Origin of the sequence: Paramagnetospirillum magnetotacticum MS-1 (assembly GCF_000829825.1) — a bacterium.
GTDB classification, from domain to species: Bacteria; Pseudomonadota; Alphaproteobacteria; order Rhodospirillales; family Magnetospirillaceae; genus Phaeospirillum; species Phaeospirillum magnetotacticum.
Genome location: NZ_JXSL01000016.1, coordinates 1 through 40682, shown reverse-complemented (window position 1 = coordinate 40682; position 40682 = coordinate 1). Strand labels below are relative to the sequence as shown.

Genomic DNA, 40682 nt, shown 5'->3' with positions numbered 1-40682 from the left:
GGCGCCGGTCGGGCACATCCCGTCCTGCGCCGCCGCCATGCTGGCGCCGGTGATGGATGCCGGGCATGCCCTGTGGGCGCGGATCGTCCAGGAGGCGACGGCGGACCATCCCAGCACGGTGCTGGTGGAGTATTACGGCCCGGCCATCAGCGTCAGACCGGCGGTAGGGCCGACATGGTAGGGTCACGCTTGCAAAGGGAGGCGGCTAGGCGCTCACGCGAAGCAGCGTGACCGACCTAATTCGTGGCATTGTCTTGAGGCACAAAGGTGGGGCACAATGGCCTCGGAATGCCAGAAGTGCCGGAGGGTAAAACGGCGAAAACCCTTGGTTTTCAAGGCGGTGGCGGAGGGAAGGGGGCTGGCGGAGAACCTTCTCCCCTTGAAAATCAATCATCTACATAGACTATTGGTGCTTAACCGATGAATCTGAAGCCTAATCGGCTATTGCCTTGGCTCCGTCATGAATGTATCATTTTACCATTCAGCAAATTGACGGTAGCGTTCCCCCATGCTTGAGACATTCGAAACTGTCGCCAAAGCCGTCGCCGACCCCAGCCGGGTTCGTATCCTGAAGCTGCTGGAAAACGGCGAGCTCTGCGTCTGCCAGATCACCACGGTGCTGGACCTTGCGCCCGCCACCGTTTCCAAGCATCTGGCCGCGCTGAAGACCGCCGGACTGCTCCAGCAGCGCCGGGACGGCAAGTGGGTCTACTACCGGCTGGCCGAACGCGACTTCAACGCCTATGCCCGATCCTTCCTCGATCTGGTGGGAGCGTCCATGAAGGATGACCCCACCACGGCGGAGGATCGCCGCGTTCTGGCGCTGGTCAACGCGGTTCCGGTCCAGGTCCTGTGCGACCAAGGCCGGGCGGCACTGTTTTCGAATGCTCAGGCCCAATCTACCTGCTGTGGGGGACCGCCATGAGCGAGAAGACCTATAACGTCCTGTTTCTGTGCACCGGCAATTCGGCGCGTTCCATCATGGCCGAAGCCATTCTCAACCGTGAGGGCGGCACCAAGTTCAAGGCGTTCAGCGCCGGCAGCCAGCCCAAGGGCCATATCGACCCGACGGTTCTCAATTTGCTGAAGAAGCTGAACTTCCCCACCGATGCCTTCCGATCGAAATCGTGGGAGGAGTTCGCCCGGCCGGGTGCGCCGGAGCTGGATTTCGTCTTCACCGTTTGCGACAACGCCGCCGGAGAGGTCTGCCCCGTGTGGCCGGGGCAGCCCATGACCGCCCATTGGGGCGTGCCCGATCCCGCCGGATTCGAGGGCAGCGCCGTCGAGAAGGCGGCGTTGACCGCCGACGTGATGCGCATGCTGAACAACCGCATCAGCATCTTCTCCGCCTTGCCGATTCAGTCCCTCGACCGTCTGTCGCTGCAAAAGCATCTGGACGATATCGGCAAGCCCCGTACCTGACCGACGCGACAAGGCAATATCCATGAGCGATTCCATCATCAAAGTTCTGGTTCTCTGTACCGGTAATTCGGCCCGTTCCGTATTGGGCGAAGCCCTGATCAACGATCTCGGCGGCGGCAAGTGGAAGGCCTATAGCGCCGGGTCCAAGCCGGTGGGCCGGGTCAACCCCTTCTCACTGGAAATCCTGGCGGAGAAGGGGCATTCCACCGAGGGCTACCGTTCCAAATCCTGGGACGAATTCGCCCTGCCCGATGCGCCTAAGATGGATCTGGTCATCACCGTCTGCGACAACGCGGCCGGTGAGATCTGCCCCATCTGGCCGGGCCATCCGTCCAAGGTCCATCTGGGCTTTCCCGACCCGGCCGACGCCAAGGGCAGCCACGAGGAGCAACTGGCCGAGTTCCGCAAGGTCTATTCCATGATCGAAGCCAAGGTTCGGCGTCTGATCGAACTGGGCCCGGATCGGGCGGGAGAGGTCTGATGTCCGTTCAATGCGAAGTGGGCGCCAAGCCCGCCATGAACCTGTTCGAGCGTTTCCTCACCCTCTGGGTGGGGCTCTGCATCGTGGCTGGCGTGGCGCTGGGGCACTGGCTGCCGGGACCGTTCCACGCCATCGGCCGCATGGAACTGGCCCAGGTCAATCTGCCGGTGGCGGTGCTGATCTGGCTGATGATCATCCCCATGCTGCTGAAGATCGATTTCGGGGCGCTGCATCAGGTCAAGGAGCATTGGAAGGGCATCGGCGTCACCCTGTTCATCAACTGGGGCGTCAAGCCGTTCTCCATGGCGCTGCTGGGCTGGATCTTCGTCAGCCATCTGTTCAAGCCCTATCTGCCCGCCGACCAGATCGATTCCTATATCGCCGGGTTGATCCTGCTGGCCGCCGCGCCCTGCACCGCCATGGTGTTCGTGTGGTCCAACCTGACCAAGGGCGAGCCCCATTTCACTCTGTCCCAGGTGGCGCTCAACGACCTGATCATGGTCTTTGCCTTTGCTCCCATCGTCGGGCTGCTGCTGGGCCTGTCCTCCATCACCGTGCCGTGGGACACCTTGTTGCTGTCGGTGGTTCTGTACATCGTGGTGCCGGTGATCGTGGCGCAACTCTGGCGCAAGGCCCTGCTGGCCCGAGGGCAGCAAGCCCTGGCCGCGACCCTGGCCAAGCTGGGGCCGCTGTCGCTGCTGGCCCTGCTGACCACCCTGGTCCTGCTGTTCGGCTTCCAGGGTGAGCAGATCATCGCCCAGCCGCTGGTCATTCTCATGCTGGCGGTGCCGATCACCATCCAGGTCTATTTCAATTCCGGTTTCGCTTACCTGCTGAGCAAGAGGCTGGGCGTCGCCCATTGCGTCGCCGGGCCGGCCGCCTTGATCGGTGCCAGCAACTTCTTCGAACTGGCGGTCGCCGCCGCCATTTCCCTATTCGGATTCCAGTCCGGTGCGGCGCTGGCCACGGTGGTCGGTGTGCTGATCGAGGTGCCGGTGATGTTGTCGGTGGTCAAGATCGTCAATGCCAGCAAGGACTGGTACGAAGCCAAGGTGTGAACACGATGAGCAACCAATCCACCATCACCATCTATCACAACCCCGCCTGCGGCACGTCGCGCAACACGCTGGGGCTGATCCGCAATTCCGGCGCGGAGCCCCGGGTGATCGAGTACCTGCTGACTCCGCCCACGCGAGACGAACTGGTGGGGCTGATCGCGGGCATGGGCATCGCCGTCCGCGACCTTCTGCGCAAGAAGGGCACGCCCTATGCCGATCTGGGATTGGACAATCTTGCGTTGACCGACGATCAGCTGCTTGACGCCATGATGGACCACCCCATCTTGGTTAATCGCCCCATCGTGGTCACGCCCCTGGGCGTCAAGCTCTGCCGCCCGTCCGAGGTGGTTCTCGACATTCTGCCCCAGCCCCAGAACGGTGCCTTCACCAAGGAGGACGGAGAAAAGGTGGTGGATGAGCAGGGAAAGCGCCTTTTTTAGGAGAGACCATCATGACAAAGCTCGAAGTCTATGACCCCGCCATGTGCTGCTCGACAGGCGTGTGCGGTCCCGAGGTCGATCCGGCCCTGGTGGCCTTCGCCGCCGATCTGAAATGGGTGGCCGAGCAGGGCATCACCGTCCAGCGCTATAACCTGGGCACCGAGCCCCAGGCCTTCGCCGCCAATCCATTGGTGCTCAAGGAGATGGAAGCCGGTATGGACCGCCTGCCGATCATCGCCGTGGACGGCCATATTGTCTCGACCGGTGTTCATCTGTCGCGCGACCAACTGGCGGCCAAGCTCGGCCTGACCGCCAAGTCGCGCATCACCGTCAAGGCCGATGGTTCCTCGTGCTGCTCGCCCAAATCCGGGTGCTGCTAAGGACAATGTCATGAGCCTGCCCCAGGTCGATACCCGCATCCTGTTCTTCACCGGCAAGGGCGGCGTCGGCAAGACCTCGCTGTCCTGCGCCACCGGCCTGGCTTTGGCCGAGGCCGGCAAGCGGGTGTTGATCGTCAGCACCGATCCTGCGTCCAACCTGGACGAGGTGCTGGGGGCGGCGCTGAGCCAGACTCCCACTGCCATTCCCGGCGCGTCCGGCCTGTTCGCCTTGAATATCGACCCCGAGGCAGCCGCGCATGATTACAAGGAGCGGATGGTCGGACCCTATCGCGGCATCTTACCCGCCGCTGCCATCGCCAGCATGGAGGAGCAGTTCTCCGGCGCCTGCACGGTGGAGATCGCCGCCTTCGACGAGTTCGCCAAGCTGCTGGGCGATCCAGCGGCCACGGCTGCGTTCGACCACGTCATCTTCGACACGGCACCCACCGGCCATACCCTGCGGCTGCTGACCCTGCCGTCGGCCTGGACCGAGTTCATCGCGTCCTCCACCGGCGGCGCCTCCTGCCTGGGGCCGCTGGCGGGCCTTGAGAAGCAAAAGGCGCTGTATGCCGCCACCGTCGCCCAACTGGCCGATCCCAAGGCCACCACCCTGGTGCTGGTCAGTCGCCCAGAACACTCGGCGCTGCGCGAGGCCGAGCGCACCAGGGGCGAACTGGCCGAACTGGGCGTCAGCAATCTGCGCCTCGCCCTCAACGGCGTTTTCACCGCCGCTAAACCGGGTGACGCCATCGCCGATGCCATGACGGCGCGAGGCCGCCATGCCCTGGCCGGAATGCCTGCAGAACTGGCTCGGCTGCCCCGCACCGACACGCTGTTCCTCCCCAGGGGGACGGTGGGGCTCGACTCGCTTCGGGCCATGGCCGCCAGCCGACTGACCAGCCCGCCTGCCTTCGAGCCCATGCCCCAGATCGCCCTGCCCGGTGGATTGGACGTCCTGGTGGCCGAGATCGCCGCCAGCGGTCATGGCGTCGTGATGACCATGGGCAAGGGCGGTGTCGGCAAGACCAGCGTCGCTGCCGCCATCGCCATTGCCCTGGCACGCCAAGGCCATCAGGTGACCTTGTCGACCACCGACCCCGCCGCCCACGTTCAGGACGCGGTTGAGGGCAAGGTTCCTGGCCTGACCGTTACCCGCATCGACCCGGAACGCGAAGTCGCCGATTACCGCGATGAGGTTCTGGCCAAGGCGGGTGGCGACCTTGATGTGGCTGGTCGCGCCATGCTGGAAGAGGATTTGCGCTCGCCCTGCACCGAGGAAATCGCGGTGTTTCGCGCCTTCTCCCGCACCGTAGACGAGGGCAAGGACCGCTTCGTCATTCTGGACACCGCGCCCACCGGCCATACCATCCTGCTGCTGGATGCCGCCGAAGCCTATCACCGCGAAGTCCTGCGCACCCAGGCCGAGATGCCGGACGCGGTGCGCTCGCTGCTGCCCCGGCTGCGCGACCCGGCCTTCACCAAGACCATCATCGTCACCCTGGCCGAGGCCACCCCGGTGCACGAGGCCGAGCGCCTTCAGGCCGATCTGGCCCGCGCGGGCATCACGCCCTTCGCCTGGGTGATCAATCAAAGCCTGCTGGCCAGCGGGACCACCGATCCGCTGTTGGCGCAGCGGGGAAAATACGAGGTTCCGTTCATCGAGCGGGTGGTGGCCACGTTGTCGGTGCGGACGGCCCTGATCCCCTGGATGGGGGACGCGGTGGCGGTTGCCAAAGACTGACAGGTGCCGAAGATCATGTCTTTTTCCCGGCACTCTTCTATATTAGGCATTCAATAAGTAATTTCAGCGCGAGGCAGCCCATGCGCTTCCCATTCGCCCACTCCATGCGTTTAATCGCCATTGCCGCCCTCCTGCTGCTCGCAAGCCCGGTGGTGGCGCAGGAGAGCGTCATTTCTGCGGTGGACGCAAATGCCATGCTCACCGAGGGTAAACTGCTGCTGATCGATCTACGCACCCCGGAGGAATGGCGACAGACGGGGGTGCCGGCAGAGGCCAGGCGCATCAATGTCCACGACCCTGAGGGCCCGGCGGCGTTTCTTGAAAAGGTTCTGGGCGCGGCTGGCGGTGACAAGTCACGTCCGATCGGCCTCATCTGCAGGGTGGGAAACCGCTCGACCCAGGCCCAGAAGCTCCTTCTGGCGAAGGGGTTCACCAATGTGGTGAACATTAAGGAAGGGGTGATGGGAAATGACAGCGGCCCCGGCTGGATCAAGAGGGGATTGCCGACCGATGCCTGCCCGTCCTGTTAAGGTTCTTGCCGTCGCCATAGCGGTCTTGCTCGGGTTTCCACTCGGAGCCATTGCCGGAACCTGCGACTATCCACTTCCCGCCAACGGCCTTGCGGTCGGAGCCTATGTGCGGCAGTTACAAGGCTACCCGAAAGGCGGCATGGCCCAGGAGCTGGGCGAGGCCCTCAACGATCTGGTCGAGTGGATGCCGACAAGCTGTGGCGCCGTCCAGCCCGAGGTCACCCACAAGAACTTCCTTATCCGCCGCGCATCGGTGGACGTCGGCAATTGCCGCTCCTTCCATATGACCATCATGCCGCCATCTGCCCAATCGGGGCTGGAGGAAACACCGGTCAGCTGTTCGCCGGCCAGTGATGGCTCTGCCGATGGCTGGGTCTGTTTCTTCCGCAAGTGACTCAGTCCTGCCCCCATGTTCTATCTTCGGGACCGATTGAAGAGTTCCGGCACCTGCAATGAAGCTCTCTGCGGTATCCGTCATGTTATCGCGGGACGCCTGCAAGGGCGGATAGATTTGTGCGGCGCAGGGCCGTTGCCTGGCGGAGATTTTCCACAGCCAGGGAAAATACCATCAACTGGGCCTCATCAACCGAGCCGCTTTCGGTCTGTTGCAGGGCATTTGCGTAGATGGCTTCGGCTTGGAGGTCGAGGTCGTTCAAATGTTCGATGGTGGTTGCGTGGGGAGCCATTCTTGACAGCGCCATCAGCAGTTCGAATTGCCTCAGGCTGGACTTTCGCTTGGCCGGCAGCGCCAAGCGGATCACCCACCCGATGGTCGACCCGACGATACTCAGGGCGATGATGGCGAAATATATCTGATCGCCGTATATGTCGAAGAACGTGCGCTCGCTGCCGTCGTAATAGGCGATGGCTCCTGGATGGCCAGGAATTTTTCCGCCTTTTTCGGTATCCAATGCCTCGATCCGGTCCGCTGCGGGAAAGTCGAGCATGAGGCTTGGGCGCATATCGAAAATGAGGCGGACGAACTCGCCGACGATGCCGTCCCGCAAGTCCTGCCGAACTACCAGATGATGACGGAAGCCGAGGGTTGTGATCGTGGCGGCGGGTTGTGGCGGGTTTCCGCCGAACATACCGGCAATGATCTCGCTGGTTTCAAACCCTGGCAGCCTTGCCGCGATGGCGGTCGCATCGGGGATTTCAAGAAATGTGGGGCGGCGCCGATTACCCGTGAGTGCTGCCACCGTCTCGGTTACGGCGCGGCCATTGAGGGGCCCGACGGCCAGCACAATGTCAACCTGCTTGCCTTGGACCGCTTGGCCGATTTCCGTTGACCGTAACGTCAGCGTGCGCACCGCGCTTGCCGGGATCGCATATTGCCGGAGAATGGCTTCCAGGATGCCGTCGTTAATTCCGGGGCGTCCGACCACTCCGATGGTTTTGCCGGCAAGGTCGGGAATGCTCTTGATCTTGCTGCCTGACGGTGTGGCCAATAACACGACATTGCGATGAAACAAGGCGACGGATCGAGCTGCTTGTGGGGCTGGAAAGTCACTTCGCAATACGGCGGCGTCGGCGTCTCCACGTTCAAATGCCTTGGCCACTTCAGCCGGGGTTTCGACCGTGACCACCGCTAATCGGACGGATGCGCCATTGGCGTTGAGTCTGTGGGCGATGCCGGTGACCAACTGCTCATCATTGCTGCCCGGTGGTCCGACGGCAATTCTCAGGCGGGCGGGCTGCTGGTAATAGAAGAATCCGGCGGTGGCGATGGCAAGAAGGATGAGGGTGCAAAAACCAATTCCGGCGACGATCAGCCGTTGGCGTCTCGCTCTGTTCACAGATGCCCCCGTATTCTCCATCAGGCTTAATCCTTCCCTTACTCCATCGCGCAGGCAGTTCTGTCGGTGCAGCAGCTTTCGCTCTCGATCTGGATCGTCGTGTGGTGCAGGTCGAAACGCTCGGCCAGAGCCGTCTGGAGAGCCCGGAGCAGAGTCCCGTCATCGGCTGTTCCGCTGACGGTCGCATGCAAGGTGATCAACGGCTGTGTCGGGGTCAGCATCCAAAGGTGAACGTGGTGAATGTCCGTGACACCGGGGACTTGTGCCATCAGGTCGTGGCGCAGTTCGTCCACATCGATGCCATCGGGTGCGCCTTCCATCAGCACATGGGCCGAGCCCGCGACCAACCGCCAGGCGCTTCTGACGATCAGCAGGGCAACCAGCACCGACAGGATCGGGTCGATGGGCATCCATCCGGTCCACAGAATAACACCCGCCGCCACGATGGCCGCCACCGAGCCGAGCAGGTCGCCCAGCACATGCAATGCGGCGCCGCGCATGTTGATATTGTCCTGATCGCCGCCATGCAGGATGAAAAAGGCTGCCACGTTGACCGCCAGCCCCAGTATGGCGACCACCATCATGGGACCGGCGAGCACCTCGACGGGCTGAAATATCCGCTGCAGGGCTTCGATAAAGATCCACGCCGCGATTCCGATCAGCATCGCGCCGTTGATGAAGGCTGCCAGGACCTGGAAGCGGTGCATGCCATAGGAGTGTCGCCCGGTCGCGGGACGGCGGCTGGCACGGAAGGCGGCAAAGGACAATCCCAGGGCCGCGGTGTCGGTCAGCATGTGGCCGGCATCGGCCAGCAGGGCGAGGGAGCCGGACAGGATGCCGCCGATCACCTCGGCCAACAGAAAGCCACCGGTCAGCAGCAAGGCCCACAGCACCCGACCTTCGTTGTCAGGGGCGGTCGCGTGGGAGTGTCCATGGTCCTTCGGTTCGACGCCATGCTGGATATCCATGGAAGGCATTCTTTCCGTTGAGGGCATGGCCGGAGTCATCGTCTTGGGCGACTCCAGCCAGCCTGGTGGAATCAGCAGGTTTCGAGCGCCAGGGAGATTCCCTGTCCGCCCCCGATGCACAGGGTGACCACACCGCGGCGCAGGCCGTCCCGGCGCATGGAGTGTATCAGGCGGGTGGTCAGGACTGCGCCGGACGCTCCGATCGGATGCCCATGGGCGATGGCGCCACCTTCGACGTTCACTCTATCCTCGGAGAGCCCTAGTTGCCGCATAACCGCAATGGCGATAGCCGCGAAGGCTTCGTTGATTTCGATGCGTTCGATATCGGCGCAACTCCATCTCGCCCGCTCCAGTGCTTGGCGGACGGCCGGAACGGGGCCGAGGCCGAACATACCGGGCTCCACCGCCCCAATGCCGTAGGACAGCAGACGGGCCATGGGCACAAGACCATGCCGTTCGGCCCAGGCGCGGTCCGCGACGATCATGGCGGCGGCACCACTGTTCAGGCCAGGAGCGCTGCCGGCGGTGATGGTGCCGTCGGGCCGGAAGGCGGGCTTCAACTTGGCGAGAGATTCGAACCTCGTATCGGGACGATTGTGTTCATCCTTATCGAAAACGGTCGGCCCCTTGCGGCCCTGAATCTCGACGGGTGCGATCTCGGCTGAGAACAGCCCCGCAGCCTGGGCGGCAGAGAAGCTTCTTTGTGATCGTTCGGCCCAACGGTCTTGGTCTTCCCTGCTGATATTCATCTCCTTGACCAAGTCCTCGGTGTGCCAGCCGGAATGTTGTCCCGAGAAGGCGTCATTCAAGCCGTCGCGCAGGACGCTGTCGAAGATCTGACCATCGCCGAGACGCTGCCCCCAACGCGTGCCGGTCAGCAGATAGGGGGCGAGGTCCATGTTCTCCATGCCGCCGGCAATGGCAGCGTCCACGAAGCCGAGCATGACTTCCTGGGCGGCGGAAGCGATTGCCTGGGCGCCGGATCCACAGACCCGGTTCACCGTCATGGCGGGGACTTCAACGGGCAGTCCGCCGAGGATCCCCGCTTGGCGGGCCGGGTTCATCTTGCCTCCTGCCTGCACCACATTGCCCATCACAACGGTTCCAATATCCCTGCCGTCGATGCCGGATCGCTCCAGTACCGCCTTGATGGCGGCGCCCCCCAGATCGCTGGCGGGAATAGTCTTCAGCGAACCGCCGAAGGTCCCGATTGCGGTTCTGACCGCATTGCAGATCACGATTTCACGCTTAGCCATGGAAACCTCCTTCGTTCGGAGGGATGGCGGAGCTTCGCCAGACCTCGTTCAACCGATCAGCGGCGGCATTTCAGCCTTCCAGCCACCCGGTAACCTTGTCCGGTTGCGGAATTCCCCCCGCATGAACAACCTTGCCGTCCAGCACCACGCCCGGCGTGCTCATGACGCCGAAGCCCAGGATGGCGGCCATGTCGGTGACTTTCTCGATTTCGACCGCGACGCCCAGCGCTCGGGCCTTGTCCTCGATCAGTTTGGCGGTGGTGATGCAGTTCTTGCAGCCCGATCCCAGCACTTTGAACGATTTCATGATGTCCTCCTTAGGTCAGGCAAAAATCAGGTTCAGCAGGTAGCCGACCATCATGAAGGAGATGGTCAGGAACACGCCGAAGAAGATCAGCATTTGCGGCTTCAACACCTTGCGCAGCATGATGAACTCTGGTGGTGAAACACCGACCACGCTCATCATGAAGGCGATCACGGTGCCGATGGGAACGCCCTTGGCGATCAGCGCTTCGGCGACCGGAATGATGCCGGTGGCGTTGGAATAGAGCGGCAGCCCCATCAGCACCGCGACCGGCACGGCGAACGGGTTGTCGGCCGAGGCATATTGGGCGAACAGCTCCTGCGGCACATAGCCATGAAGGGCGGAACCAATGCCGACGCCGATGATGATGTAGAGCCAGATGCGTCCGACGATGTCCCTGACCTCGCCCCAGGCGTAGCGGACCCGCCCGGTCACGGAGCCGTCCACTTCGGCCTGAGCCATGGTTCCCATGCGGATCTTCCAGACATAGTCCTCGACCCAGCGCTCCATATGGAAGCGGTCGATGAGGATACCGCCCAGGATGCCGACGCTCATGCCGGTCACCACATAGACCGTGGTCATCTTCCAGCCCATGATGGAGCCGAGAATAACCACGGCCACCTCGTTGACCAGCGGCGAGGTGATCAGGAACGCCATGGTGACGCCCACCGGAATGCCACCTTCGAGGAAGCCGATGAACAGCGGCACCGACGAGCAGGAGCAGAATGGGGTGACCGCCCCCAGGATCACGGCCAGGATATAGCCGATGCCGCGCGACGTGCCTTCGATATATCCCCGGACTTTTTCCGGCGACAGCATGGTGCGAAACAGGCCCATGACGAAAACGATGACCACCAGCAGGACAAAGATCTTGGTGGTGTCCTCGACAAAGAAGTGGACCGCGTCCGCCAGCTTGGTTCCCGGTTCAAGCGCAAGGACGTCGGTGATGGTCCAGTCGGCAAGGCGGGTGAAAATCTCGAACATGGCTTTCGCCTTCCGTAATCAAGCGACGCGCTCGCGGGGTGGGCGGGTCGTCATGGACTTCAGTCGCCCAACATCGTCGGCATGCCGTCGATCCTCGGAAATTCCCTTCACCGCGGCCGCCACGGCGTCTTGGACCCATTGCGGAGCGTCGGAGGCAAGGGAGTAGAGAACCCACTGGGCATCCCGGCGATCCTTGACCAGACCCGCATCGCGAAGAGTGGCCATGTGCTTGGAGATCTGAGGCTGACCGGCCTGGAGGGCGTGGGTCAGTTCGCAGACGCAAAGTTCGCCCTCCTTGGCCATGAGCGCCAAACCGCGCAAGCGGATCGGGTCGGAGAGGGCGAAGAAGATGTTGGTTGCGTATTCCATTTCATAAATATGCCATCACAAGCATATTCTTACTAAGGAATAAGCGCGGGCGTTGACGCATGGCAGTTCCGTGGGATGCTCATGATGTGGCTGAAATGGTGAGGCTGGCTTGATACACTTTCCGTATCCCAAACTCTGGTGGACCGGATGCCACACCTGGAACACCTGACGATTCTGGTCCGCGCGATTTGGGTGATCGTGGTGGTCGTTCTGGCGGGAGTGCCAGCCCAGGCCGACGAGGACTGCGCCCCATGCCATCGCGCCCAGGCCGAAGAATTTGCCAAAACCGCCATGGCCCGGTCGGCCGCCACGCCCGCCTTCCAGAAGGAATGGGCCGAGGCCAATTCAGACAAGGCCTGCCTCGCCTGCCATGCCCCGTCGGGGCGTTTGGGGGTCGCCTGCCGGGATTGCCATGGCGGCGGAGAACATCCCTTTGCCTCGGTGGCGATCCCCGATGCCTGCGGCCGGTGCCATGACGCTCCCGGCGAGTCGACGGTGCGGATGTTCAAGGGCTCCAATGCCGCCCGAAGCGGCATCACCTGCCTCGATTGCCATTTGGAGGCGGGCCAGGGGCATCACGCCTTTCGCGGCGCCAGCGATCCGGCCTTTCTGCAAAATGTGGCGACCGTTCAACTGGCCTTGGCGGACGAACGGCTCATCGCCTCGATCCGCCATCTCGCCGGCCATGGCCTGCCGGGTGGAACAACCGGACGGGCAGTGTGGCTGGTTCTGCGCGGCCTCGATCCCAATGGAAGGACTGTCTGGATCGAGCGTCAGCGTTTCGGATGGCGGAATGACGGGAGCGGGTGGCAAGACCACTCCTTGGCCCCGGATCGGGCCACCGTGGTGGAGATCGAGGCTCCGGGCCGTGACGGAACCGTGGCGGTGGAGGCGCGCTTGCTCTATGGCCGCCAACCGGCCACCAAACCGGCAGGCGAAGCCGCCGCTGGGTTCGAGGAACTGAGCCGGGCCGCGATATCCCTGCCGTAACCCGCCCAGGGCCGGTCTTATCCGTGCCGCCAGACCTTCACAGCGGAAATCATCAGCATCGCTGCCAGCAGCGGCAGCAGGATGGCGCTGGGCGCCATTCCCAACAACATCCCCCCGATGAAGGCTCCCGCCAGCGATCCGGCGGCCATCACCACCATGAAGGTGCGGTTGCGTCCCAGAACGGCGAAGCTGGCATCCTGGGTGTAGCGGGAGAAGCCGACAATCATGGTCGGCAGACTGATCGCCAGCGACAGGCTGCCCGCCAGCTTGATGTCGAGGCCGAACAGCAATACCAGGGTGGGGATCAGCAATTCACCCCCGGCGACTCCCAGCAGCGAGGCGACAATGCCGATGGCGAAGCCTGCCAGGACACCGGCAACGATCTGAACCGTACCAGAGAACAACGGCACGCCTTGGCCGGTGGCGTCGTGGCCGAACAGCAGCGCCCCGGCGATGATGACCAGCAGCACGGCAATGATACGGTACAGCCCATCGGATTTGAGGCGCATGGCCCAGCCCGCCCCGAACCACGCTCCGGCCATGCTGCCCGCCAGGATGTTGATGATGATGTCCCCGTGGGAGACCACCGTCTCGATGGAGATGATGCGGGTTCGGAACACCAGGGCGGCGGCCACCACCACCAGACTCATGGCCTTGTTGAGGATGACCGCCTCCAGGGCGGCGAAGCGGAACGAGCCGATCAGCAGAGGCAGGCGAAATTCCGCGCCGCCAAGGCCGATCAGCCCACCAAGGGTGCCGATGACGGCACCACCTCCGAATGCAGCAAGTCGGTTCTCGCGCATTGCCTATCCACCAAGGTTCAGGGACAACCGTCGTAGCCGCCCGTGCATAACGCTTGTCTTATAGCGTCATGCATGGGCGATTACAACGACCGTCGTTCCTTTGCGGATATGACGCCGAGAGGTTAATCGTCGTCGCGGAGGGGGCGATGACGCCCCGACCCGGGGGCGGTTCCGGCAGGAGGTGGTTCGGGACTATCGGCGACCAGATTTTCCAGCCGCTGCAACGGCTCGGAGACCGCCGTCTCGGCGAGTTGCTGAACCTCGCGGTAGATGGCCAGAACCTCCCGGCCCAGTTCGGAAACCTCGGCCCTGCCGCCGGTCCGGCCGCCTGCGGCGGCGCCCACCACGGGTTCGCGGAAGGCGCGGTTCATTTCGTCGATCAGCATCCAGGCCCGGCGATAGGACATGCCCTGGTCTTTGGCGGCGGCGGTGATGGAGCCGCAGCGGTCGACGGCTTCCAGCAGATTGGCTTTGCCCGGCCCCAGCGCGGCGAATGAACACAGTTTGACCCGAAGTTTCAGCATGATCCCGCTCGATTCCCGTTCGGCTTACCAGGCAGCCGAATGCCAAGCATGATTTTGCAATGAAATGTGCCTCCTGTCTCTTGTCCGATGGGCGGAGCTTGACAGGCACTAAATGATTCCATATATCTCGAATTATGGAAAAAATAGACATCATCGCCGCCCTTTCTGCCCTGGCCCAGGACTCGCGCCTGCGGGTCTTCCGCCTGCTGGTGACCGCCGGACCGGCGGGGATGCCGGCCGGGCAGATCGCCGAGGAGTTGGCGATCACCCCCAATACCCTGTCGTTTCATCTGTCGCACCTGAAGAACGCCGGACTGGTTTTGGTGCGGCGCGAGGGGCGCTCGCTGATCTATTCCGCTGAATACGGACGCATGCGGGCGGTGGTTGGTTATCTCACCGAGAATTGCTGTTCGCGCGATCCCTGCTGCTCCTGAGGAGTTTGAACCATGACCCCCGATCAGATTCGTGACTTGGTGCGAAGCCGCTATGGCGCCATTGCCGCCGGAGCATCCTCGTCCTGCTGCTCGCCAGCAGTTCCGTCTTCCTGCTGCGGCCCGGCGCCCGATGCCGACACCCTGGCCAAGCGCATGGGCTATGACGAGTCCGACCTTGCCGCTGCGGGGGACGGCGCCAATCTGGGGCTCGGCTGCGGCAATCCCCAGGCCATCGCCGCCATGCGGCCGGGCGAGGTGGTGGTCGATCTGGGCAGCGGCGCTGGCTTCGATGCCTTCCTTGCCGTTCGGCAGGTGGGCGAGAGCGGGCGGGTGATCGGCGTCGACATGACCCACGAGATGCTGGCCAAGGCGCGGGCCAATGCCGCCAAGCTGGGGTTGGCCAATGTGGAGTTTCGCCTGGGCGAGATCGAACACCTGCCCATCGCCGACAACACCGCCGACGTGGTCATTTCCAACTGCGTCATCAACCTGTCGCCGGACAAGCCCGCCGTCCTGAACGATGCCTTCCGGGTGCTGAAGCCCGGCGGCCGGGTGGCCATCTCCGACGTGGTCATGCTGCGCCCCCTTCCACCGGAACTGGCCGCCATGAAGGAATTGCTGACCGGATGCGCCGCCGGCGCCGCCACGGTGGCGGAGCTGTCCAACTGGTTGGAGCAGGCCGGATTCACCGACATCCGGATCGAGCCCAAGCCGGAAAGCCGCGAGCTGATCGCCAACTGGGCGCCGGGCCTGGGAATCGAGGATTACGTCGCCTCGGCCACCATCGAGGCCCGTCGGCCCCTGGTTTGACGGGTGGCTGAGGGCGAAGGCGCGTCCATTGTTTCCATATTTCTAGAATTATGAGTTACTGGAGACCTGTCATGACATCCTCGACCGCAGGTAACCCATCCCAGGCCGCCCCCCGGTGGAGCGGCCTCAATCTTCCCCAACCGGTTTGGCTGGTTCTGCTGGCCCTGGTGATCGGGCTGGCGAGCGGCCTCAACGGGGTGGAGGTCGTTCGTGCCTTCAGCAGTGGGTTTGGCCGGATTCTCGGGGATTTCGCCCTGATCCTGCTGCCGTCCTTCGTGCTGGCCGCCTGCATGGCGCGGCAGCAGTTGAACGGCGCCGACCGTATCGCCGCCACCATCTCCCCTATTACCGCCGCCGGGATGGTTTGCCCCGACACCGCCTATGCCACCCTGGCGTCGGTGGCGGAGCGCCGCAAGCTCTCGGTGGCGTTCGGCAGCCAGGCGGGCTATCGCCTGCTGTTTCCCGCCGGGCCGTTGATCGTCGCCACCGGACTGGGGGTGAACAGTTCATCCCTGTTCGTGGTGGGATTGCTGCTGATCGGGCCGGTCTGGTTGGCGGGGGAGGTCTGGGCCCGCTATCGGACGGCGAAGCCTCTGGAAGCCGACGGCATGGTGGGGGGCGGCTTATCCTGGTCCTCCATCTGCCCGCTGGCGCCGCTTGCGGTCCTTGGGGGGCTGCTGCTGGTCGGGTCCGTTGGCGATTTCTCGGCTTTGCCGGTGGTCGGCTTCCTCACCCGCCCCAAGGGGGCGCTGATCATCGCGGCGGCGGTGGCGCTGATGGAGACTAGGCCGGAGGGACGCCGGGAGTGCCTGGATGCCGCCATGCGCCGGACCGCTGGGCTGTTGCTGGTCATCGGCGCGGCCAGTGCCTTCGGCTCCATGCTGAGCAATGCTTTGCCCCTGAAGCAGATGTTGCAGCCCATGATCGCCAGCATCGGCGTGCTGCTGGTGCTGTTCATCGCCACCATGATCTTCAAGCTGGTCTACGGCGCGGCGACAGCCACCTTCGCCACCGTCACCCCGATCCTGGCGCCACTGGTGGTCGGGTCGGGGATCTCGCCGGAAGCGGCGGTCTTCGCCATCTGCCTGGGGTCCTTCGCCATCCTGCCTACTGACAGTTTCTACTGGCTGGTTCGCAGCGACGCCCTGGTGAAAGACGCGGAATCCTCCGCTCTGGCGACCATGGTCGGCGGGGCCGCCCTTCAGGCCGCGACCGGTCTTGCCGTGCTCTACGCCTTGGGTGCTGTCGGATTGGTCTGACCGTAACATTTTCACCCGGTGGCTCGTCCAACAAGGGAAGGGCTTCGTGCCCGTTTGGAGAACAGGAGGGCCGTCACCGTGACCCATATGGATCTTGCCGCCTACCGGACCGATCTCAGGCGTTTCGTCCTGAGATTGACCGGCAATGCCGACCTTGCCGACGATATCGTCCAGGACACCCTGGTGCGGGCCTTGACCTCATCCGCCGGATTCTCCGGGCGTGCCAAGCCCCTGACCTGGCTGTCGGCCATCGCGCTCAATGTGCTGCGCGACCATTACCGCCGTCCCGCCACCCGCACCGAGACCGAATTGGACGAAGATGCCCTGACGGCCTTGCCCGGCGAAGGGGAGGACGCCGATATGGTCCTGATGCAAGGTGAGATGGGTGCCTGCATCACCACTCATATCATGGCACTGCCGGAACGTCTGCGCGACGTCCTGATCCTGCATGACATGGCCGAGGCCGACCATGCCGAGGTCGCCCTGGCATTGGGCATCTCCGAGGGCAATGCCCGTGTGCTGCTGCATCGGGCGCGGATCGCGCTGCGGGGGCGGCTGGCCGGGCAATGCCGCCTGGATTTCGGACGAGACGCCATTCCCTGCACGCCCCGCGACGGGGGTGCCCCATGAGCCTCGATCGCCTGGAAATCCCCATGCCTGATATCCTCCCCACCGAGCGACCGGAGAAGACCATGACCCGTCCCGCCGCCGGGCACAGCCCGCTTGCCATTCTCATCTGTGCCTCGGCCATCCTGGCCATCTCGCTGGGTGTGCGTCACTCCTTCGGCCTGTTCCTGCAGCCGGTGACCGAGGCTGGCGGTTGGAGCCGCGAGGCGTTCGGCTTCGCCATCGCGCTCCAGAATCTGGTTTGGGGTCTGTCCCAGCCTTTCGCCGGCCTGCTGGCTGACCGGATCGGCGCCGGGCGGATGATCATCGTGGGCACCGCCCTCTATGTGGTCGGCCTGCTGGTGATGGCGCTGCCCCAGGGCGAGACGGCCTTCATCCTCGGCACCGGATTGCTGGTCGGACTCGGCCTGTCGGGCACCACCTATCCCCTGGTGCTGGGCGCCGTCACCCGCGCCACCAGCCCGGAAAAGCGCAGTCTGGCCCTGGGTCTCGCCATGGGTGGCGCCGCCTTCGGTCAGTTCGTCATGCTGCCCGGCGCCCTGTCCGGTATCGGGGTGCTGGGCTGGTCGGGGGCGCTGGTCGCCATGGCTGTTCTCTCCCTGGTCATGGCGCCGCTGGCGGTGTCGCTGATGGAGAACGGACACGCCCCGTCCCAGGGCGCAGAGATGAGCGCAGGGCAAGCCATCCGGCAGGCCTTGCGCCACCGGGGCTTTCAACTATTGGCGCTGGGCTTCTTCGTCTGTGGCTTCCAGGTGGTGTTCATTGCCACCCATGTGCCCGCCTTCCTGTCCGACAAGGGCTTGACGGCGGGAATCGGTTCCACCGTCCTGGCCCTGATCGGCCTGCTCAACATTCCCGGCACCTATTATGCCGGGCTGTGGGGAACCAAGTGGCGCAAGCCCATGCTGCTGTCCTGGCTCTATCTGGCGCGGGCGGGGATCATCGCCGGCTTCGCCTTCCTGCCGGTCAGCGAGTGGAGCGCCTATGCCTTCGGCGCCGCCATGGGGCTGGTCTGGCTGTCCACCGTGCCGCTGACCAACGGCACCGTCGCCGCCCTGTTCGGGGTGCGCAACATGTCCATGCTGGGTGGCGTGGTCTTCCTCGCCCACCAGTTGGGCGCCTTTCTCGGCGGCTGGCTGGGCGGAGTTCTCTATGACCGCCTGGGCTCCTATGACGGCGCCTGGATGGTGGCTATCGGTCTCAGCCTGCTGGCCGCCCTGCTGAACCTGCCCATCCGGGAAGAGGCGGCCGAGCCTGCCAAAGCGGCGGCGTGAGGATCGTCGGGTTTGGACTGGGCATGGCCGTCCTGGTCCTGGCTTGGTCCGTCTACCGGCTGCCGCAGGCCGATCTGCTGCTGTCGGGCATGGTGTTCTGCCAATAAAAGAGGGGCGGCATCCGAAGATGCCGCCCCTTGAGCTTCCGTCAGAGATCAGCAGCAGCGTGCCGCTTTCGGGGGCTCGCCCCAATTGCCCTGGCCGGCGCCGCCCAGCCGGGCCTCGGCATGGCCGATGGCCTTGGTGCGGATCATGGCGGCCAGCGCAAAGACCTCGTCCAGCTGATCCTGGGCAACACCGAGGGAGCGGGCCGCCGTCAGATGCTTGTCGGTCTCGGCGGTGCAATTGACCGCCAGCGCCGCTCCCAGAGCGATTAACTCGGTCAGGGGATCGGAGGCGGTGCAGCCGCATTCTTTTTTCGCCGGGTCGAGTCCAAGGGCGTGCCGCCGCATTCCGTCGCCGGCGGAGTTCCGCACGCAAACCGCGCCGCCCACCGCCTTGACGATGGAATCGTCGTCTCCCCCCGCTTTGCGGACCTCCACCAGATGATGGGTGACACAGGGGCGGCATCCCGCCGCCACCGAGATGGCGAGCGCCACCAGTTCCTTTTCCAAAGTCGTCATGGTCATGGCTTCCTCCAGCACTAGTCGTGATGTGCATTGGACGGAAGGTGCCGGTGAGATGTTACGCGCTATCGCTCGATATCGTAGCGGCGCATCTTCTCCCACAGGTTCTTGCGCGAGATGCCGAGAAAATCGGCGGCCTTGCCGATGGCGCCGTCGGCGCGGGCCAGGGCGGAGAGGATGGCGGCGCGCTCGGCATCCTCGACCGCTGTCTTCAGATCGACAGTCTCGATCGGCTTTTCCGGTTCGGAATCGATGTGGTGGAGCTCCACCTGCGGTCCATCGGCCAGCGCCACCGCCCGCTCGACCAGACGGCGCAGTTCGCGGCCGTTGCCGGGCAGCTTCTGTATCCGCAAGGAATCCTCGGCGGCGGGCGAGAAGCCGGTGACCCGCTTGCCCGCAACACTGGCCGCCTGGGCCAGGAACAGCCGGGCGATGCGGACGATGTCTTCCGGGCGTTCACGCAAGGGCGGCACCCGGATATGGATGACCGAAAGCCGCCACAGCAGATCGGGGCGGACGGCGCCTTCCTCTTCGGCGCCCCCTTCGGCCCGGCGGGCCGCGATCACCCGCATATTGGGGTGGGGATGGCTGATCAGCTGGATCAGACGCCCCTGCAAGCGCTCGGGCAGTTCCGCCACCTCGTCCAGGAACAGGGTTCCCCCCGCCGCCCGTTCGATGGCGGCGGCGAAATCCACCTCCACCTCGCCATCGTTCTCCCAGGGCGCGCAGTTGAGCTTCACGAACGGTCCCTGGGCGCGGGAGCTGTTGTGGTGGATCAGAGCGGCCAGTTGCCGCTTGCCGGTGCCGCGCTCGCCCGAGATCAGCACCGGCGTGTCCAGGTTGCGGATACGGTGGATGGTGCGTTCCAGACGCAGGATGGCCGGGTCCTGGCCCAGCAGGCCGGAGCCCAGGCGAAAGCGCTCCATGGCCGGGCCATCGGCCAGACGCATATCGGCCAGGGTGGCCAGGGTGCGGCGGACCAGTTGAATGAAGGCGGGCAGGTCGAAGGGCTTTTCCAGGTAGTCCACTGCCCCGGCCTTGACCAGCGCCACCGCGTCGGCCACCGAGCCGAAGGCGGTCATCAGGATGAAGGGAAGGCCGGGCTGGAGCTTGGAGATTTCCAGGAACAGATCACTGCCCTGGCCGTCTGGCAGGCGGATGTCGCAGACCACCAGATCCATGCCGCCGGTTCCCAGCCACCAGCGGGCTTCCTTCAGAGTCGGCGCGCCGATGGCCTCGATCCCCTCCAGTTTGAGCCGATCAACCAGGGACAGCAGCATGATCTCGTCATCCTCGACGACCAGTACCTGCATGCGGTCGCGGTCATTGCTGCGCCGGTCCATGGCCTTCTCCTTCCACGGGAACATGGAGGCTGAATATGCTTCCCTTGCCCGGTTCGCTGGTGACCTCGACGCCTCCGCCCATGGAATTCAGCAGCCGCAGGGTGATCCATAGGCCAAGCCCGGTGCCGCTTTTTTTTGACGAGAAGAACGGATCGAAGATGTGCCGCAGATCCTCTTCGGCGATGCCGATGCCGGTGTCCTCGATCTCCATGCGCAAAAGGCCGCCGTCAAGGCTGGCCGAGAACTTCAGGCAGCCGCCGTCGGGCATGGCCTGGGCGGCATTCTTGAGCAGATTGAGCACGGCCTGTTGTAGGCGGGGCCGGTTGACCTGGACCGGAGCATGGACGCGATTGTCCCAGTCCAGGGTGATGCCGGCGCCCTCAATCTCGGCAATGATCAAATCGCGCAGTTCGTCCAGGCATTCCGGACCGCACAGTTCCGAGGCGTGCTCGGCCCGCTGCTCCACCAGCAGATCCTGGACTATGGCGCGGATGCGATGCAGTCCTTTCTCGATGGGCGGCAGATAGCGCGTCACCAGATCGGGCTGTTCCGGGTGGTCCTTGATGGTGGACAGGCAGTTGAGGATGCCGGCCAGGGGATTGTTGACCTCGTGGGCGACACCGGCGGCGATGCGGCCGAGGGCGGCGGACTTCTCGCTTTGCGCCAGTTCCCGTTCCAGCCGCTGCTTTTCCGCCACCTCGGCGGCCATCTGGTTGAAGGACTCGCCCAGTTGGGCGATCTCGTCACCGCCCTTGATGCTCACTGGGGCGTGGTCTCCCTGACCCAGCAAGGCCATGGCATCGGCCAGCCGCCGCAACGGACGGACCGCGCCCAGCGACAGCCTGATGCCGACGAGACTGCCCAGCGCGGCAAGGCCCAGGGCGAGGGCGAGAACCACCAGGGCCGCTTCCCGTGTCGCCTCCGTCAATTGCCGGGTGGACAGGCGAACCCGGACCACCCCCACATATTTGCCGCCAGCGAAGACCGGGGCGACTCCTTCGACGAATTTTCCGTCCTCGTCCTCATGCACCATGGGCGCATGGGCGCCAAGGGCGGCGGCCAGCAGCTTCGCCTCGCTGTCGCCATGGACGACCAGCGGCAGCCCGATGGGGTTCTCGCCCGGCTGAAGATGGGCGGCGACCTTGCCTTCGCGGTCCAGCACCATGGCGGTGACGACTTCCGTCTCGCCACCGCCGCCCTCGAAGGTGACCTGCCGCAGGATGCGATATACCGACCAACTGTCGTCGCGCAGCATGGGTTCGGCGGCGCTGGCCGCGACCCAGCGGGCCAGCAGCCGCGCATTGTCCGACAGGGCTTCGCGGAGTTCGATGCGGTCCTTGCCGACCACGCCAGCGCCGATCACGGCGGCGACGCCCACCACCACCAGACAGACGATGACCGGCAGCTTGATGGACAGACTCCAGGCCATTGGCCGGAAGATGGTCATCGTAACGGACGCGCCGTCGGCAAGGCCCGCACCTTGTCGTAGCTGGAGGCAGGCAGGGCCACGAAGCCATCCAGCATCATCTCGCCCAGCAACCGCCGTCCCTCGGCATCGGCGGCCATGCTGAGGATGGCGTCGGCAAAGCGCCTGCGCAGATCGGGATCGATGCCGCGCCGCGCCACCATGGGGGGAAAGCTGAACTCCTCCGAGCGCTGGATGATCTTGGTCCGCTCGGCGAGGCGGGGGCGCTGGGCCGCCAGATACTCCCAGACATAGGAATCCACGGCGGCCCCGTCCGCCACCTTGTCGGCCACCGCCTCGATTGCCTGACCATGATCCCAGGTGAAGAAGATGGTTCGGAAGAAGCGCTCGGGGTTGTGCCCCGAATCGCGCAGCATGGCGCGGGGCACGATGTAGCCGGTGTTGGAATCCGGGTCGGTATAGGCGAAGGACTTGCCTTCCAACTGCATCAGGTCTGTGGTTGGGCTGTCACGCGGCACGATGATGTAGGACTGGTAGAGCGGCTTGCCGCGAAAGACCGGTGTGGCCACCAGATCCACCAGTCCCGCGTCCAGCGCCTGGACAAAGGAGTAGCTGCAGACCCAGGAGAAATCCAACTCGCCGGTCCGCAGCATCTCGATGATGTCGCGATAACTGCGCCGCTGGACGAATTCCACCGGGCGGCCGAGTTTGCGCCCCAGATAGGCGGCCCAGCGATCATAGAAGGGAAGCTCGTCCCGGACGGCAGCCGCGGTCAGCGCGATACGGACCGGCCCCTCGGCGGCCTGGGCCGGCAGCGGCATGGACAGGGCCAAAACCAGCAGCACAACACCGCCGAGCCATCCTCGAACGGTGAACCAAGATGCCGACCAGCTTCCTTTGAACATCTGCATGGCAGGCACTCTAACACTGCCCCCGCGAGAGAGGTAGAGCATCGGATTGGGCCGAAACTCTGTAAATGTTTGGCATGTTACCGAATGGTAACGGCAGGCGCTTTGGAGATGAGTTCAGAAATCAATTAAATAACTTTGCGCTATATGGCATGGAATGCGTTACCGCGCGGTAACAACTCACTGTAATCAATAAGTTTTTCTTTGTCGATACCGCTCATTTCCATTGCGGCCTCCAATAATTCAGTCCCAGAATGCCCACACATTTAATGAGGCGATTCCCAACCAAAAGGGTAGGAAATGTCGTTGGTCGCCACAGAGTTCGTTCATTTGGATGGTGCCGCCTGCGAGCCCTTCCGCCGCCGTGGCGGCTGTGTGGCTTGCGCCGAGGGCTGTCCGGTGGCGGCGATCGAGGCCATGGGCGACGTTCCCACGGTTTCCGAAACTTGCGTCGGCTGTGGTTCCTGTGCCGTGGCCTGTCCGGTGGGAGCCATCGAAGCCAAAGGCTTCGGCGAAGCCGCCGACCCGTCGCCCCGCCACGGACGGGTGGTGGTGGAATGCGCGCGGGTGCCGCCCAACAGCATCGAAGCGGGCACCATTCGGGTTCCCTGTCTCAGCGGTCTGACGGTTTCCCATCTTCTGGCCTTGCGCCTTGCCGCCGGTGAAGCTTCGGTCGTCCTCATGGATCGGGGCTGGTGCGGCGAATGCTCCGTCGGCAAGGGCGAGGCGATTCCGGCGGCGCGGGCCCTGGTTCAAACCCGCGACATCATGCTGGCGATCGGCCTGGCCGAGGCGCTGGTTCCCCGCTTGCGGCGCACCCCCCTGAAACCCGCGCTGCGAGACGACAGTGCGGCGCGTGGTGGCGTCTCCCGCCGTGGGTTGTTCCGTCGATTGGGAGCCGTGGGCTCCGGCACTCCGAGCCGAACTCCGGTGCCGGTCACACCCGTGGAAGCGGCTCCGGTCGTGCGGAACCACCTGCGGCAGGTGGCGTTGCTGCGCCGCCTGTCGGAAATGCATGGCGGGCTGTCGCCCGACCGGCTGGTGCCGTCCCTCGGTGTTTCAGAGGCTTGCAACAATAGCGGGGCCTGCGCCGCCCATTGCCCGACCCAGGCCTTGCAGTCGTGGGTGGGCGAGGCTGCCGAGGGCCTGTCCTTCGATCCCCGTTCCTGCATCGACTGCGGCCTGTGCGTCTCGGCCTGCCCCGGGTCGGCGCTGTCCTTCGATCGCTCGGCGGGCCGGGCCATCCGAGCCGAGCGCACCATTCTTACCGCCCATTCCATCGGCCTGTGCCGCCAATGCGGCGCCCAGATGTCCGACATCGACGCCGACGGCCTTTGCCCGCGCTGCCGCAACGGCATCGGCATGTTGCGCAACCTGTTTTCGTTTCAAGCCAGTGACCTAAAAGAGAGGGAGTGCCATGAGCACACTTGATTCCACACGGCGAGAGTTTCTCAAAGCCACCACCGTCGCCGGCGCCGCCGCTACCGCCGCCGTCGGTGTCGGAGCGACCGGGCTGATGTCCAAGCCGGACGAAGCCCATGCCGCCGCCGCCATCGACACCAAGATCGTGAAGAGCACCTGTCACCAGTGCCCGGCCCGCTGCGGCATCGATGTGCGCGTCGAGGATGGCAAGGTGACCGGCATCACCGGCACGCTGGACCACCCCATCTCCAACGGCAAGCTGTGCCCCAAGGGGCCGCTTGGGGTCTACATGCTCTACGATCCCGACCGCCACACCGGGCCCATGAAGCGGACCAATCCGGCCAAGGGCCGTGACGTCGATCCCAAATTTGTCCCGATCACCTGGGACGAAGCGCTGGACACCTTGGGCAAACGCCTCAACACCCTACGCGAGAAGGGCGAGGCCCACCGGTTCAGCATCACCTTGGGCCGTGGCTGGGGTAATTCCGATGATGGCCAGTTGGGGCCGTTCTCCGCCATGTACGGCTCACCTAATGTGGGCCTTGGCCACTCCTCCTTATGCTCGGACGCCAGCAAGAAGGCCAAGTCGGCTCTGGACGGCAATTACGCCTATAATTCCTACGACTACCGCAACGCCAATTACCTGCTGTTCTTCGGCGCCGCCTTCCTCGAAGCCTACCGGCCGCTGAACAACAATCTCCAGACCTGGGGCCATATCCGCACCAAGGCGCCCAAGACCAAGGTCACGGTGGTCGATATCCGCCTGACCACCACCGGCGCCGCCGCCGATCACCTGCTGATGATCAAGCCCGGCACCGATGGTGCCCTGGCGCTGGCCATTGCCCATGTGCTGCTCACCGAGGGGCTGTGGGACAAGAAGTTCGTCGGCGACTTCGTCGACGGCAAGAATCTGTTCAAGACCGGCGAGACGCTGGATCCGGCCAGCTTCAAGGACAAGTGGACCAAGGATCTGATCGCCTGGTGGAATGCCGAGCTCAAGGACCGCACGCCGGCCTGGGCGGCGGAGATCACCACTATCCCAGAAAAGCTGATCCTCGCCACGGCCCGGGAATTCGGCACCACCAAGCCGGCCATGGCCGTCTTCGAGCGTGGTGCCACCACCTGCACCAACGCCACCTATAATGGTCTGGCCATCCACAGTCTGAATGCCCTGGTCGGCGCCTTCTACGCCAAGGGCGGCTTGGGCAACCAGATGAGCGTGCCGTTCGGTAAGCTGCCGGTGAAGCCCGAAGACTTCATGGACGACATCGCCAAGGCGGCGGCGGCGAAGAAGATGCCGCGCATCGACCGGGTCAAGACCGCCTATCTGCCCATGGCCAGCAACCAGTGGCAGGAGGTCGCAAAAAACCATCTGGCGGGTAATCCCTACAAGATGGACACCATGGTCTTCTGGCTGACCAATCCCATCTTCAGCGGCCCGGAATGCAAGGTCTGGGAAGAGGCGTTGAAGGACATCTTCGTGGTCGATACCTCGCCCTTCCCGAGTGAGACCTCGGTGTTCGCCGACCTGATCCTGCCGGATCATACCTATCTGGAACGGTGGAACGATTGCCCGACCTACCCCTTCCAGGGCTGGCCAATGGTCAATATCCGTCAGCCGGCGGTCAAGCCGATCCACAACACCATGGCCTTCACCGACGTCCTCATCGAACTGGGCAAGCGCATCAACGGCCCCATGAGCGACTACTATAAGGCCATCGGCAATACCGAGAACATCCTGCGCGCCCTGGCCAAGGGGTTCGAGACCAGCCCCGGCGACAACGGCGTCAACAGCTTCGAAAGCTGGGTCGAAAAGGGCGTCTGGTACAAGAAGCCCTATGTCTACCGCCAGATCGACGGCGAGTTCTATCAGTGGGATGGCGAGGACTATCGCAAGCCGATGACGCCCGAGGACGTTAAGGCCAAGCTGCTGAAGACCGATTCCGGCAAGTTCGAGTTCAAGTCCTCGTATCTCGAACACTACGCCGACTTCATCCAGCAACGTGTCGGCGTTGCCGCCGACCGGGTGGGCTTCCCGCAGTGGGTGGCGCCCAAATATACCGGCAAGGGCGATCTGTTCTTCGTGACGCCCAAGACCCCCATGCATGCCGAGGGGCGCAGCGCCAACATCCCCAACGCGGTGTCCATCTACCAGCCCAATGTGGGCGGCCGTGGCCAGATGTACCTGGAGATCAATCCCAAGACCGCCCAGGCGCGCGGCATCAAGGACGGCGATCGGGTCAAGATCAGCTCGGATATCGGCTCGATCACCGCCCAGGCCCGCTACTTCCCCGGTGCCCGTCCCGACACAGTGGTGCTGCCCTTCGGCTTCGGCCATTGGGCCCACGGCCGGTGGGCCAAGAGCCGCAACAGCGGCAATGTCAGCGAGATCATTCCCAATGTTTCCGACCCCATCTCTGGCCTCACCAGCAATTACGGCGTGCTGGTGACGGTCGAGAAGGCGTGATGGACGGGATCTGAGAAGGAGAATTAGTCATGTCACGATGGGGAATGGTCATCGACCTGGAAAAGTGCACCGGCTGCCAAGCCTGCACCACCGCCTGTCAGGTGGAAAATAACCGGCTGCCCGGTGAGAACTGGCAGGACGTCCTGTTCTACGCCGAGGGTGAATATCCCTCGGGCAAGTTCAGCTGGCTGCCGCGTCCCTGCATGCACTGCGAGAACCCGTCCTGCCGCGAGGTCTGCCCGACCGGGGCGACCTTCAAGGACAAGGACGGCTTTGTCCTGGTGGATTGGGAGAAATGCATCGGCTGCAAATACTGCATGGTCGCCTGCCCCTACGGCGTGCGCTTCTATGCCGAGGAAAAGCAGCCGGTTCAGCCCGACATCCGTTCGGTGTTCCCAGGCGACGGCGACAAGATGTGGAACCCGCCGTGGCAGATGCCCGAGGCGCGGCGCGATCCCAAGCACGGCGTCGGCATCCAGCCCACCAACGTGGTCTCCAAATGCACCTTCTGCTATCACCGGGTTTCCAAGGCTCCGGCGGGAACCGTGGATCTCGATCCCAGCAATCCGGCTTTGCGCGATTTCGTCCCGGCCTGCGTCGTCACCTGCGCGCCCTCGGCCCGCTATTTCGGCGACCTCGACACGCCCACCAGCGAGGTTCGCCGTCTCATCGCCGAGAAGCGGGGTACCCGCCTGAAGGAGGAAACCGGCAACCGGCCCCAGGTCTACTACCTGGCCGGTGAGCAATCCTCCATCCCTGAAACCCGCTCCACGCGCATCAAATCGTAAGGGAGGCCCGTCATGACAACCCGTCCTAACTCTCAGGGGCTGCTCGGCCTCATCGATTTCGGCAAGAAGCCCGATGGCGTCACCATCCTCATGATGCTGGGGGGCGCCATCCTCGCCGGTGTCGGGCTTGCTTATGTGCTCCTCCAACTGGTCTTGAACGGCCATTCCGCCTTCAACACGTCCTCCAACGTGGCCTGGGGGGCGCCCATCGCCTTCTACCTGTTCTTCCTGCTGACCTCGTCGGGCCTGTCGGTGATCGCCTCGCTCGATACCGTATTCGGCCTGAAGGTGTTCTATCCCGTCGCCAAGCGGTGTATGTGGCTGTCCATCACCACCTTGGTGGCCGGCTTCTCCATCCTGGCGCTGGAAATCGGTCATCCCTTCCGCATGATTTGGGCGATCCCCATGGGGATGCAGTTCCATTCCCCCATGTGGTGGATGGGCGTGTTCTACTCCATCGACCTCGTCTTGCTCTGCGTGAAGTTCTACCTGATGCATACCGGCGAGTGGCACACCAAGCGGGCGCATTACGTGTCCATCGCCTCGTTCACCATCTGCATCCTGGCTCCCGGAACCCTGGGTCTGGTGTTCGGCATGATGGCCATGCGTCCGGCCTGGTACAGCCCGGTGATGCCCATGTATTTCATCCTCACCGGCTTCGCCACCGCCACCGCCTTCATCCTGTTCATCACCAGCCTGTATGAGCATGAGGACAAGCAGGCTGAGGTGAAGCGGCTCTACACTTCCGTTCTACCCCGGCTGTTCTTCGTCTCCCTGCTGGCCGTCATCGCCATGCGCTTCGGCCAGATCATCACCGGGCTGTGGAGCAATTACGAAGGGATGGAGGCTCACTGGCATGCGCTCCGCTCTCCGCTGTTCCATGTGGAGATTTGGTTGGGTTTCGTTCTTCCCGCCCTTCTGATGGCCTCGGAATCCCGGCGGCAATATCGCCCCTTCCAGGCCCTGGCGGCGCTGCTGTTCGGCGTGGGCATCTTCTTCGCCCGCCTGGAACTGCTGATCGTCGGCCAGGTGGTGCCCTTGTTCAAAGGGTCGTTCGGCGGCTATGCCGAGTACTGGCCGTCGGCCACCGAATGGATGCTGGTTCCGGCTGGGTTCGGCATCTTCTATGTCCTCTACGGGGCCGGTAATTGGTTGCTGCGCCTCTCCGAAACCTCCGAGCAGTAGGAGAGCGCCATGATCACCAAAGCGACTTTTGCCGCACTCCTCCTGGCGATTCTGGCGATGACGGCTCCCGTCACCGCCGGGGCCGCCGATCCCAAGCCGGCCCTGCCGGCGGAAGCCGGGACCGACGTGGGCAATTGGGGCACCATGCCCTACAGCCCCGCCGAGCAGGCGCTGACCAACCCCGAGAACAAGAAGGCCATGCGCGAACTCGAGGATCGCCAGATCAAGGAGGTCCGCGTCCTCGAGGACAAGCAGGACGAGGAGCGCATGGCCCTGAAGCGCAAGCAGGCCAATGAACGCGAGGCGCTGAAGCGGAGCTTCAAATAAACATCGACCCACCACACTCAGGCCCGGCCGGAAACGACCGGGCCTTCCTCTTTCTGGAAGATGATAGTCCCGAATGATTGATCGCTTCGGCCGCAAGATAACCTATCTCCGCCTCTCGGTGACGGATCGCTGCGATCTCAGATGCGTCTATTGCATGGCCGAGGACGTCACTTTCAAGCCAAGGGCCGAGTTGCTGACCTTGGAGGAACTTGGCCGTCTGTGCGAGGCGTTTGTCCGCAAAGGCGTGCGCAAGATCAGGCTCACCGGAGGGGAGCCGCTGGTCCGGCGCAACATCATGAGCCTGATCGACCGGCTGGGGGCCCTGGTGGCGGATGGCCGTCTCGACGAGGTGACGCTGACCACCAACGGCACTCAACTCGCCAAACATGCCGATGGACTGGCGACGGCGGGTGTGCGGCGCATCAATGTTTCCCTCGATACCCTTGATCCGACTCGCTTCACCTCCCTCACGCGGCATGGTCGTTTGGAACAGGTAATGGAGGGAATTTTCGCCGCAAAGGCGGCGGGGCTCGCCGTTCGGATCAACACAGTGACCTTGCCGGGGATCAACGACCACGAGTTTGATGATCTTGTCGCCTGGTGCGGTCTCCATGGCTTCGATCTCTGCCTGATCGAGCGCATGCCCATGGCGGGGGATTCCACCTCTCGGCATCTGGCGCTATCGCAAGTGCGGTCCGATCTGGAGCGGAGATGGACGCTGGTGGATTGCGATTGGCAGACCGCCGGTCCGGCCCGCTATGCCACCATCGCCGAGACCCAGTGCCGAATCGGCTTCATCACCCCCATGAGCGCGTGTTTCTGTGACGGTTGCGACCGCATCCGAGTGACCTGCACGGGGGCGCTCTATACCTGCCTCGGGCAGGAAGATGCGATTGACCTCGGCACTCCCTTGCGCGCCAGCGAGTCGGATCACCATCTCGAGAGAATCATCGACTCGGCCATTTCAGCTAAGCCGGAGCGGCACGGTTTTGTTGGCGACGTCCAAATCAACCGCCTTGCTCGTGGCATGAACATAACTGGCGGATGATCAATATCGCCTTGGCCATAGCGCGCGTGGTTATTGGAAATGTTAACTTTGCGATAAGGCCGCCATGTGGAACGTAAGAAATAAGGATTTAATATGCACCTAACTCGCCCTGTATTTCTGACGCTGGCGGTCCTGATGCTCTCGGGACAGTCAATTGCCGCCGAATTCACGCTGTCTGGATCGACCACGGTCCAAAGTCGTATCCTCGAGCCTCTTGCCGCCGACATCAAGCAGGCGACCGGCCTCGATATCAAGGTCGAGGGTGTGGGCAGCGGTAACGGGGTAAAGCGTCTGGTGGCGGGGGAAGTTCCGGCGGCGATCATTTCCAGCCCATTGGAAGGCATCCTCAAGGCCCAGGGACTGCCGGAAGACGGCACCTACCAGATCCATGTCCTCGCCGAGGACGAAATCTCGCCCATCGTCAATGCCAAGAACCCGATCGAGGAACTGGATTGGGACCAGCTCCGCGACCTCTATGCCGGAGTGATCAAGAACTGGAAGGACATTGGCGGCCCTGATCGCAAGGTCCAGGTGGTGACCAGTCACTCCGAATCCGCCACCCGCGAGGTGGTCTGGGAGCAGGTCATGGGCAAGAAGGTGGATTACGCCCGCTCGGCCAAGATCGTCTACGCCACCAAGAAGGAAATGGTGATGGTGGCGGAAAATGCCGGGGCCATCGGTGCGGTATCGGCCGGGTTCGTCCAGGCCTATTTCGACGAGGCCAAGCGCGATGGTGATCCCATCGAGATCAAGGTTATTCGCTCCAAGAAGATCGCCCGGCCGCTGGCGATCGTGACCAAGGGCGATCCCGGTCCGGACACGGCCAAGCTGATCGCGTTCCTGCGCACCGACGCCGCCCGCAAGAAGTTCAAGTGAGGAAAGCCGCCATGACGACCTCCGCCCTCATGCCCCGCATCGGCATCCAACGCAGCCTGGTCCTGATCGGCGCCGTCGCCGTCGCCGCCCTGGCCCTGGTGATCGCCACCGGCTCTTTCAGCCTCAGTTCCGGCACTGCCGCCGCCGCTCGCGCCGACCAGCGTCAGGCGGCAACCATTGTGGCCAAGGAGGTTGAACTGGGCCTGTCCAACCTGTCCGTCTTGGTCAGCCGCCGCCTGAACTACGAGATATTTCCCGCCCGCTTCAAGGCACTGAGCGATGCCCGATTGGCCGAAGTGCGCGAACGGACTGGCCGTATCGAGGGGGCATCCTCCGAGGCTAAGACCGCCTTGATCGCAGCCCTCGACGAGATGTCGACTGTGGTGAAGAAGGTGCAGGAAAACCCGTCGGTGGATGACGAGCAGAAGTTCGCGGCGGCGGCGACCAAGGCCGAGCAGCAACTGGCGGCTATGCGGGCCGTTCTCGCCAACGACTACCGCGATGCCTTGGCCGCCAAGGATGAGGGGCTGGCGGCAGCGGCCAGCCGTCCGGTCGTCTTCGGCCTGCTGATCGTCGTGGTGGTGGTCGGCTTGGTCATGACCCTGTCGCGGGGCATCATCGGTCCGCTGGATCGTCTTCGCGACGCCATGATCCGGTTGGCCGAGGGCAATCTGAACATCCAGATCGATGGCGTCGAGCGCAAGGACGAGATCGGCGCCATGGCCCATGCCGTCGAGGTGTTCCGCGAGAACGCCAGCCGGGTGGCCGAGCTCAAACAGCAACAGGAAGAGCTTCGCAAGGCCAATGAGGCCGAGCGCCACAATACCATGCTGGCTCTTTCGCAAGAGTTCGAGGGCCACATGGGGGCTCTCTCACAGCATGTGAACACCGCCTCCAACACCATTCACGCCAGCGCCCGCATCATGTCGTTCACCGCCGGGTCCACATCCGATGATGCCGCCGCGGCGGGGCAGGCGGCGGAACAAGCGTCCTCGAACGTGGAGACGGTGGCCGCCGCCGCAGAGGAACTGTCCGCCTCCATCCACGAGATCGCCAGCCATGTCTCCCGCGCCGCTCAGGTCGCTGGCACGGCTGTGGGCAAGGCGGAAGACACCACCCAAATCGTCGAAAGCCTGCTGACCTCGGCCCAGAAGATCGGCGAGGTGGTCAGCTTGATCAACGACATCGCCAGCCAGACCAACCTGCTGGCCTTGAACGCCACCATCGAGGCGGCGCGGGCCGGCGATGCCGGTAAGGGCTTCGCCGTGGTGGCCAGCGAGGTCAAGAACCTCGCCAACCAGACCGGCCGCGCCACCGAGGAAATCGGCCAACAGATCGCAGAGGTGCAAAGCGCCACCCATCAGGCCGTGGCCGCCATCAAGGAAATCCTGGGCACCATCAATGAGATCAGCCAGGCCTCGACCGTGATTGCCTCGGCCGTCGAGGAACAGCAGGCCGCCACCGGCGAGATCGCCCGCAGCATCGAGCAGGCCTCCGCCGGCACCCGCGAGGTCGTCGGACATATCGCCAGCGTCAGCGACAAGGCCGGCCAGTCCAGCAGGGTCGCCAACGACATGCTGGAAAAAGCCGGCGGCCTGATCGAAGAAGCCAGCCATCTCGACGGCGAGGTGAAGGACTTTATCAAGAGGCTGCGGGCGGGGTGACGCGAACATAGGAGCCGAATATGTTTGTGTCGGCCCCACCGCTCGGGCCCACAAACGCAAAAGGCGGCCGACCGGGGGATTGCTCCCACGGTCGGCCGTATCACCGGTCCGGTAAAATTCTCACGCCGTCATTGGCCTTCCTTCCCCAGCGCCTCGATCTCCTCCAGGCGCCCATTGCAGATGGCCAGGGCAGAGCGGTCGAGGGTCCAGATCTCGGCCACGTCCTTGTAGGTGACGATGGCCGGAATCGGGGCCGGGTCAACGCGGGCGGTCAGGGCCGCCGGGGGCTTGAGGCGGATCACCTTGGGCTCCGGCACCATCACCGGCGGCGGGGTTCCGCAGGCGGTCAACAGCGGCAGCAAGAGCGCCGCGTACAGGCTGGTCGTCCTCGGGCAGGGCATGGGCGATCTCCTCTCTGATGATTCGGGTGGTGGTGGCCCGCACCGCCGTTTCCTTGGTCTGGCGGGAGGCGATAGCGGCAAGGTCGGCGGCGTGGTTGGCCAGAAGATCGGCCAGGGCCTTGTCCTTGGCAGCACCGGCCGCGACCAGGGTGGCGGCATTGGCGGTGAGCCGGTCATTGTCGGCCTTGAGGCCGGCACGCTCAGCCCACAGCCAGGCGAAGGTGGCGGTAATGACGGCGACCACCAGCGCCGCCGCCGCAATCCGCCAGGGGAGCGGAATCAGGAAATCCATCATCGCCGCGCCTCCATCTGCGCCCGCCAGTGCTCGATGCGGGTGACGTAACCCAGGGTCTCGCCGGCATGCTGGCCGGTGACCTGGGACAGGCATGGCGAGATGTCCGACCACAGCGCGGCGCCGCCACAGGCCCGCTGCGCCTTCAGGATATGACCGGTGCCGGCGTTGTAGCTGGCCAGGGCCAGACGATGGGCTTCCATCGGGGACCGGTTGCGGCTCCATTGCCGGCGCAGATCGGCGTCGTAGACGGCACCGGCCTCGATGGCGAGCTTGGCGTCATGGGGGCTGGCGGCCGGCGGGAACTCCAGCCGCCGCGACAGATCGCCCCAGGTGCCCGGCATGATCTGGGCGATGCCCCTGGCGCCGACCTGGGACACCGCCGCCGGATCGAGATGGCTCTCCTGGAACAACTGCGCCTTCCACAGTAGCCAGTCGGGCAGATCGCCCCACCACCGCTTGACGGCGGTGCGGATCGGCTGGTCGTAGCGGTCAGTGAAGGACGGAGCCGACCACGAAGGCGACGCCCAGAACAAAAGCAGAGCTAAGAATGGCAGCACCGGTCGCATCATTGTCCCCTTTGTCGAAGATGTCGGCGATCTCGATGCCGACCAGTTTGAACACCCACCGCACTCCCAGCCCGAAGGAGGTAAAGCCGATGAAGACGTAGCCGAGGTTCATGGCGGCGGCCTTGTGGGCAAAGCCATCGGCCAGCAGCGCCACCGCCAGGCACAGCAGGGCGATGGCGATGAACGGCAGGTGATGCAGAAATTCTCGAATCCTGGTCATGGGGATGGTCCTTGGCTGTTGTGGGGAAACGGGATCAGTTGATGTGGACCCGCGCGTCCTCAGCGACGGCGGTGATCTCCACCTGTTCGGCGCGGGGACGGATGGCGAGAATGCGGGCGGTCTGCGCCCATGCCTGGCCGGGGCCGAAGGAGAAGTAGGTCCGCTCCTCCGAGCCGCCGGTATATGGCGTGACGGTCAGCGGCTCGGTGAGACGCACCATGGTGGGCGCATCGGCCATCGGCTCGACCCGGAACGGCCCCGCCAGACTGCCGTCGCGGCGGCGCAGCGCCAGATAATGGCTGACGCCCTCGGTCCAGGTCAGCGGCTCGGACAGCATCAGAACCGCCCCAGTCCAGGGCGGCTTCGTGGATTCGGCCCGCCAATCGATCACCTCGCCGCCTTGCCCCCAGCGGGGCATGTCGTGGGTGATGGCGACCAGATCGCCGTAGGTGGGGATCATGCCCTCCAGCTCGGTGCGGAAGGTGACCATGCGGCGGCGGTAGCGGTTGTTGGCGGCGATGTAGAGACCTTCCCGCTGGGCATGGTCCTTGGCGGTGCAGCCGAACAGGTTGACCTTGGCCGGATTGTCGCCCTGGCTGTCGGGCAGCTTCGCCGTGGTCTCGTCGGGCTTCCAGGTGCGGGACGAGAAATACTCCACCGTCACCGCGTCGGCGGTATCGTCGCCGGGCATGACGTATTTGATCTTGAACGAGCCCTTGACGATGTTGCGTGGCCCGAACATGGCCACCGGCATGGTCTGGGGTGCATCACGGATAATGCGGACGATACCGCCCTGCTGGATGGGCACGGCGCGGCCGCAGCGGGCGATGCGGGTCAGGGCCTCCCACACCGTCATGCTGGTGTCGAACACCGCGTCGAAGGAATCGCCGCGGGCAGCCCAAACGGCATCCAGGGTGGCCAGCGTCTTGAGGTCGATCCTGGAATCAGCCAGCTTCGCCCCATACTCGGCCTTGCAGGCATCGGCGAAGGCCCAGGCGATGGAGCGGGTCGGCTGCGGGGCCGACCAACCGCCCGCCGCTGACCACACAGGCAGCTTGCGGGTGGCGATGACGTTGATCATGCGGCTGGAGCGCTGCGACAAATTGTCGGTGGCCCGCATCTTGACCGCCAGCAGGGTGACGGCGCCGAAATCGGGTTGGCCGGTTAAATAGGCACGCAGAGCGCCCCAGCGGATTTCATGGCCAGCGCGTTCGGCGGTGTCCTTGGTGTCTAGACGCTTGAGGCGGACTTCGTAACGGCCCGGACTGACCGAATAGCGGAAGGACAGACGGATGGTGCTGTTGGTGGCGGCGGTATGCGACGGCTGCGCCAGAACCGCCCAGCCGCCAATGGCTCCACCCTCGGCATCGATGGCCCGCGCCTCCACCTGCCACTGGACGGTGCGGCTATCCAGACTGCCGCCGTCATTGGCGTAATAGAGGCCACGGGGCATCACCACGTCGATGCCCAACGCCCCGGCTGTGGTGTCGACCGGATTGGCGGTGAACGGGCCGATATATCCATCGTCGCCCGATTGCACCAGATTGGGAGCCACCAGTTCCTGGCCGGCCACCTCGGCGGCGGTGACCACGTCCGGCTCGAACAAGGTGACACGGCTGCCGGGAGGAACGGTTTCGGTCAGGACCTCCTCGAAGGAGGAAATCGGGGTGTCCTCAATGCGGATCTGCTCGACCGCATACTCGCCCTGGCCGATGACATGAAGCTGGTAGAGGTACTGCTCGCCGCCGACGTAATCCTGGTAGGGCTCGGAGGCGAGGTCGGGATAGATCAGGTGGCGGCCATAGATCACCGGGATCGGCTGGCCCAATCGGCCCTGGTTGCCCTGAGCCTGGATTGAATAGGTCGGGCTGGGGGCTGGCGCACTGCCGCTGCCGCCCCAGTTGAGCGACGGCATGGAGGGCTTGGGGGCCGGGATCACCGTATTGATCAGCATCGAGCCGGCCAGGGCGATGCCCGCTGTGGCCATGGCGGCGGCACTTCCGGCGGCGGTATAGCCCATGGCCACCGCCGCCATGGGGCCCAGATAGATGGCGGCCACCATCACGGCGATGGTGAGCACGATCCGCATGGGGTTCTTGCCGCCCCCACCACCGCCCCCGCCGCCCTGGGGCCAGCGAATGACGGTGACGACCTCGCCGTCGCCGATGGCCCGGACGGCATAGATGCCGACCGGCACCGCCATGCCGCCGATCAGGATTTCCGGCCCGTCGGACCAGCAATCCTCGGCGATGCCGCAACCCTGCAACAGGCCGCCCAGCGTGATCCCGGATTCCACCGCATGCACCGAGCGGCTGGTCACCGGCTCGAAGGGATTGGTGACGATAACGATGGAGGCGGTCATGGCGAAAACCGGTAGAAACCTTCGATGGCCCAGCCGTTGAGCGCGAGCGCGTCCGAACGCTGGAACACCACCCCAGCGCCCTCGGCGCAATGCAGGACGCCGCCGCCATCCACATCGAGCCAGACGCCCACATGGATGGGATGGCGAGACCGGCGCAACAGCACGCAATCGCCCTCCGCTGGCGGGTCAACCTTGGCCCAGCGCCGACGCTCGGGGTGGTCGCGAAAGGTCCGCCCCATGACCAGCATGTCTTCTGGATTGCCGATCTCGGGCAGCAGGCGGCCGAAATGTTCGGCCTGCACCATGCGGACGAATTCCCAGCAATTGAACGAGTCCGGCCCGCTGCCATGGACGGACCACGGCAGGCCGATCAAGGCGATTGCCCAGTGCATGATGACCTCGAAAGGAATGGAGGTTTGGAGGCGAGCCTCCGAGCGGGTGCGGGCGGCAGCCCGCTACGTCATCACCGCGCCAGACCGGGAAAGCGCCGGGCGGTGTAGGTGATGGATGGGAAGGACTTGTTCCCCGCATCCAGCATGCGGGCGCGCCCCGTGACCCTCATGGTGTCGGCTTCGACCTCGGTCAGGGTCATGGTGATGGGCGGGTCCATATGGGGGCCGTTGAGATCGGTAGAGAGATAGGGCCGCCAGGTGATCTCGATCACCTGCTGGCTGATGGCGGCTCCCTCAAGGGCATCGGTGATGTCGCTGCCGACATTGTCTAGGGTGACGGTGATTTCCGGCACCGGGGCGGTATCCACCGGCGGCGGCGAGAACTCGAAAGCCAGCGCGGCGAAGGTCACCCGTTTGCCGCCATCGCGGGGCGCCCCGGTCTCCAGCCGGGCGGTGAGGTCGGCGTGGTCGCGGACCACCCGGATCGGCTCGTCAAAGGTTGGATGCCAGATCTCCAACGTATCGAGAATCACCGTTCCGGCCGGGGCCGATGCAAACGCCTCCTTCAGCGCCTGCGACAACGCCGGATCAGGCATGGTTGTCCTTGCCGGGAGCGCACATGGGCGACGGGAACGGGCAGAAAGTCCTGGCCGCCAGCAGCTTGCGCATCTCGTGGACGATCTCGGACAGGCCCTCTACCGCCGAGCGCAGGGCCTCGGTCTGGCGGGCCTGTTCCTCGACCACATGGGCGAAGGCCTCGACGGGGACACCAGACGCATCCGGCGCCCCCTGCTTCCGCGACCATGCCCAGGCGATGATGGCGATGATGATCACCGTGGCAGCGATGGCGGCGATCTGGACCATGGGGGCGGCCTGACCCCAGGCGCCGACATACTGGGTGGCGACGCCCGCCCAGATTTCCGGGGATTGTTCGGTCATGGCATTGAATTCCGGGTCAGGGGAAAGGGGCTACCAGGAAAAGGCCAGGATCTCTTCCTGGGAGGTGAGCTTGGCGATTGCGGCTTCTGCCTCGTTGCTCGCCCGCCGAATGATCTCGCGCTCGGCATAGACCTCCTGGAGGGTCTTGGTGCCGTTCAGGGCATCCCGCTCACGGGCGCGTTCAACCTTCCAGTCGAGAGTGGCAATCCGCTGCGCCGCTTCGGTTTTGACCCGGCGAACCAGGGCGGTTCTGGCCGCCTGGAGTTCCTCGGCCTGCCGCTCGGCGACACGCTCGGCATCGAGCCCGCGGACCTCGTCGTCGGTAACGCCGTCATAGCGGTCGACAACCTCGCCGTCGACGAGATGGAAGCGGTGACCCAGGGTCGAGTCCACGGGCAGATCGTGGTCGCCCTCGGGTCCGATGACGCCCCAGTCATTGCCATGGGGGAAGCTGATTTTGCCGGCCATGATCAGATGCCTCCGATGATCGGAACGATGTAGGGGTAGTTGGTCGAGTGATAGGCGCTGTCGAAGATGTAGACGTTGAAGCCCGGCACCTTGGAGCTCATGTCGCCCTTGTCGGCGACGGCCTGGAACACGGTGCGGGTGTCGATGTGCGACATGTAGATGCCGTAGCCGCTGTCGGAATTCGGGCTGTAGGAGACCATGAAGTCGCTGTCGCGAATGGGCGCGAACGACCGCCCATAGCTGGAATCCTGGTATTGCAGGAAGGCGTACTTCCCGTCCGACACCCGGATCAGGAACACCTCGGCCCCGGCCCCATAGTAGTAATAGGGCTGGTAGCAGATGACGTATTTGCCGTCGTTGGAGATCTGGAAGCGGATGCCGTTGCGGTCGGCGGATTCCATGCCGTAGGTCGTGGTCGTGCTCAGGGTGTGGGTGGCTTCCTTGGTGTAGCCCCCAGTTCCGTTCGGCGTGAACCGGTCCAGCATGCAGTAATTGCTGGGCTCCATCCGCACGATAATAATCTTGCCGTCGTCGCAGGGAATGACGATGCCGCGATAGAGGCTCTCGGCATACCCGGCCGAATTGGCCGTCCAGTCGTAGAAGATGTGCTTGGTCTCATCGAGATTGTTGAACCAGGCGCGGCGGTTGCTGGCGGAAATGTCGAACGGAGGGACGTTGGAATAGACGTGCAGCCGCATGGAGGTGCCGCCGTTCTTGTTCTCATTGATGACCAGCGTTCCAGTTTTCTCGTTGTAGCCGATCATCCCGTACTTGTTGTAGGTCCCGAAATTGTTCTGGGCGTAGAACTTGGTATTGGTCCAGGCCAGATGCCAACCCTCGGTGCCGGTCAGGCGGCCGGGGGCGATGGCGCGCGGCGCCACGCCCGCGTACTGGTTCTCCATGAACAGGGCGAGGTTCTTGTTGGTCTTGTTGTTGACCCAGACCCCGACATTCCGGAGCGCCGTGCCGGCATAGGGGCTGGGGCGGCCGATCATCGAGCCGTCGGGGCCGATGCCAAGGGCGATATGGCCGAGATGCCCGCACCGCGCCGTGCCGTCACCGTAGGAGGTGTCGGTTGACGAGATGTTCGAGTTGGTCTGGCCGTAGGAATACCAGTTGTTGAAGAACTCGGTTCCCAAGCTGCTGGTGCTGCCCTGCATGTAGCCGCTGTCATTGTAATGCTGGCGGCAAAGCTCCTGGAGATAGTGGTTGTAGACCACCGTGCCCCAGGGCGCCGAGCTGCTCATGGTGACCACGGCGAAGGCCGGGCGCTTCCAGGGATCGAGCAGATCGCTGTCAATACGGCGCTGGTACTGCTTCAGCGCATTGAACGTCAGGATATCCATCCTCAAACCTCCGTGATGGCGGCGATCTGGCCGTCGGGCGTATAGGTGAAGCTGTAGGCGCGGGTGTAGGTGATGCCGCCGAGGGTCAGCTTCTCGGCATAGCCCGCCATGGTGCCGTCATCGTTGTAGGTGATGCCGTTGATCAGACGCGGCCCCTGGCGGATCGAAACCGCCCTTCCGGCAACGTCGTAGACGATGTCGCCCGCGACGATGCCCCCCGTAAACAGGGCGGCGTTGGCGGCACTGACCGAATACCCGGCATTGGTTCCGAGGTAATTGGCGAGATTGACCTGGAACTCGGCCATCTGATTGTTGATGCGGGTTTCGATCCCGTTGGAGAAGGTCTCGATCTTGGCAAGGGCGGCGTTGAGACCGGCGATCACCGTGCCGTTGATGAAGCTGGTGGCCGTGCCCAGCCAGAGCGTGTTGATGTGATCCTTCAGCGCCTGGGCAATGGCATTGAGCCGGGCCGGGATTTCGCGGGCCTTGGAATTGCTGAAGATGCCGACATTGTCGGAGAACGCCACGAAGGGAGCAGCGTTGGGGATCGGGGGGATGGTCAGGGGCATGGGATCAGGTCTCCGCGTAGAAGGTTTCGAGGACGCAATCGCCGAAGGATTCCAGGCTGCGCTCGCCGACCATCACGGCCCCGGTGACATCCATGTTCCGTTCGTCGCGATTGAGCAGCATCCACCGCTCCTCCCCGCCATGGGGGATGTCGCCCAGCCGGGAGGCCCGGGTGAGCATGAGGATGTCCTCGCCACTGAGGCCGGGGGCGTAGAGTCCGGCGGCTTTGGCGGCCACCTTGCGCAGCAGGGCGTCGTAGGAATCGGTGTCCTGGACGGTCTCGATCAGCTCGATGGCCTTCACCATCAGCGCGAAATCGTCCATCCGCAGGTTGGGATCGTCGAGCTTGGCCGAGATGGTGGCGAAGGCGTTGTCCTGGGCGGATTTGAGCGTCAGGTAATGGGCAAGGGTGGTCATGGGCCTTCCCTTCAAAACAACTCGATGCCGAGCGTCCGGTAGTCCGAGCCTCTGCGGGCGGAAACGATCAGGGTTTGCAGATCAAGCCCGGTTGCCTCGGCGACAATGGTTGCCGCCGCTTCGGCGGCGACGGCGAATCTCTCGGCCTGTCCGGCCCAGAAAGCGCCATCGGTTTCGGC

48 protein-coding genes are annotated in these 40682 nt (G+C 64.1%); 24 read left to right on the top strand and 24 right to left on the bottom strand.

Going from position 1 to position 40682, the window contains the following annotated elements; all coding sequences use genetic code 11:
• From CCC_RS22365 to CCC_RS22015, 10 genes are all read left to right on the top strand, one after another.
• A partial coding sequence (locus CCC_RS22365) for a hypothetical protein (protein WP_160295500.1) occupies positions 1 to 181 on the top strand: 181 nt, incomplete at its 5' end.
• Between the two features lie 327 nt (positions 182 to 508).
• Complete coding sequence (locus CCC_RS02055; RefSeq protein WP_009869420.1) at positions 509 to 925, top strand: ArsR/SmtB family transcription factor; 417 nt, start codon at positions 509 to 511, stop codon at positions 923 to 925.
• Positions 922 to 1422: an arsenate reductase ArsC gene (locus CCC_RS02050; protein ID WP_009869421.1), complete on the top strand. Its 501-nt coding sequence runs from the start codon at positions 922 to 924 to the stop codon at positions 1420 to 1422. Before CCC_RS02055 ends, CCC_RS02050 begins: the two co-directional genes overlap by 4 nt.
• 22 nt (positions 1423 to 1444) lie before the next feature.
• Positions 1445 to 1903: an arsenate reductase ArsC gene (locus CCC_RS02045; protein ID WP_009869422.1), complete on the top strand. Its 459-nt coding sequence runs from the start codon at positions 1445 to 1447 to the stop codon at positions 1901 to 1903.
• Between the two features lie 35 nt (positions 1904 to 1938).
• A complete protein-coding gene (arsB, locus tag CCC_RS02040) occupies positions 1939 to 2961 on the top strand; it encodes an ACR3 family arsenite efflux transporter (RefSeq protein WP_041039542.1) in 1023 nt (340 codons plus the stop codon).
• A gap of 5 nt (positions 2962 to 2966) precedes the next feature.
• Positions 2967 to 3401, top strand: coding sequence for an arsenate reductase (glutaredoxin) (gene arsC, locus CCC_RS02035; RefSeq protein ID WP_041039525.1), 435 nt, complete (start codon positions 2967 to 2969; stop codon positions 3399 to 3401).
• A gap of 11 nt (positions 3402 to 3412) precedes the next feature.
• Positions 3413 to 3781 carry an arsenite efflux transporter metallochaperone ArsD gene (gene arsD / locus CCC_RS02030; protein WP_041039523.1) on the top strand — a complete coding sequence of 123 codons (369 nt, stop codon included), beginning with the start codon at positions 3413 to 3415 and terminating at the stop codon, positions 3779 to 3781.
• A 10-nt stretch (positions 3782 to 3791) separates the two neighbouring features.
• Entirely contained in the window at positions 3792 to 5522 is a 1731-nt protein-coding gene (gene arsA, locus CCC_RS02025) for an arsenical pump-driving ATPase (protein ID WP_009869426.1), read from the top strand.
• 80 nt (positions 5523 to 5602) lie between these two features.
• Positions 5603 to 6052, top strand: coding sequence for a rhodanese-like domain-containing protein (locus CCC_RS02020; RefSeq protein ID WP_009869427.1), 450 nt, complete (start codon positions 5603 to 5605; stop codon positions 6050 to 6052).
• Entirely contained in the window at positions 6033 to 6446 is a 414-nt protein-coding gene (locus CCC_RS22015) for a hypothetical protein (RefSeq protein ID WP_152619674.1), read from the top strand. The genes CCC_RS02020 and CCC_RS22015 overlap by 20 nt, the downstream gene beginning before the upstream one ends.
• Before the next feature lie 85 nt (positions 6447 to 6531).
• On the opposite strand, the gene CCC_RS02010 is transcribed toward CCC_RS22015, so the two are convergent.
• The 6 genes from CCC_RS02010 to CCC_RS01985 all read right to left on the bottom strand — a co-directional run bounded on the left by CCC_RS02010 (position 6532) and on the right by CCC_RS01985 (position 11729).
• On the bottom strand, positions 6532 to 7869 hold the full coding sequence (locus tag CCC_RS02010; RefSeq protein WP_041039521.1) for a TAXI family TRAP transporter solute-binding subunit: 1338 nt from the start codon (positions 7867 to 7869) through the stop codon (positions 6532 to 6534).
• A gap of 17 nt (positions 7870 to 7886) precedes the next feature.
• Positions 7887 to 8816, bottom strand: coding sequence for a cation diffusion facilitator family transporter (locus CCC_RS02005; protein ID WP_009869430.1), 930 nt, complete (start codon positions 8814 to 8816; stop codon positions 7887 to 7889).
• Positions 8817 to 8887: 71 nt separating this feature from the next.
• Positions 8888 to 10072 (bottom strand): thiolase family protein, encoded by a 1185-nt coding sequence (locus CCC_RS02000; RefSeq protein WP_009869431.1) that lies wholly within the window; start codon positions 10070 to 10072, stop codon positions 8888 to 8890.
• 70 nt (positions 10073 to 10142) lie between these two features.
• The gene (locus CCC_RS01995; RefSeq protein ID WP_009869432.1) at positions 10143 to 10379 is read right to left on the bottom strand and encodes a thioredoxin family protein; all 237 of its coding nucleotides are present in this window, start codon (positions 10377 to 10379) and stop codon (positions 10143 to 10145) included.
• 15 nt (positions 10380 to 10394) lie between these two features.
• Positions 10395 to 11360, bottom strand: a complete 966-nt coding sequence (locus CCC_RS01990; protein WP_009869433.1) for a permease — start codon at positions 11358 to 11360, stop codon at positions 10395 to 10397.
• 18 nt (positions 11361 to 11378) lie between these two features.
• A complete protein-coding gene (locus CCC_RS01985; protein ID WP_009869434.1) occupies positions 11379 to 11729 on the bottom strand; it encodes an ArsR/SmtB family transcription factor in 351 nt (116 codons plus the stop codon).
• Between the two features lie 147 nt (positions 11730 to 11876).
• On the opposite strand from CCC_RS01985, the gene CCC_RS01980 reads away from it, so the two are divergent.
• Entirely contained in the window at positions 11877 to 12719 is an 843-nt protein-coding gene (locus CCC_RS01980; RefSeq protein WP_041039519.1) for a hypothetical protein, read from the top strand.
• 17 nt (positions 12720 to 12736) lie between these two features.
• On the opposite strand, the gene CCC_RS01975 is transcribed toward CCC_RS01980, so the two are convergent.
• Together CCC_RS01975 and CCC_RS01970 are read right to left on the bottom strand one after the other, a co-directional pair.
• On the bottom strand, positions 12737 to 13522 hold the full coding sequence (locus CCC_RS01975) for a sulfite exporter TauE/SafE family protein (protein WP_009869436.1): 786 nt from the start codon (positions 13520 to 13522) through the stop codon (positions 12737 to 12739).
• A gap of 122 nt (positions 13523 to 13644) precedes the next feature.
• Entirely contained in the window at positions 13645 to 14046 is a 402-nt protein-coding gene (locus tag CCC_RS01970; RefSeq protein WP_009869437.1) for a winged helix-turn-helix domain-containing protein, read from the bottom strand.
• Positions 14047 to 14180: 134 nt separating this feature from the next.
• Between CCC_RS01970 and CCC_RS01965 the strand changes: the two genes are divergently transcribed.
• From CCC_RS01965 to CCC_RS01945, 5 genes are all read left to right on the top strand, one after another.
• Complete coding sequence (locus CCC_RS01965; RefSeq protein ID WP_009869438.1) at positions 14181 to 14480, top strand: ArsR/SmtB family transcription factor; 300 nt, start codon at positions 14181 to 14183, stop codon at positions 14478 to 14480.
• A 12-nt stretch (positions 14481 to 14492) separates the two neighbouring features.
• The gene (locus CCC_RS01960) at positions 14493 to 15290 is read left to right on the top strand and encodes an arsenite methyltransferase (protein WP_041039517.1); all 798 of its coding nucleotides are present in this window, start codon (positions 14493 to 14495) and stop codon (positions 15288 to 15290) included.
• A 71-nt stretch (positions 15291 to 15361) separates the two neighbouring features.
• Positions 15362 to 16549: a GntT/GntP/DsdX family permease gene (locus CCC_RS01955; protein ID WP_041039515.1), complete on the top strand. Its 1188-nt coding sequence runs from the start codon at positions 15362 to 15364 to the stop codon at positions 16547 to 16549.
• A gap of 87 nt (positions 16550 to 16636) precedes the next feature.
• Positions 16637 to 17179 (top strand): RNA polymerase sigma factor, encoded by a 543-nt coding sequence (locus tag CCC_RS01950; RefSeq protein ID WP_009869441.1) that lies wholly within the window; start codon positions 16637 to 16639, stop codon positions 17177 to 17179.
• Positions 17176 to 18450: an MFS transporter gene (locus CCC_RS01945; RefSeq protein WP_009869442.1), complete on the top strand. Its 1275-nt coding sequence runs from the start codon at positions 17176 to 17178 to the stop codon at positions 18448 to 18450. The genes CCC_RS01950 and CCC_RS01945 overlap by 4 nt, the downstream gene beginning before the upstream one ends.
• A 155-nt stretch (positions 18451 to 18605) precedes the next feature.
• Here CCC_RS01945 and CCC_RS01940 read toward each other — a convergent pair whose 3' ends face one another.
• From CCC_RS01940 to CCC_RS01925, 4 genes are all read right to left on the bottom strand, one after another.
• Entirely contained in the window at positions 18606 to 19079 is a 474-nt protein-coding gene (locus CCC_RS01940) for a carboxymuconolactone decarboxylase family protein (RefSeq protein WP_041039513.1), read from the bottom strand.
• Positions 19080 to 19141: 62 nt separating this feature from the next.
• Complete coding sequence (locus CCC_RS01935) at positions 19142 to 20419, bottom strand: sigma-54-dependent transcriptional regulator (protein ID WP_052472884.1); 1278 nt, start codon at positions 20417 to 20419, stop codon at positions 19142 to 19144.
• Complete coding sequence (locus CCC_RS01930; protein ID WP_009868505.1) at positions 20400 to 21866, bottom strand: sensor histidine kinase; 1467 nt, start codon at positions 21864 to 21866, stop codon at positions 20400 to 20402. The genes CCC_RS01935 and CCC_RS01930 overlap by 20 nt, the downstream gene beginning before the upstream one ends.
• The gene (locus CCC_RS01925) at positions 21863 to 22756 is read right to left on the bottom strand and encodes a substrate-binding domain-containing protein (protein ID WP_160295499.1); all 894 of its coding nucleotides are present in this window, start codon (positions 22754 to 22756) and stop codon (positions 21863 to 21865) included. Before CCC_RS01925 ends, CCC_RS01930 begins: the two co-directional genes overlap by 4 nt.
• A 297-nt stretch (positions 22757 to 23053) precedes the next feature.
• On the opposite strand from CCC_RS01925, the gene CCC_RS01920 reads away from it, so the two are divergent.
• The 8 genes from CCC_RS01920 to CCC_RS01885 all read left to right on the top strand — a co-directional run bounded on the left by CCC_RS01920 (position 23054) and on the right by CCC_RS01885 (position 32530).
• Positions 23054 to 24184, top strand: a complete 1131-nt coding sequence (locus CCC_RS01920) for a 4Fe-4S dicluster domain-containing protein (RefSeq protein WP_009868503.1) — start codon at positions 23054 to 23056, stop codon at positions 24182 to 24184.
• Positions 24171 to 26642, top strand: coding sequence for a molybdopterin-dependent oxidoreductase (locus CCC_RS01915; RefSeq protein ID WP_041039509.1), 2472 nt, complete (start codon positions 24171 to 24173; stop codon positions 26640 to 26642). The genes CCC_RS01920 and CCC_RS01915 overlap by 14 nt, the downstream gene beginning before the upstream one ends.
• Before the next feature lie 29 nt (positions 26643 to 26671).
• Complete coding sequence (locus tag CCC_RS01910) at positions 26672 to 27430, top strand: 4Fe-4S dicluster domain-containing protein (protein ID WP_201773277.1); 759 nt, start codon at positions 26672 to 26674, stop codon at positions 27428 to 27430.
• A gap of 12 nt (positions 27431 to 27442) precedes the next feature.
• Entirely contained in the window at positions 27443 to 28615 is a 1173-nt protein-coding gene (nrfD, locus tag CCC_RS01905; RefSeq protein ID WP_009868500.1) for an NrfD/PsrC family molybdoenzyme membrane anchor subunit, read from the top strand.
• Positions 28616 to 28624: 9 nt separating this feature from the next.
• The gene (locus CCC_RS01900) at positions 28625 to 28942 is read left to right on the top strand and encodes a hypothetical protein (RefSeq protein WP_009868499.1); all 318 of its coding nucleotides are present in this window, start codon (positions 28625 to 28627) and stop codon (positions 28940 to 28942) included.
• Between the two features lie 73 nt (positions 28943 to 29015).
• Entirely contained in the window at positions 29016 to 29990 is a 975-nt protein-coding gene (gene moaA / locus CCC_RS01895) for a GTP 3',8-cyclase MoaA (RefSeq protein WP_009868498.1), read from the top strand.
• A 135-nt stretch (positions 29991 to 30125) separates the two neighbouring features.
• On the top strand, positions 30126 to 30866 hold the full coding sequence (locus CCC_RS01890; protein ID WP_160295498.1) for a substrate-binding domain-containing protein: 741 nt from the start codon (positions 30126 to 30128) through the stop codon (positions 30864 to 30866).
• Between the two features lie 11 nt (positions 30867 to 30877).
• Positions 30878 to 32530, top strand: a complete 1653-nt coding sequence (locus tag CCC_RS01885; RefSeq protein WP_052472883.1) for a methyl-accepting chemotaxis protein — start codon at positions 30878 to 30880, stop codon at positions 32528 to 32530.
• A 128-nt stretch (positions 32531 to 32658) separates the two neighbouring features.
• Here CCC_RS01885 and lysC read toward each other — a convergent pair whose 3' ends face one another.
• The 12 genes from lysC to CCC_RS01830 all read right to left on the bottom strand — a co-directional run bounded on the left by lysC (position 32659) and on the right by CCC_RS01830 (position 40503).
• Positions 32659 to 32832, bottom strand: a complete 174-nt coding sequence (lysC, locus tag CCC_RS22360; RefSeq protein WP_160295497.1) for an Rz1-like lysis system protein LysC — start codon at positions 32830 to 32832, stop codon at positions 32659 to 32661.
• A complete protein-coding gene (locus CCC_RS01880; protein WP_041039505.1) occupies positions 32789 to 33226 on the bottom strand; it encodes a hypothetical protein in 438 nt (145 codons plus the stop codon). The genes lysC and CCC_RS01880 overlap by 44 nt, the downstream gene beginning before the upstream one ends.
• Complete coding sequence (locus CCC_RS21610; RefSeq protein ID WP_201773276.1) at positions 33223 to 33783, bottom strand: transglycosylase SLT domain-containing protein; 561 nt, start codon at positions 33781 to 33783, stop codon at positions 33223 to 33225. Before CCC_RS21610 ends, CCC_RS01880 begins: the two co-directional genes overlap by 4 nt.
• Entirely contained in the window at positions 33716 to 34012 is a 297-nt protein-coding gene (locus CCC_RS01870; RefSeq protein WP_009867130.1) for a hypothetical protein, read from the bottom strand. Before CCC_RS01870 ends, CCC_RS21610 begins: the two co-directional genes overlap by 68 nt.
• 34 nt (positions 34013 to 34046) lie before the next feature.
• Complete coding sequence (locus CCC_RS01865; protein ID WP_041039502.1) at positions 34047 to 36374, bottom strand: host specificity factor TipJ family phage tail protein; 2328 nt, start codon at positions 36372 to 36374, stop codon at positions 34047 to 34049.
• On the bottom strand, positions 36371 to 36766 hold the full coding sequence (locus CCC_RS01860; protein ID WP_041039500.1) for an NlpC/P60 family protein: 396 nt from the start codon (positions 36764 to 36766) through the stop codon (positions 36371 to 36373). Before CCC_RS01860 ends, CCC_RS01865 begins: the two co-directional genes overlap by 4 nt.
• A gap of 71 nt (positions 36767 to 36837) precedes the next feature.
• Entirely contained in the window at positions 36838 to 37362 is a 525-nt protein-coding gene (locus CCC_RS01855; RefSeq protein ID WP_041039498.1) for a DUF1833 family protein, read from the bottom strand.
• Positions 37355 to 37705, bottom strand: a complete 351-nt coding sequence (locus CCC_RS01850) for a hypothetical protein (RefSeq protein ID WP_009867519.1) — start codon at positions 37703 to 37705, stop codon at positions 37355 to 37357. The genes CCC_RS01855 and CCC_RS01850 overlap by 8 nt, the downstream gene beginning before the upstream one ends.
• Positions 37706 to 37735: 30 nt before the next feature.
• Entirely contained in the window at positions 37736 to 38173 is a 438-nt protein-coding gene (locus CCC_RS01845; RefSeq protein WP_009867520.1) for a hypothetical protein, read from the bottom strand.
• A 2-nt stretch (positions 38174 to 38175) separates the two neighbouring features.
• On the bottom strand, positions 38176 to 39519 hold the full coding sequence (locus CCC_RS01840) for a hypothetical protein (protein ID WP_009867521.1): 1344 nt from the start codon (positions 39517 to 39519) through the stop codon (positions 38176 to 38178).
• Between the two features lie 2 nt (positions 39520 to 39521).
• Entirely contained in the window at positions 39522 to 40088 is a 567-nt protein-coding gene (locus CCC_RS01835; RefSeq protein ID WP_009867522.1) for a hypothetical protein, read from the bottom strand.
• A 4-nt stretch (positions 40089 to 40092) separates the two neighbouring features.
• On the bottom strand, positions 40093 to 40503 hold the full coding sequence (locus tag CCC_RS01830) for a hypothetical protein (RefSeq protein WP_009867523.1): 411 nt from the start codon (positions 40501 to 40503) through the stop codon (positions 40093 to 40095).
• Positions 40504 to 40682: the final 179 nt, after the last annotated feature.

Excerpts from the sequence above, each read along its gene's own strand:
- CCC_RS01940 (WP_041039513.1), bottom strand. The coding sequence starts at position 19,079 with ATGACCATGACGACTTTGGAAAAGGAACTGGTGGCGCTCGCCATCTCG.
- CCC_RS01880 (WP_041039505.1), bottom strand. The coding sequence starts at position 33,226 with ATGATGGATTTCCTGATTCCGCTCCCCTGGCGGATTGCGGCGGCGGCG.
- CCC_RS02020 (WP_009869427.1), top strand. The coding sequence starts at position 5,603 with ATGCGCTTCCCATTCGCCCACTCCATGCGTTTAATCGCCATTGCCGCC.
- CCC_RS01910 (WP_201773277.1), top strand. The coding sequence starts at position 26,672 with ATGTCACGATGGGGAATGGTCATCGACCTGGAAAAGTGCACCGGCTGC.
- CCC_RS01885 (WP_052472883.1), top strand. The coding sequence starts at position 30,878 with ATGACGACCTCCGCCCTCATGCCCCGCATCGGCATCCAACGCAGCCTG.
- arsC (WP_041039525.1), top strand. The coding sequence starts at position 2,967 with ATGAGCAACCAATCCACCATCACCATCTATCACAACCCCGCCTGCGGC.
- CCC_RS01945 (WP_009869442.1), top strand. The coding sequence starts at position 17,176 with ATGAGCCTCGATCGCCTGGAAATCCCCATGCCTGATATCCTCCCCACC.
- CCC_RS01975 (WP_009869436.1), bottom strand. The coding sequence starts at position 13,522 with ATGCGCGAGAACCGACTTGCTGCATTCGGAGGTGGTGCCGTCATCGGC.
- arsB (WP_041039542.1), top strand. The coding sequence starts at position 1,939 with ATGAACCTGTTCGAGCGTTTCCTCACCCTCTGGGTGGGGCTCTGCATC.
- CCC_RS01860 (WP_041039500.1), bottom strand. The coding sequence starts at position 36,766 with ATGCACTGGGCAATCGCCTTGATCGGCCTGCCGTGGTCCGTCCATGGC.
- CCC_RS01985 (WP_009869434.1), bottom strand. The coding sequence starts at position 11,729 with ATGGAATACGCAACCAACATCTTCTTCGCCCTCTCCGACCCGATCCGC.
- arsD (WP_041039523.1), top strand. The coding sequence starts at position 3,413 with ATGACAAAGCTCGAAGTCTATGACCCCGCCATGTGCTGCTCGACAGGC.
- CCC_RS01870 (WP_009867130.1), bottom strand. The coding sequence starts at position 34,012 with ATGACCAGGATTCGAGAATTTCTGCATCACCTGCCGTTCATCGCCATC.
- CCC_RS01955 (WP_041039515.1), top strand. The coding sequence starts at position 15,362 with ATGACATCCTCGACCGCAGGTAACCCATCCCAGGCCGCCCCCCGGTGG.
- CCC_RS01915 (WP_041039509.1), top strand. The coding sequence starts at position 24,171 with ATGAGCACACTTGATTCCACACGGCGAGAGTTTCTCAAAGCCACCACC.
- CCC_RS22015 (WP_152619674.1), top strand. The coding sequence starts at position 6,033 with ATGCCTGCCCGTCCTGTTAAGGTTCTTGCCGTCGCCATAGCGGTCTTG.
- CCC_RS01935 (WP_052472884.1), bottom strand. The coding sequence starts at position 20,419 with ATGGACCGGCGCAGCAATGACCGCGACCGCATGCAGGTACTGGTCGTC.
- CCC_RS01970 (WP_009869437.1), bottom strand. The coding sequence starts at position 14,046 with ATGCTGAAACTTCGGGTCAAACTGTGTTCATTCGCCGCGCTGGGGCCG.
- CCC_RS01920 (WP_009868503.1), top strand. The coding sequence starts at position 23,054 with ATGTCGTTGGTCGCCACAGAGTTCGTTCATTTGGATGGTGCCGCCTGC.
- CCC_RS01855 (WP_041039498.1), bottom strand. The coding sequence starts at position 37,362 with ATGCCTGATCCGGCGTTGTCGCAGGCGCTGAAGGAGGCGTTTGCATCG.
- CCC_RS02045 (WP_009869422.1), top strand. The coding sequence starts at position 1,445 with ATGAGCGATTCCATCATCAAAGTTCTGGTTCTCTGTACCGGTAATTCG.
- CCC_RS02000 (WP_009869431.1), bottom strand. The coding sequence starts at position 10,072 with ATGGCTAAGCGTGAAATCGTGATCTGCAATGCGGTCAGAACCGCAATC.
- CCC_RS01925 (WP_160295499.1), bottom strand. The coding sequence starts at position 22,756 with ATGCAGATGTTCAAAGGAAGCTGGTCGGCATCTTGGTTCACCGTTCGA.
- CCC_RS02050 (WP_009869421.1), top strand. The coding sequence starts at position 922 with ATGAGCGAGAAGACCTATAACGTCCTGTTTCTGTGCACCGGCAATTCG.
- CCC_RS01960 (WP_041039517.1), top strand. The coding sequence starts at position 14,493 with ATGACCCCCGATCAGATTCGTGACTTGGTGCGAAGCCGCTATGGCGCC.
- arsA (WP_009869426.1), top strand. The coding sequence starts at position 3,792 with ATGAGCCTGCCCCAGGTCGATACCCGCATCCTGTTCTTCACCGGCAAG.
- CCC_RS01840 (WP_009867521.1), bottom strand. The coding sequence starts at position 39,519 with ATGGATATCCTGACGTTCAATGCGCTGAAGCAGTACCAGCGCCGTATT.
- CCC_RS01890 (WP_160295498.1), top strand. The coding sequence starts at position 30,126 with ATGCTCTCGGGACAGTCAATTGCCGCCGAATTCACGCTGTCTGGATCG.
- CCC_RS01930 (WP_009868505.1), bottom strand. The coding sequence starts at position 21,866 with ATGACCATCTTCCGGCCAATGGCCTGGAGTCTGTCCATCAAGCTGCCG.
- CCC_RS01835 (WP_009867522.1), bottom strand. The coding sequence starts at position 40,088 with ATGCCCCTGACCATCCCCCCGATCCCCAACGCTGCTCCCTTCGTGGCG.
- nrfD (WP_009868500.1), top strand. The coding sequence starts at position 27,443 with ATGACAACCCGTCCTAACTCTCAGGGGCTGCTCGGCCTCATCGATTTC.
- CCC_RS01830 (WP_009867523.1), bottom strand. The coding sequence starts at position 40,503 with ATGACCACCCTTGCCCATTACCTGACGCTCAAATCCGCCCAGGACAAC.
- CCC_RS01900 (WP_009868499.1), top strand. The coding sequence starts at position 28,625 with ATGATCACCAAAGCGACTTTTGCCGCACTCCTCCTGGCGATTCTGGCG.
- CCC_RS02010 (WP_041039521.1), bottom strand. The coding sequence starts at position 7,869 with ATGGAGAATACGGGGGCATCTGTGAACAGAGCGAGACGCCAACGGCTG.
- moaA (WP_009868498.1), top strand. The coding sequence starts at position 29,016 with ATGATTGATCGCTTCGGCCGCAAGATAACCTATCTCCGCCTCTCGGTG.
- CCC_RS01850 (WP_009867519.1), bottom strand. The coding sequence starts at position 37,705 with ATGACCGAACAATCCCCGGAAATCTGGGCGGGCGTCGCCACCCAGTAT.
- CCC_RS01990 (WP_009869433.1), bottom strand. The coding sequence starts at position 11,360 with ATGTTCGAGATTTTCACCCGCCTTGCCGACTGGACCATCACCGACGTC.
- CCC_RS01995 (WP_009869432.1), bottom strand. The coding sequence starts at position 10,379 with ATGAAATCGTTCAAAGTGCTGGGATCGGGCTGCAAGAACTGCATCACC.
- CCC_RS02005 (WP_009869430.1), bottom strand. The coding sequence starts at position 8,816 with ATGGATATCCAGCATGGCGTCGAACCGAAGGACCATGGACACTCCCAC.
- CCC_RS01950 (WP_009869441.1), top strand. The coding sequence starts at position 16,637 with ATGGATCTTGCCGCCTACCGGACCGATCTCAGGCGTTTCGTCCTGAGA.
- CCC_RS02055 (WP_009869420.1), top strand. The coding sequence starts at position 509 with ATGCTTGAGACATTCGAAACTGTCGCCAAAGCCGTCGCCGACCCCAGC.
- CCC_RS01980 (WP_041039519.1), top strand. The coding sequence starts at position 11,877 with ATGCCACACCTGGAACACCTGACGATTCTGGTCCGCGCGATTTGGGTG.
- CCC_RS01865 (WP_041039502.1), bottom strand. The coding sequence starts at position 36,374 with ATGACCGCCTCCATCGTTATCGTCACCAATCCCTTCGAGCCGGTGACC.
- CCC_RS01845 (WP_009867520.1), bottom strand. The coding sequence starts at position 38,173 with ATGGCCGGCAAAATCAGCTTCCCCCATGGCAATGACTGGGGCGTCATC.
- CCC_RS01965 (WP_009869438.1), top strand. The coding sequence starts at position 14,181 with ATGGAAAAAATAGACATCATCGCCGCCCTTTCTGCCCTGGCCCAGGAC.